We start from the raw sequence: 57,671 nt of genomic DNA, 5'->3' as shown, positions 1-57,671 counted from the left end.
CGTTGGTCACCACCGGCAATTTCGACAACCGCAACGGCGGGCTCTATGCCAAAGGCCTGATGCGCGTGGTCGGGCATGACTTCGATAACAGCGGCGACAACGATGGCCAGATCGCCGGCCAGCAGATCGACCTGGACCTCAGCGGCGCGTTGAATAACCGCCTGGGCATCATCGAAAGCGAATCCACCCTCAAGGTCCGCGCCGCCAGCCTGGACAACCAGACCGGCCGCCTGCGCGCACTGGGTAACAGCGGCACCACCGAGTTCGCCATTGGCGGGCTGTTCGACAACCGCAACGGCGTGCTGGAAACGGCCAACACCAACCTGACCCTGGACGCCGACCGCCTGCAGAACCTCGGCGGCAATGTGCTGCATGTGGGCACCGGCACCTTCGGCATCGCGCCGCGCAATCTCAACGATGTAGGCGGCAGCCTGGTCACCCGTGGCGACCTGACCATCGCCCAGGACACCTGGACCAACAGCAGCGTGATCCAGGCCGGGCAACTGACCGTCAACGTCAACAGCCTCGAACAGACCGCGACCGGTCAATTGCTCGGCGCCCGACGCTTTATCGGCAGCGGTGGCAACTGGTCCACCAACGGCCTTATCGCCAGCGACGGCGACCTTGACCTGAGCTTGAGCGGCGCGCTGAACAGCAGCGGGCGCATCAGCAGCCTGGGCAAACTGAACCTGACCGCCGCCCAGGCCAACTTGAGTGACACCGCCAGCATCGCCGGCGGTGGCGTGACCCGCGCCACCCTCAGCGGCACCCTGAACAACCGCGGCCGCCTGACCTCGGCCACCGACCTGCTGATCAACGCGGGCGCGCTCAACAACTTCGCCACGCTCGGCAGCGGGCAAACGCTCACGGTCAACACCGGCGCATTGCTCAACGACCACGGCCTGATCTTCAGCGGCGCCGACATGAGCCTGCGCGTGGCGTCGCTGAACAACAGCTACGGCGACCTCTACAGCATGGGCAACCTGAGTGTCGATCGCGACGGCAAGGGCGGCCTGGCCGACAGCATTATCAACAGCTCATCGAGCATGCAAAGTGACGGTGACCTGACCCTCACCGCCGCTACGATCAAAAACGAACGTGCGGTACTCACCGTCAACGACGCGGGTGTCTACACCGCCTCGGCCACCGAGGGCGCGTGCATCAAGTACGTCAACGCCGGTGACTGCAAAGCAGGCGGCACCCCGCGCAACTACGTGTGGGAGTTGCTGACCCGCGACAAGCTGGAAGTGACCGCCGCCAGTGCCGGTTCGAGTATCACCGCCGGGCGCAACATGACCCTGGCGGGTGGCGACCTGCTCAACAGCAGCAGCTCGATCGCGGCCGGCGGTAACTTCACCGCGCGCCTGAACAACCTGGTCAACACCGGCATCGAAATCGGCGAGACCGAGACCTATCGTCTTTTCACGTCAGAGCGCACCAAGCACCCTGGACGCTGGTTCGATGCAGCCGCCGCACTCACCAACAAATACTGGTACAAAAGCGCCGGTTACAACCCCAATGACCTCGGCGGCCTTGAGGCCACGGTGGCCAACTTCATCGGCATGATGGAGATCGAGCGCACCCAGTTCGGCAAAGTCACCAAAATCGCCAGCGATGATCAGCGTTACGCTGCCGTGATTCAGGCTGGCGGCGCGGTGGACGTCAAGGCGCAGGCCGGTATCGACAACAGCGTGGTGCGCCCGGGTTACACCTACATCGGGGCGGGTGCAAAAACCACCACCGGCGCAACCGGCGCCAGTGCCGCCAACGGTTACTCGACCCGCGTCACCCTCAACGCGCAATTGCCTGCGGACCTGGCCCAGCAGCAGATCAACCCGCTGAGCTTGCCCGGCTTTACCTTGCCCACCGGGCAGGGCGGCCTGTTCCGCCTCAGCGGCCAAAGCGCCAGCGCGCCGGCCAGTGCCGGCCCGCAAGGCTGGACCCTGGGCGGCGGCAGTGTAGACCGAGCCCCGGCTTCCGGGCCGGTTGTACCCGCCGCCGGCACCTCGGCCGACGGTGTCAACATCAACCGCGTGCAAGGCCTGCCGGACAGCCAGTTCGTCTCCAACCCACAGAAATACCTGATCGAAACCAACCCGCAGCTGACCAATCTCGGCCAGTTCCTCAGTTCCGATTACATGCTGTCCAAGCTCGGCTACGACCCCGACCAGGCGCAAAAACGCCTGGGCGACGGCCTCTATGAACAGCGCCTGATCCAGCAAGCGGTCATTGCCCGCACCGGCCAGCGCTTCATCGACGGCCAAACCAGCGACACGGCGATGTTCAAGTACCTGATGGACAACGCCATCGGCAGCCGTCAGGCGCTCAATTTGTCGGTGGGTGTAAGCCTCACCGCCGAACAAGTCGCGGCCCTGACCCACGACATCGTGTGGATGGAAAACGCCACCGTCGCCGGCCAGCAAGTGCTGGTGCCGGTGCTCTACCTGGCCCAGGCCAACAACCGCCTGGCGCCCAATGGCGCGTTGATCACCGGCAGCGACCTGAGCCTGGTCAGCGGCACCGACCTCACCAACGTCGGCACTCTGCGTGCCACCCAGAACCTGGCCGCCAGCGCCGGGCGCAACATGGTCAACAGTGGCCTCATCGCAGCGGGCAACCGTCTCGACCTGCTGGCCGGCAACAGCCTCACCAACCGCGCCGGCGGCATCATCAGCGGGCGCGACGTCAGCGTGCGCGCGGTAAATGGCGATGTGCTCAACGAACGCACCGTCACCAGCCACCAGAGCAGCAGCGGCTATCGCACCGAACGCACCGACTTCGTCGACAACGCCGCGCGCATCGAAGCCGCCAACAGCCTGACCCTGCAAGCCGGTCGCGACGTCAACAGCACCGGCGGTGTACTCAAGAGCGGTACCGACACCCGCATCCAGGCCGGGCGTGACGTGAACCTCGTCACCGCCGAACAACGTAACGCCAATGTCGTCAGCACCTACTCACGCAGCAGCAACGTGACCCAGTACGGCACGGTGGTAGAAGCCGGGCGGGACTTCCAGATTGTGGCGGCACGGGACATCAGCGCCATCGGCAGCCAGTTGAATGCCACGCGTGATCTGGCGTTGGTGGCCAAGGGCAATGTGAACCTGGCTTCGGCGGCGAATGAACAGCATTCGGCGTTTAATTCCAAGAAGGTGACCAGCAAAGAGGATCACGTTCAGCAGGTAGGCACCTCATTGGTGGCCGGCGACAATCTCTCCCTGAGTGCAGGCAACGACCTCGCCGTCAGCGCCAGCCGCGCGAGCGCGGGCAAGGAAGCCTATCTCTATGCGGGCAATGATCTGACGCTGAACGCCGCCCAAGACAGCGACTACAGCTACTACCGCAAGACCAAGACCAGCAACGGCTTGCTCTCCAGCAGCCAGAAGACGCGCATCGACAGCAGTAACCAGATTACCCAACGGGGTTCCTCCATCAGCGCCGACACGGTGGTCGTGCGTGCCGGTCGAGACATCGGCACAAGCGCCAGTGACGTGGTGTCCACGAACGCCACCAGCCTGATTGCCGGGCGTAATGTGGTGATCGACGGCGCGACGGAAACCTTCGAGCAAAGCCATTCGTCCTCGACCAAAAAATCGGGCTTGATGAGCAGCGGCGGCATCGGCGTTACGTTGGGTTCAAGCAGCAATAAAAACACCCTCACCAGCAGCACCGAAACCACCCGGGCCAGCAACATCGGCAGCGTGCTGGGCAGCGTGGATATCCGGGCGGGCAAAGACCTCACCATCAAAGGCTCTGACGTGGTTGCCGGTAAAGACATCAGCCTGGTTGGGCAAAATGTCAGCATCCTGGCGTCCGAAAACAACAACCGCAGCGAACAGACGGCCAAAAGCAAAACCAGTGGTTTGACCCTGGCACTCTCCGGCACCGTGGGTAGCGCGGTGGACTCCGCTTACCGAACTGCCAAGCAAGCCAAAAGCGAGGACGACGGTCGCCTCTCGGCGCTGCAAGGTGTGAAGGCGGGTTTGACGGGGGTGCAGGCGTGGCAAGCGGCGCAGCAGAATGGCGGTATGACCGGCGCCAACGCTGGGCAGTTTGTAGGTATCAGCATCTCCCTGGGGTCGCAGAAGTCCGACTCCAAACAGACGCAGGAACAAACCCTCAGCCAGGGCAGCAACCTGACGGCGGGCAATAACCTCACCATCGTGGCGCAGGGGAATGGCACGCCGGGAGACGCCGGTGATATCCGCGTTCAAGGCAGCAAGCTCCAGGCCAGCAATGAAATGACGCTGGCTGCGGAGCGCGATATTCGCCTGGAGGCTGCGGCCAACAATCAAAAGCTCGATGGCAAAAACAGCAGCAGCGGTGGAGCGATTGGCATCAGTCTGGGCGTGGGTTCCGGAGAAAGTGGCCTGAGCATCTTCGCCAATGCGAACAAGGGCACCGGCAACGAGAAGGGCACCGGCACCACCTGGACGGAAACAACGCTGGACGCCGGCAAACAGGTCAGCCTGATCAGCGGACGAGACACTGCCCTCAAAGGCGCGCAAGTCAGTGCAGACAAAATCACCGCCACCGTGGGTCGCGACCTCACGCTGCAAAGCCTGCAGGACACCGATAACTACAAGTCCAAGCAAACGGATGTCAGTGGAGGCGTCAGTTTCGCCATCATCGGCAGCGGCGCCAGCGCCAACCTGAGCATCAGCAAAAGCAAGATCGACTCCAAATACCAGAGTGTGCAGGAGCAGACCGGCCTGTTCGGCGGCAAGGGCGGCTACCAGATTGACGTGGGCAACCACACACAGCTCGATGGCAGCGTGATCGCCAGCACGGCTACGCCGGACAAAAACCGCCTGAACACCGGTACGCTGGGATGGAGCGTTTTAAAGAACAAGGCTGAGTACACAAGCCAATTGCAGAGCGCCAGCGTCAGCAGTGGCAGCGATGGCACCAACGCGTTCATCAGCAATATGCCCACCGGCAGCTTGGTCGGATTCAACCACGGCGACAGCGACAACGGCACCACGTCCTCGGCCATTTCCAACGGCACCCTCAACATCCGCGACCCTGCCAAACAGCAGCAGGACGTGGCAACGCTGAGCCACGATGTTGAACACGCCAACGGCGCCATCAGCCCCATCTTCGATAAGGAGAAAGAGCAGAAACGGCTGCGGCAGGTGCAGTTGATTGCGGATATTGGCACTCAGGCGGCGGATATCACACGCACTCAAGGTGCCATTAACGCGGCCAATGCTCAAAAAGATCCCGAAGCGGTAGCGGCCGCGCGCGACAAGCTTATCCGTGAGGGCAATACCCAGCCGACGGATAAAGAGATCGCCGCACAGGTGACCCGTACGGTGATGGAACCGTACGGAACGGGGGGCGATTATCAACGTGCCGCTCAAGCGGTGACGGCAGCTTTGCAAGGACTGGCAGGCGGGGACATCGGCTCCGCCCTCGCAGGCGCGTCGGCGCCCTATCTGGCGAACATCATCAAGCAGTCAGCGCAGGACAACGATACCGCCCGAATCATGGCCCACGTGGTATTGGGTGCTGTAGTTGCACAGGCCCAAGGGAACTCGGCGGTTGCCGGCGCCGCAGGAGCTGGCACGGGGGAGTTGATTGCGGCGCAGTTGTATCCGGGTATTAAAACCGAGAATTTGAGCGAGAAGCAGAAACAGACAGTATCGGCGCTTTCGACATTGGCATCGGGCTTGGCAGGCGGGCTTGCAGGAGGTGACCTGAGCGGTGCACTTGCCGGTGCAAAGGCTGGCAACAATGCGGTTGAGAACAACTCAGTGGCTGATATTGCCATTGCATTAACTGAGGGTAAGACGCTTGAACAAAAAGCCGAAGAGCGCATCAACGCTGAAAACGAGCACTACAAGGAGCAAAACTGTGCAGGGCTGAGCGCAGAGGCGTGCTCGGCGCAAATGTATGCCGAGCGCCGTGAAAGCCTTGCTTATACGTTGGCGGGTGGTGCTGTTGTAATCGGAACAGTGGCAGGAGGCATGTTGCTTGGTCCAGCCCTGTTAAATGCCTGCGGGATGAACCCAGTAGCTTGTACCGAACTGACCATAGCAGCAGCAGAGGTGCCTTTTGGTGCCGCGATGGCTGGCGGTGGGGCGTTAGGTGTGGGAGGCTTTGGCAGTCTTGGGGCGAAGGAGGTGGCTGCTACTGCGGATGCTGCGGCGGCGGCGGCGGCGCGGAATGTTGAGACTGTAACAGGTGGCGCTCTTGGTCCAAAAGGGACAGCAGGTGCTTCTGTTGATGGCGCAGGCGGTATTACTGTTGCGCCTAAAACGATCCCATATGAACCAAAGGGCTCTGTTGTTTTACAAGGTGACGCCCCTGTATGCGGACCAGCCTGCGCAGCAATGACAATTACTGACAAAACGGGTGCGGCAATTAGCCTTGACAATGCAATTGGAAGCTTTGTAAACGGGGTCAGGCCGACCGGCGTTAACACTCTGGAATTATCAGATGTGATATCTAAGGCGGGAGTTAAAAATACTGTAAACACTTCAATGCTACCTGAGCAGTTAAACAAAGCACTGCAAGAAGGAACGAGTGTTATCGTTCAGGTTCCCGCTGGCCAAGGAAAACACTTCATTATTGTTGATGGTGTTAAATCTGTTGATGGCGTAAGTTACTATATGACACGAGACCCGTATGTCGGGCCAAGAGGTGTTCAGCAAGGGTTGTTAGACGGCGCAATGTCAACAGGCGTTAATGCCATTGTGATAGGGGAGTGATAATGAATATTGGCGATATTGTTGGGATGGAGGGCTGGCTGGTTGTTATTGATTATAAACTTTTCCTCATTCCAGAGAACTATTCAGAAAGTTATGAAGATGGTGAAAAAATTGAAATTTCTAACCCTGGAATAATGTTTTCTGTGATGGATGAAATCCTTCCCTTGGCCGGAGGGAAGAGCTTTATATTTCATAAGTCTAAGGTTTCAGGGGTCTTGATAGAGCTTTCGCCGATGAAGATTAAGCCTACAGCTTTATCTGTAGAGGAGAGGGGGCGTGGTTTTATTTCTATAGATATTGAGGGTGATGTTGAAAAAAATAAAGCTCGGTACGAGGACTTACTTAAGAAGAGACAGAATGTTAAGTCCGGTGACTGGCTAGATTACTTGTAGGTGCAAAAGCAACGACGACTGCTGGGGAGCTTGCTGGCGCACCTCATCACGCAGAGCCCGCTCCAATATCTACAATAAAAATAGATGTTCGGGACAGTGTGATTCAGGCTGCATTCCTCTACTAGTTAGGAACGGTTATGAGCAGCGGCGAAACACTAATAGAACGATTTGTCGTCCAAGTGACACGCAAAGAGACAAGTCTACCGACGTCACGACCAAGGCTGCCTGGGCTGAAGGCGGTGCTGCCCGAGTTCTTCTGCACGCGCTGGCCGGTGCGGCAATCGGCTTGTCCAGCGGTAGTGTAGAAAGTGGCGCGCTGGGCGCTGGCGCCTCTGCGGTGTTAATGCCCTCTATTGCTAAAGCGCTGGCCAATAGCGATATGTCGTCAGCTGATCAAAAAGCGATTGCCTCGTTGATCGCCGCAGGTGTCGGAACCGCCGTGGGAGCACGTGATGGTGTGAAAGGTAGTTTGGTTGCTGGGGGCACGGCGTTGGCGGTGGATAAGTTCAACAGGCAACTGCACCCGGAAGAGAAAGAGCTCGCAAAAACGCTGGCTATGAAAAGTAGTGGTAAATACACCGCAGAGCAGATTGAAGCGCAGTTGCGGCTGTCTTTCGTCAAAGGGACAGACATAACACCTGGTATCGACATAGTGGCTACAAAAGACGGCATCTATGATTCTGGCGGAAATTGGATGCCCTTGGGCGACGGCAAAACGTTTGTTCAGTTACCCGAAGGTGGTGACCACAAAATCATCGCCTACATCAAGGAAAATACAGGCGCTTATGCGTGGACGATGGAGGCGGAAAGCGGTTTCTCACGTATCCTGACGGCTGGTGCATCCGCATACCCACAGGGCGGGACGGGTAAACGCGATCGCTTGACGGGGTATGCATTAGATGACAAGGGTGGGTACAGGGTCCCTGTGATAATTGAGGGGGTGGTTTATACGCCCAGATATATGTCCTGCGGCAGCGCTGAATGTATTGCATCGGGCGCTAATATTGATCTCACCGATCCCAATACATTGAAATGGATTAAAGCAGGCAATGCCAAGATGGTTTCTGATGTTGGAACCGCTATGGGTGGCGTAGCCGTATTTACTACAGGGGGGGCAGCAGCTGTGCTGTCGAACGGATCAACAATAGCATCCCTTGTGTCTAGCTATATGACCGACAAAACCCCGGAAGCATTAACCAGTTATGGCTTAAGCGCTGGTTTCGAGCGTTTCGCTGTTAGCAGAGGTATTCCTGCAAGTGAAGCAGCGAGAGTGTCCAATGCACTGGGTGTTGCTAAAGTCTGGGACGAATTGGCGGAAAAAGCTATTGATGTTTTCAAGGGGAATTAGCATGAAGTCGACTTTCTACAAATACAGGTATTTATTGGGATTATTGCTGCTGATTGCCGCATTACTCAATTGCTTTTTTCGATTTTGGGGCGATGCAAGGCCATTTTTTAGCGCGCTGATGCTTCAGTTATGGTTTGGGCAAGCTGTATTTGCCTACCTGAGAGGTGGCTGGGTCTCTATTGGTCCAGGTGGTTTAGGTAAAGATGCAAATCCAGTAGGGCGGGCTGCACTGGCGTTCGTGTGTTTTGTTATTTATTTATTAGGATTTGTCTTGGGCTTTGGTAAGGAAGTTTAAGTGACGTACATACACTGAAAAGGGAAAAAAGGTAGTTGTGCTCTGCTCAGCAGCAAAAAATCGGGGTCAGACCACGTTTACATTAATGGTAGGCTGAGCCCTATTTTTGTGCAAAAGCAACAGGCCAGAGTGTACCTGACGTGATTAGTCCTACTTATCAAGAACTTCAGGGATTAAACAAAGGATTCCAGGTGCATCACATCGGGCCTCAATATTTGGGGAAGATGCTGGAATATACGAAAAATGACATGCTGGATCACCCAGCGGCTCTAATTACCCAGTACTCTCATACGGAAAGTTGAGTCCTGATGCTATGCATAAAGCTATCAGTTAGTATTTGCCTCCCATGGTAGGCGGTAAGCCGGCTACGTATACTTCTGGTCAAATAAGCTCAGGGTTGCAGAAAGCCTATGGTGATATAGGGCGGCCCGAATTGTTTGACTCAATCAAACATCTGATTAAATAGATATGCAAGCATGAGAAGGCGGACCAGCAGGTTATCGCCTACATCAAGGAAAACACTCAGTCTTATGCATGGACGATGGAGGCAGAAAGTGGTTTTTCCCGCGTGCTGACAGGAGGGGCATACGCGTACCCGGACGGTGGGACGGGTAAACGCGACCGCTTGACCGGCTATCCGTTGGACGACAGGGGCGGATACAAGGTACCGGTCACGATCGAGGGCGTGTTGTACACCCCGCGCTTCATGTCATGTGGCAGTGCTGAATGTATCGCGGTCGGCGCCAACATCGACCTGGCTGACGCCAATACGCTGAAGTGGATCAAGGCCGCCGACGCGAAAATGGTCAGCGACGTCGGGTTTGCCCTGGGGGCGGGCGCGGCGGTGACAACGGGCGGCGTAAGTGCTGGGCTGTCGAACACCTCGATGGCGGCCTCTTTCCTGTCTGGCTACTTGAAAGAAGAACTTCCGGAAGCGGCCACAGGTAACGCACTCAGCATGGGCTTTGAAAAGTTTGCAGTGACCAAGGGCGTTACGCCGGAAACGGCTTCGCGACTTTCCAATGCCTTGGGTACTGCGGGGGTGTGGGAAAAGTTGGTTGAAGGCCTCAAAGGTACAGTCAAGGGTGGGTAGCATGATCGCGAACTTATACAAATATCAGCACGGCATTGGCCTGGTCTTACTCCTGGCTGCGCTACTCAATGGCTTTCTACGATTTGACGGTAGCTGGAAGCGCTTTTTCCTCATGGTGTTGGTGCAGTTGTGGTTTGGCCAGGCGGTCTACAGCTATGCGCGAGGCGCCAGGGTGGCCATCGCGCCGGGCGGCATGAGTAAGGATGCCGACCCGGAGTGGCGAGGGGCGTTGGCCGGCTTCGCCCTGTTTTTATACGGTGTCGTATTTTTTTGAGTTTTTGACCCTTGCATGGCCTATGTATCTACACGGAAAACCCTTATGAAAAAAGTTGCCTTTATCCTCTCGGCCCTGATCCTCGCGGGCTGTCACTCCAATGTTCGCGACTCGTCGTCCAGCCTGCTCAAAGACGGCGTGCAGTTGCAGCAGAACAAGGTCGTGGCCGATGCCGAGCAAGCCAAGGTGATCATGCGGGCCACCGGTTTTACCTACCCTGTGCAGTTCTCCGTGCGCCGTGGCGGTGATGCCGATCAGCGGCCGGAGATCCTCGGCACGGTGGTAGATTCGGGCCGGGGCAAGGTGTTCGGCTGGATCGCCAAGATGAGTGAGGTTGCCAACAGCGCGGCGGTCAAGCGCTTCCCGCAGTTGGAAGTGTTGGCTGATCCGGGGCAGACAATCGAGGTATTGGGCGAGTCGCGGGTGTATGACTCGAACTACTACCGCTACGCCGAAAAAATTGTCTACGCCTGCGGCCCTATGAGCTCGGCGTTCAAGCCGCAGAAGCAGAAGATTTACCTGGTGGAGTTCGTGATCGTCGGCGCGGGCTGTGAGCAGCATGTGTATGACATCACCGATCCCGCGCAGCGTATTCCCGTCCTCGAAAGGGAATAGGGGTCAGACCACGTTGTTGCGTTTTTTAGAGTCCAGCAAAGTTGCTCTTTAAAAATATGATTTATTTTTTGTAGAAGAATAGTGCTCAGCCCCCTATTTTGTTGGACGCCGGCAAACAGGTCAGCCTGATCAGCGGACGAGACACTGCCCTCAAAGGTGCGCAAGTCAGCGCAGACAAAATCACCGCCACCGTGGGTCGCGACCTCACGCTGCAAAGCCTGCAGGACACCGATAACTACAAGTCCAAGCAAACGGATGTCAGTGGAGGCGTCAGTTTCGCCATCATCGGCAGCGGCGCCAGCGCCAACCTGAGCATCAGCAAAAGCAAGATCGACTCCAAATACCAGAGTGTGCAGGAGCAGACCGGCCTGTTCGGCGGCAAGGGCGGCTACCAGATTGACGTGGGCAACCACACACAGCTCGATGGCAGCGTGATCGCCAGCACGGCTACGCCGGACAAAAACCGCCTGAACACCGGTACGCTGGGATGGAGCGTTTTAAAGAACAAGGCTGAGTACACAAGCCAATTGCAGAGCGCCAGCGTCAGCAGTGGCAGCGATGGCACCAACGCGTTCATCAGCAATATGCCCACCGGCAGCTTGGTCGGATTCAACCACGGCGACAGCGACAACGGCACCACGTCCTCGGCCATTTCCAACGGCACCCTCAACATCCGCGACCCTGCCAAACAGCAGCAGGACGTGGCAACGCTGAGCCACGATGTTGAACACGCCAACGGCGCCATCAGCCCCATCTTCGATAAGGAGAAAGAGCAGAAACGGCTGCGGCAGGTGCAGTTGATTGCGGATATTGGCACTCAGACGGTAGACATCGTTCGGACTCAGGGTCAGATCGATGCCGATAAAGAAGCGCGTGCTGAACTTGATAAGCGTGGCATCAAAGAGCCTGGAAAGGATGCCAAAAAAGAGGACGTCGACGCCTACAAGAAAAAACTGATCGCCACTGACGCTTATAAACGAATCATGGCCGACTACGGGGTCGGCGGTAATTACCCGCGTGTAGCACAGGCGGTGACAGCAGCATTGCAAGGGCTGGTTGGGGGCGATATTGGCTCCGCTATTGCGGGGGCGTCGTCTCCTTACTTGGCACAAGTGATCAAGAAAACCACCGGGGACAACGATGCGCTGAATACTATGGCGCATGCGGTATTGGGTGCCGTGGTGGCACAGGCCCAAGGCAACTCGGCGCTGGCAGGCGGTGCCGGGGCAGCGACGGGCGAATTGATCGCCCATCAACTGTACCCAAACACTAAAACGGCGGATCTGACGCAGGAGCAGAGAGAGACGGTGGTTGCGCTGTCCGGTTTGGCCGCTGGGCTGGCTGGGGGGATTGCAGGTGGTGACCTGAGTGGGGCAGTGACCGGCGCGCAAGCGGGCACTAATGCCGTCCAGAACAACTATCTGAGCAAGGCGCAGAAGGCTCAGAGAGACAAGGAAATGAGTGAGTGTCCGACGTTGGTCTGCAGTACAGGCACAGCTACGAAGTGGACAGCGATCGACATCGCGCAGGATGCCAGCTTTACACTCGGTACTGCCGCTGGCGCTGTTCTGGGGCTGAACGACACCGTTGATGGCATCGTCCGCACCGCAGGCAACCTCAAGGCGACCTATGCGGCGCTGAAAGCTGTAGTGGAGAGCGGTGGTGTTTGGGACGCGGTCAAGCAGCCGTATATTGATCGCATCGATCGACTGCAAGCGCAGTATGAAGAAGCCGGGCCCAGTGGCTCTTATAACGCCGGGGTTGAAACTGGAAGGCTGATCAGCGATATGGCTGCGGTCCTTTCAGCTGGCGGTGGGCTGGTGAAGGGTGGCGCCTTGCTGGCGGAGAAGGTTACGGCTAAGGTCGCTGCTCGAATAGAGTTGGGGGGGGCGAAGGCAACTCCTTCAGGGCTGGTTTCTGGAGAAACTGGCTTTGTAGATGCTGGTAAGGCTGCTGCTAACGATGCGGATTTCGCGCCTCCAAAAGAAATTCCAGAAAGCAGCTACCCTTCGCTGGCCAGGCCAAGTCCAAATGCCCCAAGCAACGTAATTCTCGGCGAGCTTGACTCACTTGGTCGACCTACTGGAGTTACAGCAGTCCTTAGGGAGGATTCATTGGGAGGCGGTTCAAGCGCTAATCCAGCAATTCGACCTCCAGGTTTTGAAGGGCAGCCTGCTAACCATGCACGAGGACATTTGCTAGCAAATTCACTAGGGGGGGCTGGTGATGATGCAAGAAATTTGGTGACACTTTTCCAGCGCAACGCAAATCATCCAAATATGAGTTCATTTGAGCGTCAAGTCAGGAGCGCGGTGCAGAGTGGTGAAACCGTAAGCTATAGGGCGGTGCCTATTTACACGGGTACAAATCCAATGCCAACCGGTGTAACGTTATCTGCTCGTGGATCAGGCGGTTTGACTCTTGATGTATCAATCCCAAACGTGAGTGGAGTTAAGTAGGAATGATAAATAAGCTGATTAGTCTTCTTTCGCCACCCTCTCAGCGAATCTTCGATAACACGGCTTGGGCGAACTTTGAATCTGAGGGAAATCCACGATTGCCGAATGATTTCAAACAATTAATATCAATTTACGGATGTGGGTCGGTAGACGATTTTTTATGGATTCTAGATCCATTTTCAAAAAATCCAAACTTGAATTTTGAAAAAAGCAAATACTTTATAGATGCATACGCTGTAATGAGGCAGGAGTTTTCGTCGGACTATCCGAGACCAGCTTACCCTGCGGAAGGTTCTTTTCTTCCTTGGGCGGTAACGGATAATGGAGAAACTCTTGTTTGGTTAGTCAATGGAGAACCAGAGTCATGGAAAGTTGCAATTCATAGCTCGGATCAGGGGGCGGAGGAGGTCTACAATTTTGGCTGTGTTGAGTTTCTTTTAAAGTTGCTTAGCAGAGATATTTCGTCAAAAATTTTGCCTAGTCAGTTTCCCCCTGATGATCTAGATAATCATTTCTTTAGGATTGCTGATTAGGTTTATAAGGAGGGAGTAGGGGTTGAGGGAGAAGGAAATAGGGGGCAGACCACGGTTTGCGTTTTTTAGAGTTCAGTGAAGTTGCTCTTTAAAAATATGGTTTATTTTTGGCGAAATAGGGTAGGCCACATTTTTGCGTTTTTAGAGGTTAGTAGAGTTGCTCTTTTAAATAGAAGAATAGTGGTCTGACCCTGAGGGATCCCCGATTTTTCTTACGAAAAATCAAGAAGTTGGGGGTCTGGAAATCGGGGTCAGACCACGTTTTACGTTTTTTAGAGTTCAGTGGAGTTGCTCTTTAAAAATATGGTTTATTTTTTGGAAAAATAGGGTAGACCACGGTTTAGCGTTTTTAGAGCTGCTCTTTTAAAGCATGATTTGTTTTTTGTAATTATTTTATTTCGTCGGCCTAGTGATCGACGGCTAAGCTGTAAGCTCTTATACAGTTAGAGGTTTATATGGCTCGCCGTCCCAGGGTTTTACTGCCGAATATCCCGTTGCATATTATTCAGCGGGGAAACAATCGGGCCGCGTGTTTTTATGCAGATAAAGACTATATTTTTTACATTGATACATTAGCCGAGCTTGCTGAGCTGTACGGTTGTAAAGTTCACGCATTGTGCTTGATGACAAATCATGTTCATTTATTGTTGACTCCCACCTGCTGCGCGGGGGGTAGCCTACTTATGAAGGGGCTGGGGCAGCGCTACGTTCAATATGTCAATCGAACATATCAACGAACGGGCACGTTGTGGGAAGGCCGCTTTCGCTCCTGTTTGGTTCAACAAGAAAACTATGTTTTAGCTTGCTATCGATATATCGAAATGAACCCGGTCAGAGCGGGTATGGTTGCTCATCCGGGCGACTATCGCTGGACCAGCTATAGAGCAAACGCACAGGGTGAGTTATCAGGCTTTATAAGCCCGCATGCAGTCTATAGCGAGTTAGGTAGCGGCGCCGCGCAACGAGCCGAAGCTTACCGGTCTATATTCATGGATCGGCTTTCACCTGAATTGATAGAACAAATTCGATCTTCTACGAACGGTAATTACGTTTTGGGAAATCAGAAGTTCGCGTCAGAGATTGCGCAGATATTAGGTAAAAGAGTTTCACCGGGTGTGTCAGGACGCCCGAAAAAGTGTGAGTTAAAAATAGAAGAATAGAGAATAGTGGTCTGACCCCTATTTCCCCTATTTCCCCGACCCCTATTTCCCCCAAAAAATTAGGTGGAAGAATGAATATTGCTGAGTTGAACATCAATGTCGGGGGACGCCCCAGCGTGGGTTTCAGTGGTGATGACTCAAGCGTGCGCGCCCTTGAGGCTCGGCTGGGCCGTAGGCTTCCAGAAACCTACCTTCAATTCATTCGAAGTGCCAACGGTGGGCATCCTGAAGCCGGAAGTTTCTTTTTGAACGCATCACCAGATGCTAGCGTCAGCGTTGATTGGTTTTTTTCACTAGGAGACGCAAGTATCGACAGCCTGGATAAGGCTCTTGATGACTGGGCTCAAGTGTTGGGGCCATTCATGTTGCCCATTGGGCGCGACGGAGGTGGCAGCCAGTTTTATATCTCGCTGGATTCGCCATCCGGTTCTGTTTGGTATTATTCACATGAAGGCTCAGAACGCACCCAACTTGCCGATAGCTTCGATAAGTTTCTGCAGCAGTTGCAAGTTCACCCGGATTTTATTTGAGAGCCGTTATGAATCGATATGAGGGGAAGCCTTTTCTCCGGCTACTGGAATGCTACGTGCTTTCGGCTATTGATGAGCTGACAGACGAGCAGTGTGCGGCGTTAAGTGCGCTGGAGCCCAAGTTGCACGAGCTGTACGGGGTGCAAGGCAGTTGGAGGGATGTTGTCGCGTCTCAGATGGATTTTCCGAAATCCCTAGTGGAGAAAATAAAAGAAGTGTGGCGCGTGAATTCGGAAAAATTCGCGCGAGCTGGTATAAAAATAAACGCAGAAGATTTTGCTAGAGACTTTGTGGATACTAATTTTCCTTGATGATGATAAAAGGGACAGATTTGGAAATCGGGTCAGACCACGTTTTTGAGACCACGTTTTGTTTTAGTTTCTGTGGGGCAAGCTTGGAACATTACGCTATTTAAAAAATTAGCTTTTTTATTTTCATTTGCTTTACGTTTTTTAAGCAAGACGGTTATAAAAGTTTCAATGGTGGTCTGACCCCTATTTTCAATGGTGTTCGCTCTGTTCTGGTCAGTACAAGTGAACCTCGTGGCTATCTTCGTCCTGGAGTGAGTTTGCAAGAAGGCGAGAAAGTAGTTGTTGGAACTGGCCACGCAGAAGCGGATATTGTCAGCTATGCCAACGCTAACGGATTGAAAGTTGTTGATATCGGTGCGACACGCCCTGTCTGTGCATCATGTCAGAACGTAATTGAGCCGACAGGGGCCAATGTGTCAACACCATTAAAACCACTGCCAAAGGCTAAACAATGATTATGCGTTTAGAAATGGTTGAGAAGGGCCTTGTAGAAAAGCTTAAGTTAGTCAGTCAAGAGCAACGAAGAAGTGCTGTAAAAGTGGCTTGTGAACTTGCTTTTCAGGCCTGTCCAGTAGAGGTGCCTATTGTTGTCGAATCTCTTAGGCAGCTACGATCTGGTAATAAACTCACGACTGATCAGGTTTATGGGCTAGATGCTTTAGCTGCACGGTTAGATGAGAAGTATTTTGACTTGCAAGACAGCCTGGATGAAGGGCAAAACTTAAATGAAGAAGGACTTCAGTTGTTTAGCCAGGCCCGCGCAGTATCGGCGCTGTCCTTAGCTGGTGGAGAGGATTCGCTTATGACAGCGACCGAAGCAATATATGAGGCATCATCAGCCGTTGATGATGGATCTTATATTTTTAAAGCAGTACTTTCGGTTTTGCCAGAGTCTTAATCAGCAGGTATTTTGCTTTGTCTGTCATCCGGCGCACTCTTGCGCCGGTATTTTCAGTTGCTGCTGCACCCTGAGTGCACCCTCTCTGCACTCAAGTTGCACCCGTTCTGTAGTCTTTCTGCACCCCAGTCTGACGACCTTCGGTCTACCTAACCAATACGCCCTTTTTCAGCATGATTTTTCGCTCCTTAACAGGAGCAAAATCTCAATACACAACACGGGATCCCTCAGGGGCTGACCCCTATTTCCCCTATTTCCCCTTGATGAACAAGCGACCTGATGGATCTGTAGTGGTTTTTGACGTGAATGCTGGCCTTCATAAGGAAATTATGGACAGAGTAGTCCCTCAGCGGCCTGTCGCTGGTATGACGAAGGATCCTGATGCACCTAAGAGGGTAGACAAAGACCAGCCCGGTTACTCCCTCGAGCTACCCAAAATTTGGGAGTCGCTACTCGAAAAAAACTCGAGTAACGCCCGTGTTTATACACAGGAAGAATTTTTCAAGGAGTTCAAGCAATGAAGGTGAACCAGACAGTTTTTGACGATCTGTGGAATGGAGAGAAAAGTATCTGCTTTTTTGTACACTCTGGAATATGTTATTGGGTAATGGATGAGAAATATAATTTCTCTCTTGACGCGGAAAAAGACTATCGCGCCTATCTTGAAGATGGCGATATAACCCAGGAGCAATACGAGCAGTCTTGCAAAAGTTTTAGAGGCGGTATTCTGAAAATGACCTCGGAAAATTTTTCGCAGTATTTAGATGATTCAAGTGAAAAAATTCTTACTTCAAGCGATTTAAAGGATTTCATAGAGGTGGATTATAATGTTTTCGAAAAAGTTGAACATTATTTTTTAACCGGTGAGGGTTTGTCCCCAGCACTATTTAAAAAGGCCAATATCATTCATTCCAGGTTTCCAAAGTTCTACATAAATTTTGATAGAAAGATTTTTATGCATATGGATGACGTGCGTGATCATGAAAGTCTAGCTTATTCAGACTGGATTGCTGAATGCTTTGATTTTAGTTTTTTGATCCCTGCTCGCGAGCGGTACTGGATAGTGGAGGGCAATGACTATTGGAAACTTCGTTTTATATAAAACGAGAAAGGTGCAGGCGGTGCCAAACTTCATGCGGCTGATGATTATGGGAAATAGGGGGCAGACCACGGTTTGCGTTTTTTAGAGTTCAGTGAAGTTGCTATTTTAAAAGCATGATTTGTTTTTTGTAATTATTTTATTTCGTCGGCGTAGTGATCGACGGCTAAGCTGTAGGCTCTTATCCAATTAGAAGAATAGTGGTCTGACCCCTATTTCCCGCGGGATTGTGTTCGGTTCCTATGGTCCAGGTCAGCCAGGCCATGTTTTCAACGTGGTTAATCAGAATGGGGTTGTCCGATATCTAGATGGGCAGACTGGGAAGCCAGCTAATATGAATAATTTTAAGACGCTACAGTTGCTGAGAACTAATTAATGATTACCTATGAGAGTGCGCTGGAACGAGCTAATGCGTATTTAAAAGACTCAGATATTCCTCTGCAGTTAACGCATGAGGGAGAGTTTTCTGATGGATGGTTCTTTTGCTATCAATCTAAAGAATATTTAGAGACAGGGAGTTTTTCGGCTCAGCTGGCTGGAAATGGACCGTTCCTAATTGATAAGGAAACAGGAGAGCTTCATGTTCTAGGGACTGCCAAGCCTTTAGAAGAATATCTAGAACAATATGTGACGAGCAAGTTAAAAAGACAAGGTTGATTTGTTGGTTCAAAAGGCGCAGGTGAAGTTCCTAAGCCGACTAGCCTTACCAAGATTACGGACGAGATGAAGGCGGATCCTTACCATCGAAAAAAGCTGGATATGAAGGATTTTAAATGGCTAAGAAGGTAAGGCTGGGCGACATTTTGCAGGTGTTAACCTCGCAGGGTGTCGCATATGTGCAAGTTACTCATAAACATCCGGAATTTGGTTTTTTAATTCGTGTTTTCCCAGGGTTTCATAATGAACAACCAAAAGATTTTTCGGCTGTAGTTGATGGTGAACCACAATTTTCCGCATTTTTTGTTGTTCAAAGTGCGGTAAATCAAGGCCTTCTATCCGTTGTGGCAAATGTTCCGGTTCCCGAAAGGTTACAAGTGTTTCCTACGTTCCGTTCCAGGAATGGCGGGCCGGGAGGCTCTATTTGGCTGTGGAATGGAAGCGAAGCACTTCGGCTGGAGAGAGAGATTAGCTCGGAAGAGCTGAGGCACTCCACAAGAGGAATTATCAGTGCTCCATTGCTTGTTGAGCGTATTGAAAATAATTACAGAGCTGAGACTCATGAGGTCTGGTGAGTTGTTGAAGTTTCAACTTCATCTGACATTCTCAACACCGGCCTTGCGCCGGTGTTTTTGGGGGAGTAGGGGCCAGACCCTGAGGAATCCCCACAAATTCACCCTAAGCTCTGCGCTTGATGGCGCACCTCATCACGCAGAGCCCGCTCCAATATTTCCAAGTATCCTCATCCTCCAAAATCTGTGCAGAATCGCCAGTATTCCAGGCCTGGTCGCCACAATGAGAGCGCTCCAGTTTAGAGACGCCCGGACCTGTCGCAGAAGTCCCATCGACTAGTTGCGCAAACCAATAGATATCCTCCCTGAGCTTCGGCCGCTTCTCCCGTGCTCAGGGAGGCCTACACTGACGTGGCAGCAACTGAGTCAATCCCACTCGCCCGCTGCGCCAACGCTATTCAAACCAACCCCACCCCTAAATTCCGATAAGTGGGATCCAATTCACACATCCCTCGCGAACTTTTCCCCCTTTCCTTGTACTAACTTATTCGGCGATCTGATGGCTAAGTAATGGCATTTTCTCGATATGGAAATAAGAACTGACGTTCTATCTCCAGCCAGCCTGACGATCGCATGTCGACAGTAATGAGCGAGCCCCCAGCGCCGGTTACTGCCGCATGTCCTTAATGCCCGCTGCAACGAGACTACGAAAATGGATGTTCGACAATTCGCCTTCCTGGCCCGCCAACCTTCTGCTGCCCTGAAGCCGCGAAACGCATTCTTCGGCCTGCCCAAGCGCGGGCTGGCGTTGATCCTCGCCAACGCGCTGTTCTGGCAGCCGTTGCTGGCCCAGGCCGAGGGCATCGTGGTCAGTGCGCCGGGTACCACGGTGGGCGCGGCGGGCAATGGTGTGCCGGTGGTGAATATCGCCACGCCGAACGGCGCGGGTCTGTCTCATAACCAGTTCAAGGACTACAACGTCGGCCCCAACGGCGTGATCCTTAACAATGGCAACGGCCCCATGGTCAACACCCAACTGGGTGGGATCATTGTCGGCAACCCCAACCTCAAGGGCGGCGCGGCCAACGTCATCCTCAATGAAGTCAACGGCGGCAGCGTCAGCCAGTTGCGCGGCTACACCGAAGTGGCGGGGCAGTCGGCCAAGGTCATCGTGGCCAACCCGTACGGTGTGACGTGCAGCGGTTGCGGCTTTATCAATACGCCCAATGTGACCCTGACCACGGGTAAGCCGGTCATCGACCCGACCGGCCAGTTGAAAAGCTACCAGGTCGATGGCGGTGCCGTGACCATCGACGGCGAAGGCTTGAACGCCAGCAATGTCGAACGCTTCGACATCATCACCCGCTCCGCCAAAATCAACGCTCAGATCAACGCCCGTGAACTCAACGTGATCGCCGGGCGCAACGACGTCGATGCGCAAAGCCTGAAAACCACCGTGCGCGCCGATGACGGCAGCGCCAAACCCGAGCTGGCGATCGACTCGTCGGCCCTGGGCGGCATGTACGCCGGCGCGATCAAGCTGGTGGGCACCGAGGCCGGTGTGGGCGTGAAGCTCGACGGTACCCTGGCGGCCAGTGGCGGCGATATCCAGCTCGACGCCAACGGCCGCCTGAGCATGGCGCAGGCGGCGGCCACCGGTAACGTCAAGGTCAGCGCACAGACCGTCGACCTCACCGACAAGGTCTACGCCAACGGCAACGTGCGACTGAGCAGCGCCCAGGACCTGGTCAACCGCAAGAGCATTGCCGCCGGCCAGCGCATCGAGATCAATGCGGCCAGCGTGAACAACCCCGGCATCATCGAAGCCGGCGTCGCCGCCGATAACACCCGCAACACCACCGGCGACCTGGTGGTGAACGCGCAGACCGTCACCACCAGCGGCAGCCTGCTGGCCAGCCGAGGCCTGGCGATTACCGCCGCACAAGCGCTGACCAACCAGGGCGCGATCATCCAGGCCAAGAACATCGAGGTCAGCAGCGCCAAGCTCACCAACCAGGGCGCCACCGCGCGTCTGTTCGGCGAGCAGAGCCTGGTGATCAGCTCACCGGCCATCGTCAACCTCGGTGGCCTGATCCGCTTCGGCGAAGGCCAGGCCGCCACGCTCAACAGCGCCTCCCTGGACAACCGCCAGGGTCGTATCGAAATGGCCGGCGGCAGTCTCGCGCTGACCAGCGCCGACCTGAACAACAGCGGCGGGCAAGTCATCGCCAACGACCTGACCGTCAATGCCGGCAACCTGAGCAACCAGAACGGCGTACTGGTAGCCAAAACCGCGACCGTCAATGCCAGCGACCTCGACAACAGCCTCAAGGGCCTGATCCAGGCCGACGGCGGCGCGCTCAACCTGAGCGTCGCCAACACCTTCAACAACAACCAAGGTTTCGCCCAGGCCAGCACCGATCTAAACGTTACAGCCGGCACCCTCAGCAGCAACGCAGGCGGCGTATTGAGCGCCGACACCGGCAAGCTCACGCTGACCGCCGCGCAACAGCTCAACAACGCCCAGGGCCGCTTGCAGGCCGGGCAGGGCGATATCGAGTTGCACGCCGCCAACCTGGATAACCAGAGCGGCGTGATCGTCGGCAAGCAACTGCTGCTCGACGTGGCTGGCGGCGACATCGACAACCGCGCCGGGCGCATGTTGGGCGACCGCCTCGACGTACGCGCTTCCGGCCTCGACAACCGCAATGCCGGCCTGCTCGCCGGTGGCGCCCAGGGCGTAAGCCTGCTGCTCAAAGGGCCGGGCCAGTTGCTCAATGCCCAGGGCCGCATCCAGAGCGAGGGCCTGCTGCAACTGCAGGGCGAGCGCTTCGACAACAGCGCCGGCATCCTGCTGGGCCAGACTGTCGACGTCACCGCGCAGACCTTCACCAACAGCAACAAAGGCGCGCTGGTCAGCGATGGCGGCGACGTGGTGCTCAAGGTCAGCGACCTGCTCACCAACGTCGGCGGCCAGATCGACGCGGGCGAACGCAGCGTGCTGGTCAAGCAACTCACCACCCTCAACAACGACGGCGGCACCCTGCGCGGCAAGCGCCTGGACATCGCCGCGCAGCAGTTGAACAACGACAACGGCCAACTGCTGGCCGGCGCCGAAGGCGTGACCTACAGCGGCCAGGACCTGAGCAACCGCAAGGGCCTGATCCTCAGCAGCGGCGCCCCCACCGTGCTCACCACTGCCAGCCTGCACAACCAGGGCGGCACCGTGCAGGGCGACAGCCTGAGCGTCACCGCCAACAGCGTCGATAACGGCAGCGGCGGCCTGATGGCCAGCCTGGTCGGCAACCTGCAATTGACCGTCGAAGCCCTGGCCAACCGTGGCGGCAAACTGTTCGGCAAAGAACAAGTGACCGTCAGCGGCGCGACCCTCGACAACAGTGCGGGCGGCCAGGTCAGCGGCAATCAGATCAGCCTGAACTCACGCGACACCCTCACCAACCAGGGCGGCCTGATCGAGGCCAACCAGGGCCTGACCCTCACCGGCGGCAACCTGGATAACAGCGCCAGCGGGCAACTGCGTGCGCTGGGCGGCGCCAGCAGCAGCGTCAACCTCAGCGGTGCGTTGAACAACCAGAACGGCACCCTCGAATTCGGCAGCCAGGCCTTCAGCCTCGACGCCGCCAGCCTCAACAACCAGAACGGCATGCTGCAACACGCCGGCACCGGCCTGTTCCACCTCAACACCGCCAGCCTCTCCGGCAGCCAGGGCAATATCCAGGGCATGGGCAGCGCCGACTGGGCCTTCGGCAACGTCGACGGCCTGGGCCGCGTACAACTCAACGACGTGCTCACCTACAAGAGCGACCAGGCGCTGGCCCTCAAGGCCGGTGACCGCATGGCCAGCGCCAAGGGCTTGACCCTCAACGTGGCCAGCCTGGACAACGGCGGCGAACTGCTCAGCGACGGTGACATCAGCATCAACACCGGCGATATGAGCAACAGCGGCCGCGTCTCGGCCCTGCAAACACTCACCGTCGCCGCCAACAACCTCAGCCAGAACGGCGGCCGCCTGGCCGCCACCAATACCCGCCTGACCCTGGGCGGCACCCTGGACAACCTCGGCTTCCTCACCGCCCGCCAGCAACTGGATATCGCCGCCGCGCAAATCAACAACCGTGGCACCCTCGGTGCCCAGGGCACGGTGAACCTCACGGCGGTCAACGGCATCACCAATGCCGCCGATTCGCTGCTGTTCAGCGGCGGCGACATGACCTTGCGCAGCAATGGCTTCAGCAACAGCTATGGCGACGTCTACAGCAAAGGCAACTTGAGCTTCGCCGCGCGGGATGGCGGGCGTGCCGTGCTGTTCAGCAACCGTTCCGGCACCGTGGAAAGCGAAGGCTCCATCGGCATCAATGCAGGCTTTATCGAAAACGCCAAGGACGAATTCGAACTCGGGCAGACGCTCACCACCGGTAGCTTGTATTGGGTTTGTTCGCAACACTGCGGCGAGAAAGACGACTGGGAACGTGGCGAGATCACCATCTACGAAACGTACCTTGAGGCGGCGACCAAGGATTCAGTATCGGCGCGCCTGGTGGCCGGCAAAAACATGCTGCTGCAAGGCGACAATGTGCAGAACCGCTACAGCCTGATGGCCGCCAATGGCGACCTGAGCATCACCGCCGGTGACCTGCTCAACCAGGGCGCCGCCACGCGCACGGGGCAGCGCAAGATTGTCGTCAACACGCCGGGGCACGTTCCCGACGATTTGTTTGAACGCATGCGCTATGTCGACGTTCCCGCGTTCAATGCGGCCACGGCAGCGGGGAATTTCGATAAGGCGCGCTTCGAAGAACTGAAAAACCGTTCGCCCAATAGCCGGCCTTTCGTCCACTCAAGCGACGTCACCACCTGGACCAGCAACGGCGGCCCCGGCTACGACGCCACCCTGCAGGCGGGCGGCACGGTCAACCTCAACGTCGCCCGCACCCTGCAAAACGGCACGCTGCACAACAACACCCTGGCCCAGTTGACCGGCACCCTCGGCGACGACCAGACCGGCATCCCCGTCGGCGGCATCAACATCAACCTGAGCAAACACGCCAACGACCCGAGCGCCCAGGCCCCCGGCAGCGTCTTGCCCGTCGTAGGCGTGGCCCCCGGCGGCGGCTTCGTACCGGTGGACTACACCGGCACCGCTTTCGCCCCGGTCGACCCCACCACCTCGCCCACCTTCCAACTGCCCAAGGGCGAGTACGGCCTGTTCGTCAAAAACGCCGACCCCACCAGCCATTACCTGATCGAGACCAACCCCGAGTTCACCTCGGTGTCCGGTTTCTTCAGCTCCGACTACATGCTCGGCAAACTCGGCTTCAACGCCGACAACGCCTGGCGCCGCCTCGGTGACGGCCAGTACGAAACCCGCCTGATCCGCGACGCCGTCCTCGCGCAAACCGGCCAACGCTTCCTCGCCGGCGGCCTGTACAGCGACGCCGACCAGTTCCGTTACCTGATGGACAACGCGCTGGCCAGCAAAGACGCCCTGCGCCTGAGCCTCGGCGTGGCCCTCACCGGCCAGCAAGTCGGCGCCCTGACCCACGACATCGTGTGGATGGAAAACCGCGTCATCGACGGCCAGACCGTGCTCGTGCCGGTGCTGTACCTGGCCCAGGCCGACTCGCGCAACGTGCGCGGCAACAGCCTGATCCAGGGCCGCGACCTCAACCTCGTCACCGGCGGCGACCTGATCAACGTCGGCACCCTGCGCGCCAGCAACAACCTTACCGCCATCAGCAGCGGCAGTATCTACACCGGCGGCCTGGTCGAGGCCGGCAACAACCTGAGCCTGCTGGCCCAGGACAGCATCCGCAACGCCATGGCCGGCGAAATTCGCGGCAAGCAAGTCAGCCTCACGGCCCTCAAAGGCGACGTCACCAACGACACCACCGCCATCCAGGTGCGTGACGGCGTCGGCATGCGCACCCTCACCGACACCAGCGCCGGCACCATCGTCGCCCGCGAAAACCTCGCCATCGACGCCGGCCGCGACCTCACCAACCGAGGCGCGCTGACAGCGGGCAACGACGCCAACCTTACCGCCGGCCGCGACCTCAACCTCATCGCCGCCAGCGACACCAGCGTCAAACACGAGACCCGCGACGACGGCGAGAAATCCAGCATCACCACCGACGTCAAAAACCTCGCCGCCAGTGTCACGGCGGGCGGCAACCTCAACCTGCAGGCCGGGCAAGACGTCAACATCATCGGCAGCACCGCCACCGCCGGCAAAGACCTCAACATCGCCGCCGGCCGCGACCTCAACGTCGCCTCGGTCAGCGACATGCACAACGTCGAAGGCAAGGAAAAGCACGGCAAAAAACGCATCAAGACCTCGGACGACCAGACCACCCAGGTGGCGAGTGTACTGACGGCGGGTGGGGATTTTGTCAGCCAGGCCGGGCGTGACACCACGATTGTGGCGAGCAGGATCAGTGCGGGGAATGAGGCTTATCTGTATAGCGGGGATAAGTTGAACCTGCTGGCGGCGCAGAACAGCACCTACAGCCTTTACGACATGAAGGAGAAGGGGGGCTGGGGCGCGAAGAAGACCAAGCGTGATGAGGTGACCCACGTTACAAATGTGGGGACTGAGATCAAGACTGGTGTTGATCTGTCGCTGGTCAGTGGCGGTGATCAGCTGTATCAGCGGGCCAAGCTTGAGAGTGGTAAGGACCTGGCCATCACCAGTGGTGGTGCAGTGACGTTCGAGGCAGTCAAAGACCTGCACCAGGAGAGTCACGAGAAAAGCAAAGGTGATCTGGCTTGGACCAGCGCCAAGGGCAAGGGGAATACCGACGAGACGTTGCGTCAGAGTGAGTTGAAGGCACAGGGTGAATTGGCGATCAAGGCGGTCAACGGGCTGAAGATCGACATTAAACAGATCGATCAGAACACGGTTAGCCAGACGATTGATGTGATGGTCAAAGCAGACCCACAGTTGGCTTGGTTGAAAGAAGCCGAGAAGCGTGGGGATGTGGATTGGCGGCATTTGAAGGAGTTGCACGACTCCTTTAAATACAGCCACTCCAGCCTCGGCCAAGGCGCAATGCTGGCAATTATTATCGTTGTCACCGTGTTGACGGCGGGAGCGGCCAGTGCGCTAGCTGCTTCGGCAGGTAGCGCTGTAGGGGCCGGCTCTACTATGGCTGCCGCGACAGCCGCTACCGCTGCGACGTCGACCACCGCAGCAGTCGCAGGAACTGCAGCAGGGTTGGGCAACGTCATCGCGACTGCCTCGTTGACCTCGCTTGCCAGTACCGGCGTCGTCAGCACCATAAACAATAAAGGCAACTTGGGGGCCGCATTCAAGGAAACCTTCAGCAGCGACAGCTTGAAGCAGTCACTGATTGCGGGCGCTTCTGCGGGCTTTGTGAATTACGCCAGTGGCAATTGGTTTGGCGCGCAGAGCGACCCTGTAACTAACAAGGTAAGTGGACCAAGCGTCGTACCCCATTGGAATGACCCCGCAGCGATTGGCCGTTTTGGAACGATTCAATTGGCTGGCGGTGCCGTACGCGGAACGCTCTCTGAAGCTCTTGGACAAGGCAGCTTCAAGGATGCAATGAAGGGCAGCCTTTTCGATGTAATGCAGGCGACCGCGTTCACCGGCGTTGGTGATTTTGGTAATGCCTTCAAACTTCAAGACAGCGGCCTGAGCAAAACTGCACTGCATGCTGTTGTAGGTGGTTTGCTTTCAGAAGCAATGGGCGGCGACTTTAAAACGGGAGCGATTGCTGCGGGTGCTAACGAAGCCCTTATTGTGGCGTTGGATAAGTCGCCTTTGCTCAGTGGCAATGATCCAGCGGAACACGATCGTCTGGTCAATGCGGCTTCGAAGCTGGTGGGATTGGTCGCTGCCGCGAGTGTTGATGGCGATGTCGCCATGGGCTCGGAAATCGCCGGGAATGCACAGTCATACAACCGCAAGTTGCACGTTCAAGAAGAGAAACGACTGGCTCAAGAGGCCAAGAGTTTAGATGCCACCAAAGGTCAAAGCCGATCTGGTTTTGAGTGGGATGCGCTCCTAACGTTTGTTGCCGGAGGCGAGGTCGATCAGAAAACCAACAATGAGCTTCAAGGGATTCTGGCTGGTTACGGTCCTTCTAACCCTGAAGGGCAAGCATTAGGTGACGACCTGACTGTTGCGCGGGGAGTTATCACCAAGCTGCAAAACGAGAAAGTCCTGCTGACCTGGGGAGATGGCAGCCCCATTGTTGCCAACGGGGATCAGGTCGTTGCGTTCAAGTCCACAGAAAAGCAGTACAAGGATTCGCTGCTGTTCAATCCTTCAAGTAACACAACCTACAACAACGAACCTGGTGGCATGGGTGTTGTGCCTGATGCGTGGTCCGAGCAATACGGAGAGCGTACGGCTATCACGAAACTCCCTGAGATCGCCGCGCTCAGTTCTGACGCCGCCTCCCAAGCAGAGCAAATAGACCGGCTACGTGTTTTGGCAAGTGGTGGCATTAATTCAGATATTGATCTCAAGCTGCTTGCTGAGCTTATGCCCATAGGTGGAGTAGGCAAGGGAGCATTGTTAAGCGCAATCAAAGAGTTGGCAGCGCGCGACGCATTAGCGGTTAAAGGTACGGAGGCTATCGCTGGCAAGGCTGCAGAGACTGTTGCCGGAAAGGGCCTTGAGTCAGCAGCTGGTAAAGGCTTGGATGCGGCGGCGGGTAAGGGGACTGAACAGTTTGCCAACCAAGCACAGGCCAAATTAGCAGGCTATAGCCCATGCTGTTTTGCAGCCGGGACTATGGTCGCCACCCCTGATGGTGAACGAGCCATTGACGCGCTCAGGGTGGGCGATGTCGTCTGGACCAAACCTGAAGAAGGTGGTGAGCCGTTCGCCTCGAAGGTCTCAGCAACCCACATTCGCACGGATCAGCCGATCTATCAGTTGACGCTTGTGAAGAACGGCAGTGCCGGTGAAGGTACCACTGAGACTCTGCAAGTGACGCCGGGTCATCCGTTCTATGTCCCTGCGCGCAAAGGCTTTGTGCCACTTATAGAGCTCAAGCCGGGTGATCAACTGCAGTCGTTGGGGGACGGGGCGACGCAAGAGGCTTCGATCTCCGTTGTATCAATAAAGCTGCTGCAGTCGCAGGGTAAAACGTACAACCTGACGGTGGATATCGGGCATACGTTCTATGTTGGCAAGCTAAACACGTGGGTACATAACGTTGGGCCTTGTTATACCTGTAATGCGGGGAGCTGTTCGGTTCATGGGCTAGATTCCAGCGCGACAGATGGGGTACCTCAGAATTGGAATAGTCAAGACACACCAACGGCTGAAACAATCAAAGTCGATAGCAGTAAGTCAGTCAAAGGATCGCCTGAGTACGAAATGCTCAACAATCCAGAAGCACGTATGCCCAACCAGCGTTATGAGCTGGACAACGGCACTACTTTTGTAACCGACAGTAGAGGTCTAGTCGAAGAGCTCACGTTCACCCCGGTTGATATCAAGGTTCCACGGGACGCGAGGCAAACTGCTGCTGGGAAGACCGGTAGAGAAACTGATGTAGGCGGACACGCACAAGCGTGTAGTCAGGGTGGGACATGCGATGGTTACAACTTGTTCGCCCAAGATCAGAATTTCAATAGCTCAGCGTATAAGGTATTTTACGAACACAAAATCAAGAGCGCTTTGAACGATCCAAATAAAGTAGTAGGACCGACAACTATAAAATTTAATCGCGAAGATCCTCGATCGTTGCGCCCAGATACGTTGGATGTTACTTATATAATCGATGGAAAGCGTCAAACTGTTCGATTTGAAAATGAAGCTCGCAGAATACCGGAGCATAAAGAATGATTACCAAAGATATAGAAATTGTTAAAAGTATATTTGAATTGCTTCAGTCAGGAATTGTTGAAGATTATGATGCCTTCAGGTATGAGACTGAGGTGTGCGATGGATACATGGTTGAAGAAATCTCCATTGAGAAAAATGGCGTGGTAAATGAGCAGCCGCAAACTGATTTCAATGGTGCTGTTTTGTATCGATTAATTAAGGAGTTGAAGGCTAGCGCAGCATCGCGGGGTGAGAACTGGAGTTCTTTTGTGATGAGTTACGATGTTGGTGGGCAAGTAAAGACGAATTTCGTTTATCCGTGAGTAAAAGTGTGAAATTAATTTTTGAGTGTGATTGATTGTCCATTTGGTTTGTGTCAAGGAGGGTTATATAAAAGGGGTGGGTTTATTTGAATTTGTAAAGATAGTAAAAAACAAATTTAATAAGTTCGCCCTATTTTTCATTGGTTGGATAATCGGTCCTTCCCTTTTACCAGATTTACCAAGAGCAAAGTGATGTCTACCCTTTTAAAGGACTGGTGCGTTTTTTGTGAGGGAAAAGCCTATTTTGATAAGTCCCACTTTCTAGCGTTATTCAAAGTGCATTCTTCTCTACCTGAAATTACTAAAGCATTAAGTTATTTTCCTCAAGCCGGCAGTTTGGTGTTGCGCGTGAATGAGGTGATCCAAACTGGTACGCTTGAAGATAAGTTATACCTATGCCCGACGATTGAAACTAGCGAATTTGAATTGACGCAAAAGGCAAAACTCTGGTTGCAAAATCAGGCAAATTTCTGTAAGTCTTTTGGAGATGACGAGTTGTACAGGATATGCCAACGTGCAAAATTGTTGTATGGAAGTAAAGATCAATTTGATAAATTAGACGTTCCCAGCAACTGGATACTTGAACTGGTGGGGGATCAGGTCAGGGATTGCAGGTTGCTAAAAACAGAGCAAGAGTATGCACTGTTTGAGGCTCTTTATGGAGTTGCCGCTGATTATTATTTGGCTTGGTATATGGGGCAGCCTTTAATAGATCTGGATTTTGACTTTCGTTCATATTTTGAATTTTGGCGTTTAGGCGGTATTGGGTATCTCAGTGAAGATAAGTTCTTTGTTTGTCGAAAATAAAAGAGAGTGGGGGGATGTATTTTGATCTGTTATGAAAAGGGGGCAGATTTATTTAAATTAGAATTGAAAAGCATATTAAATAAATCTGTCCCCTTTTGTTCGGTCATGGTTGAAAACTCGTAAGCAAAGTAAGACTAAAGGTCGAGAGCCAGGTCAAGAAAGTTGAGAAGAAAAGCGTTGAGTAAATCTGTCGCCTTTTGTGAGCTTGCTTACGGATTCGGAGGCGGCAGTATTGAAAAAAGTGAAAAAAGGGAGCAGATTTATTTAAATTAGAGTTGAAAAATCTGTCCATTTTATTGAGGGGCTAAAATGAGGTACTACTTAATGCGACAAGATGTAACTGTCTGCGATAGGTGGGTGCTCGGAGATGTACATCATGTAGATAACTGGCATTTCAGTGATCCTCCAGCTAATTTTATGGAGCCAGGCACATATACTCTCGATGTAAGGTTCGACGGTAAAGAAGTTGATTATTCCCTCGCTGGATACGCCAGTGTTCCTGTTTTAAGCGAGAAGGCAAAAAATTCGCTCGCCGGTTTGCCAGAGATAGACGAACCTTATCAATATGTCGTTTTTGAGCCGGTTAATATAAATAATAAAGTGGTTTGCCAGAGCTATTTTTTGATTATTATAGAAACGCAAATCGATTGCGTGGATGAAAAGCGCTCTCGCTATAAAAAGTTTGAGGTAGATGATCCTGTTAGGCCAGATAAGGCCGGCAACTATGGTGCTTTCTACAATTTGGTGGTTGACCCGGGTAGGGTCGGATCAAGTCATATATTTAGACTTAAAAAATATTTGGGTGCGGTCATAGTAAGTGAAGAAGTGAAACGGCGATTTATGGCGGCTGGTGTCGTCGGCGTACTGTTTGATTCTGTTAATAATGATCGAGAAACCGTTGCCTAGTTGGTCAGGTAGTTGGGGGAAGGCGGCGAATTTGTTTAATTTGTGGTGGTAGTGCAAAGGCCATTGATTAAATCTGCCCCCTTTTGTTGTGTTTAATTACATGGGGGCGATTTGTGTTGGACAAACAAGTATATGAGCTAACGATTGATGATCTTGATCGCTATAGCGTTTGGTTTTTTCCTATGGACGACACCGTGGAGGATGAATTAACTGTACGCCCCCTCGCCGAACAGGAAACGTGCTCAGACTTTCAGATTGTCGTTCGAGCTGATTTTTTTGGTGAAAGTGGCGCTGTGTATCGCGGTTATTTATATTGGGACTCCAATGCCGCAATTGAATACTTAAAGCCTGTTGTATTGTCTGATAAGGGAGACGCCGTAAGTTTTTGGAGCGGTATAGTAACTCCAGTGTGGGAAAGTTCGGAGTTTGCCGGTTCGATTAGATCCGAGCTGCCTATTTCTTATGCCTCAGAACCGGTTTTTGGTCTTCCTTCCATTTGCGGAAAGCTGGAGGGACTTTATTATCTTTCTGATGATCAAGTGTGCTGCGTTAAATGACGCGAGAAAAAGGGGGCTGATTTATTTAAATTTGCGCTGAGAGCTATTAAATAAATCTGTCCCCTTTTGTTCTTTTGCAGCATGCTTTCGAGCTAATGACTGATGTGAAAAAACAAGGGCAGAAAGAGAATGGAATACACACTTGAAATTCGTGAGCTCATCAACCATATCACTTCTGCTGAACTGTACGAGGGTGATTACGGGAGCCGCCTGGTTGACCATGAATCTATACTGAGTGGGGTTGATGCAGCGGACCGCGACAGTGTTCCTGTAGACTATCTGGCTTTTCTAGGCACCTTTGGATTTGGCGATTTAGACAGCGCGCTTTATATCGAAGACGGTCCGGCTAAGTACGCTGCTATCGTCGGATGTGAGGTGGATACTTATAGTCGGATGTATGTGTTTGCGGCGACTTCCAGTGGTGTGCTTTATGCTTTTAATGTAGGTGATAATTGGTCGATAGTAGAGATTGATTCGGAAATCGACGAGGTGGCGGTGTTGGCCGATAACTTTTCAAGCTTCATCCGTAATCAGCTCATTGTGGTGAAAGGTTATGTCGATTGGCGCGCGGAGCAATAAGACGCTGTCAGGTGGGGAGATGAGATTAAAAAGGGACGGATTTATTTAGTTTGCGCTGCTCACGCACAAAGCGGGCGACGCCAAGGCCGCCCGATTTTCACTCAGGACGGATCGGCATTAAGCCTGCGACTGATGACATCCAGCAAATCGCACCCATCGCGCAGCGGAATGGCCAGCAAATGGGCGAAGTCTGAAAGCACTACGGCATCGCTGCTGAGGTGTTCGCGAAAGGCCAGGTTTTCCAGCAGTTGGGTGACGGCCCGAATGCGGTGCACGGCGGCGTCGTGGAGGACGTCGAGAGGTGCCTGGGTGTCGATGATCAGCGCTGGGATGGTGCAGTCGTGGCCGGTTAGGGGCATGAGAAGAATAGTCTGACCCCTATTTTTCAGGAAGCCACCAGCGCCGATGGTTTTATGAAATATATCCCTTTTGTGGAAACCCAGCGTATAGAGGGTGGTATTGATATCTTGGATTATAAGTCAAGAGTTAAGTTTGGATGTGAGTTGCTCGGTTATTCAGCAAGCCAAGGGTGCGCGCCATGAATGTTAAGAAATACCCGACAATAAAAATATTTTTCGTATTTTTATTTTGTCCTTTTCTCGCAGGTTTAATCATAGGGCCAATTTCTCTAATTATTATGCTGATAGGTCTGTTTAGTGATGCTCGTTTGCTGGGGCAAGTCAGAGGGGGAGAAGCGTTTTCAATCCTGTTGACTGCTCCGTTTTTTACGCAGTTAGTGTTTTTTATTCCTTCCCTTGTATTTGCATGTTGTATAAGTTTTGTTAAGCCAACTAAAACGTTTAAAGCTTGCCGGAATGTTTCGATCTGCGGAGCTGTGGTTGCTTCGTTGTGGATGTTTTTGGCGGACTGTTATTTGCTTCGTAATAGTTCTGATTACAGCTTTGTGGACAGCATGCTTCCTGCTTCAATTGCTTTTTTTGGAGGCGCATTAATCACCGGGATGCTATCTTATTGGGTTTTTCCGAAATATTCTAATAGTTGAATTTGCAAGGGCAGGAAGGTTTATATGGTCGTGAGTGAAATCATGAATTAAATCAGTAATTTAATTAAGGGCATGAAACACCTGCCTTCTATTAAAAAGGTCAGAGAAGAATAGCGGTCTGACCTCTATTTTTCTCAGACACCACGATTGCCAAATTTCCAGATACTTGGGCAGTAACGCCAAATAAGAAGGGGGTAGGATTTAGATGGCAAGATCCAAAAAATCAAGGTAATGGCGTACGGATAGATAAGGGCGAACATGATATTAGCCAGCCTAATCAGCAAGTGGATCATGTTATTGTGAGGTCCAATGGCCCTGTGATAGGTAGGGAGGGCAAGCCTGTTAATGCATCGATTAAGGAACATGCGGAACAAGTCCATATACCTCTGAGCGAATATAAGAAATGGAAAAATTGGAACTCTCCGAACTGAAATTTCCTAGTATGAGAGAGGAGCTTATCTCTTACTTGAGTGGGTTGTCAGACCTTGACTATCAGTACCAGGCTTGGGTAGAGAGGTCATCGCCGAGTTTAGATTATGACGAGTTTAATTACACGGTACATTTTTTATACGATGATACGAGTTTGGCTGAAAACGCTTCCGACTGGATAGGTTTGGTCCTGAGGGATGAAAAAGAAGCAAGGTCTATTGAAAACGTGGTAAGTGCTCTTAATGTGATTTTTGATAAATATGGCACTGAACTTTCTGATAGGGAATATTTGGAGAAAAATGAGTGGTTGTGGGTGGTTAATGCATCTAAGGATGCTCTAAGTATTCTGCTTTCAAAGTAGATTTATCTTCCTCCTTATTTTATATCGCCCGTTCATCGCTAAACGCTTATAGACCGTGAAGCGTGGGGGCGTGGCAGTGTGGAGAAATTTCGAAACTATCACAGCTTTCACTGAGAGGAATACTCATGCGTATACACCTCAGGAAGAATAGTGGTCTGCCCCCTATTTTTCACTGACAAAGGTGCAAAAAAATTGCCACTTGACGTGCCCAGTATTAGTGGTGGTGTAGATGTCTTGGATTATAAGTCTAGCGTTGAGTTTGGTTGTAAGTTACTAGGCTATGGTGTCAGTCAAGGATGTAAATCATGACGTTGAATACATATCCCCGAATAAAAGTTTTTTTCGCATTCATGTTGTGCCCCTTTTTTTCTGGGGTGGCCGCTGTGCCCTTAATGTTGATTTCGATATTGATAACGGTGTTTAAGAACGCATCATTAATTGGGGAGGTGAGAGGCGGTGAGGTTTTTTCGTTATTTATTACCATTCCCTTAATGGCGCAGTTGATTTTTTTTCTTCCTGCATTAGTTTTTTCTCTAATGTTGGTTTTTGTAAAGCCTGTGGGCAGCTTAAAAGTGTACTTAATGATTTCAGTTGTCGGCGCAGTTGTTTCTACTGCATGGATGTTTGGTGTGGTTTTTTTCTTCATAAGTGAGGTTGAAAATTATCATGTGATGAGAAATATGTTTCCCGTGTTTTTGAGTTTTTTGTTAGGCGGAATCTCTACTTGGGCTGCTGCTTACTGGTGCCTCCCTAAAATAAAAAAATAACTAGAGTGGTTAATAAATGTCTTGGGGTTGAATGAATTGATGAGTCGTTGACAACTGTAACTAGAAGAATTAACTCTGAAGGAAAAGTCGAGTGTCATTTAGGCTTTTCTTCTGATTGGGATGGTTTTGACTCGATTGTAAAATATTTTAAAAAATATTGGCAGGCAAGCCCAGTTCAATTTGCTGATAATATTTATTCTCGACGTTGGGTATTGATATGTAATGGGGTCGCGTTAACTGTTTATCACGACAGTCAGATAGGGAATTATTTAGTTGTGGAAAATGGTGAAGATAAGGATAACTTGCTCGGTCAGATTGAGGCGGATTTGATTGGGCGGTTCCGTTGAATGCTAGCCAGTAATTTTTCTACCTTTTCATCTCCATAGAAAATTGCTTGAAAAGAGCGGGCGAGAGAGGGGGGCATTTTAATTCGAGATAGCAGTGAAAAGCCTATTAATAAATTTGTGCGCTTTTCTGTTGCAAAGCTCGAAAATTACTGTAGATGGTATCGTAGCGGCGAAAATTCTGGATATCCGAGTTCAGCCTGGCGGGTTGTCTGAATCGAGTAAAATTATAGAGTATGGTAAGCAATGGAATATTACTGTCATCATTAAAGAATTTGGCAGCTAATCATATGTTTGAGGTTGAAATTTTTTTTAGTGAGGGCTTGTACGATAGCTCTCCAGATGTATGGGCGCGTTTAGAGCAACAGCTCAATGACTTTAAAGGCTCCGAGGTGAACGATGGATTCACCGGTGAAAAAATGTTGCTTGCCAAAGTTTCGCACTACTTGAAACAGAATAAGAGCAAGAGGTTTTTTGTTGAGTTAGCTGGTGGCTCTGTAGAATTTTCGCTTGTGGCGGATAAAGAACTGTGCCGATTAGATATAAAGAATCTCGCAAATTCTCTTGAGATGGCGCACTCGTTGATTGCTGCATTAACAGATGAGCCAGCTTTCGTTCAGGCTCGAGTTTACGATGCTGAATATGATCGGTGGCAAAATGCCGAGAATATCACACTTTTCGAAGTGGCCAATGTTGAGCACTCCCAACTGCCTAAAAAAAGCAATGGATTACCTTTTCCGCTTACCCAAGAGGTTGTAGATATATCAAATAATCCTGGGCGCTGGGTTTTGCGGAAAGGTTATATAGAAGCTGTTGGTTCGCCAATGTGGGTTAGTAAGTCTCTGCTTAACTCATTAGGCGTGGACGAAAAAGAGTTGATGAATGTCGACTGTTTTTCCGTGGAAGATTTGGGTGGTGTTTTGAAGATTGTTGCTTGTGAGCAGTGTTTCACAGCGATGTAGGAATCCAGGCTGAGAGGCAGGTCATGCTGAGAAAGATTTTATTTAAAGTGTGAGGTCTAGAGCCGTGCAATGGAAGCGTGCTGAATAAGGGGCTGAGAGGAAGTAAGCGGAGAAAAAGGGGATAGAAAAAAGGACAGATTTATTTAAATTAGAGTTGAAAATCTTATTAGATAAAACTGTCAACTTTTGTTGCCGTTGGGAAGGAAGTGAGAAGGAAAAGTGATTTGGCCTAGATCAAGGTTACAGGCGTTTTTGTTATTGTTGATTTATGTGTTTTTATTGTTTTTGTTGTTGGGGGTTATCGCAAAATTCATGGGGGCGCTGATTAATTATTCAAAGATTGGTGTATGGGATTTCAGTTGGGCTGACGTCGTAGATATGTTGCCCGGTGTTTATGCCTACGCAATACCTACTGGGGTAGGAGTTTGGATACAGTCCTGGTTGAAAAATCGTAAAGAGCGTGAGTCTAACGATAAAGATAGTGGCCAAGGGAATTGAGCACAAAGCGGGCGACGCCAAGGCCGCCCGATTTTCACTCACGACGGATCGGCATTAAGCCTACGACTGATGACATCCAGCAAATCGCACCCATCGCGCAGCGGAATGGCCAGCAAGTGGGCGAAGTCTGAAAGCACTACGGCATCGCTGCTGAGGTGTTCGCGAAAGGCCAGGTTTTCCAGCAGTTGGGTGACGGCCCGAATGCGGTGCACGGCGGCGTCGTGGAGGACGTCGAGAGGTGCCTGGGTGTCGATGATCAGCGCTGGGATGGTGCAGTCGTGGCCGGTTAGGGGCATGTATCGATTCATCATTAAGCTCTCTGGATTATTGAGGGCTCGTTCTTCGGGTCGCCAAACCCGGTCGCCTTTTGAGCGACCGCCGGACTATAAGCCGCACCACCAAACCCACGCAAGGCATCAAAATGCCGCCCCGTCGAAGAGTGCCACCACGACCCCTAATGTCTTCCCACTCATTGCCGACATACTGCCGACGAGCGAACGCATCACTAATACGCCAATCCACAAGCCCCACCCCAAACATTAAAGGACCAATGTGAAAAACCTCCTCCTGATCCTCTTCACCACCCTCATCCTCGGCGGTTGCGTCAGCCACCCCCTCACTCCCGAAAACCGAGCGCAGATCAAGACCGTCAAAGTCCTGCCCGTGAAGTGGGAAAAGAACATGGTGTACTTCGGCCGCGAGCAGGCTTGGGGCGCTGCCCTGGGTGCTGGGCTGGGCGCGGGTGCCGGCATGGCCAGCGGGGCGTCCAAGGTGGGCACTGCGGCGTTGAGCGGTGCAGGGTTTGCCGCCGGCATGAAGCTCGGGCAGTTGGCCGAGATGCCGACGCCGGTGGCCATTCTGGCGGTGATGGAGGCGGAAAAACTCGATGTAGGCGTGTTGCTCAAGCAGGGCTTTGTCGATGCGCTGGGCAAGACTTCGACGCTCAAGGTGGTCGGCGACGATGAACCGGCCGATGCGCAGATCCAGTTGACCGTGTCCGAGTGGGGCTTTCGCCTGACCCAGGGTTTCAGCAGCGTGATTTACCCCACCCTCAGCGTGGTGGCGCAGATGAATCGCGGCGATGAAATGATCTGGCGCACCTTTGAAACGGTGACGCCATTCAATGGCCAGAACGTTTATGGCTACACGCCGCTCACCTATCGCACAGACCCGGAGGCATTGCGTCGGGCGTTGACCGGGATTACGCAGATTTCTGCGCAGTATCTGGTGAAGGAGCTCAAGTAAGTCTGATGGTGAGGTAACGCGGTTGGTTGGTGCGGGCGTGATGGTGAACGCTCAGGCACCGTGTGTTTCTGGTTGCTCGCGTTATCGTTGGGGATCTTCGCGAGCAAGCTCGCTCCTACGGGATTGGGGGCGTGTCGCATGGTTTTGAACATTTTGTTTATCTCGATGTCTTTACCCCGCCCACCCGCAACCGGTCGGGCTGCATGGACTGCAGCGTTTTCAAATGACATTAAGGATTGATGTGAACCTCTCCCTATTACGGCCTCCTGTCTGCCACCGCCTGCGGTGCACCGGCTCGCGCCTGCGATTCCCAGGGACGCCGGGAGAGCCTCATTCGGATCGATTGATCCTTTCGTACAGCACACCTACTGCTGCCGGGCTATTGGCGGCTTTGACTGTAGTTCATGGAGTTTGAAATGAAGCGCAAGCAGTTCCAGAAAAGTCTGTTGGCAATCATGGTCGGCGCAATCAGCACGCAGGTGCTGGCAGTCGAGTTCGACCTGGGTCAGGGCAAGAATATTTGGGCCAATGAGACGTTCAACGAGCCGGTCACCATTAACGGCAAGTTTTCCCGGGTGGTCGATTCCAACACCACTGACCCCGCCGGTCTCGGCTTTGTGAACACCAACATTCAAGGCTCGCTGATCAACCGCGCAGACATCACGCTGGACTCACAGGGCAAAACCATTCGCGCGATCGCCATCGACCCGATGTTCTGGTCTGGCCCTTCCAATCTGACTCCCGGCACCATCACCGGGGATGTGGTTCAGGCGGGCAATATCCTGATGAACCATGGCGCCTACGAAGGGCTTGAAATCGGTGCCACCACCATTGGTGGCAGCGTTATCAACTCCGGCACCATCCGTTCCACACCACCAGTGAGCGCCGAGCCGTTTCCAGGCTATCTGGGCGGTGGCGAAGGCATTTACCTGCACGGCACCACCATTGCGGGCGACGTTTCCAACACCGGTGTGATCGACATGGCCGGTCCGGATGCGATTGGCTTGATCCTTGACGTCAGCGGCGACACGCCGACCACCATCGGCGGCAAGCTGTTGAATTCGGGTTCGATTATCGCCACCGGTGAAGGCGCCTGGGGCATGGAAGTGGAAACCGATACCAACCCCCTGCGTATTGAAAACAGCGGCCTGATTTCCGCCAATGGCAATGAGGCGAGGGGGCTGAGCTTTTTCTCCGGCACCGTCGATTACATTCTCAACACCGGCACCATTGAAGCCAAGGGCGCGTCGGCCAATGCCTTCGATCTTTCCGGCGCCAGCTTTGCGCAGAACAGCGCCACAGGCGCACGGGGTATCGTCAACCGTGGACTCATCGCGGCGGACGGCACGGCGATCCAGGTGGATGCGGCCAGGCAGGTCGAGACGTTTGAAATCAACCAGCAAGCCGGCGAAATCCGCAGCAACAGTGGCATCGCCGTCGACGCCAACAACCTCGCCAGCCTGAACTGGACCGGCGGCAAAATCACCGGCGACCTGCTCAACCTCAGCGCCGTCAACATCGGCGGTCAGGCGGGTTTCAGCGGTAGCCGTATCATCGCGCCGGTGTCGGTCAATTCAGGTTCGCTGAACCTCTCGGCGCCCGGCACTGCAATCACCGGCGACCTCAATGTGGCCAGCGGTGCAGGTATTGATATGCACCTAACCGACAGTGTGGTGCCGACCACGCCGTACCTCACCGTCAATGGCACGGCCAATCTGGCTCAAGCTTCCAAGCTGACGGTCAGCGCCAACCCGGGCGACTTCGCGGCGCCTAAAGCCGGCACGCAATACACCTTGCTGCAAGCCACCAACGTGCAGAACAACGGCGTAGCGGTCGCCAGCGCCTCGTCGTTGCTCGACGTGCTCAGCTACTCGGCCGACGCGCAGACGGTCAAGGCCGTGGTGGCGGTGAAAAGCGACCAGCAGGTACAACAGGAACTGGCGGGTGTCAGCGCGGGTGCGTCAGCCGCGACCGCCGTCAATGTGCTGAAAAACGATGTGCTCGGCGGGCTCAACCAGAACGATCCGGTGTTCCAGAGCCTGGCCAACGCCGGGACTGCGCAGCAACTGGCGCAGCTCGCCGATCAACTCACGCCGGACGTCAACCGTGGCGCCCTCGACGTGGCGCTGTCGGGGCAAACCGTGGTCAACGGCGCGATCTTCAATCGCCTCACCGACCAGCGTGAAAGTCACCAGGTCGGCGGTGTGTGGGTGCAGGGCCTGAGCAGCAACATGGACCAGGACGGCCGTGGCGGCAACAACGGTTACTCGGCCAACAGCAGCGGCATGGCAGTGGGCGTGGACGGTCGTGTGAACGACACCACCACTTTGGGCGTGGCCTACAGCTACCTCAATTCCAACATCCATTCGGACCTGGGCAACAAGACCGACGTCGAGGGCCACGCGCTGTCGCTGTACGGCAACTGGGCGCTGCAAAACTGGTTTGTGGATGGCAGCCTCAGCTACGGCCATAACGACAATGACAGCAAGCGCCACGTCGCGGGCACCACGGCCAAGGGCAGTTACGACAGCAATGTATTGTCGGCCAGCGTGATCGGCGGCTACAGCTTCAAGCCGTCCCAGGCGGTGGTGATCGAGCCGCGTGTGGCTGCGCGCTATGCCAACGTGCGCATGGATGGCTACACCGAGAAAGGTTCGTCGGCGGCCTTGAGCACGTCTTCGCAACGTTATGAAGTGGGCGAACTGGGTGCCGGTGTGCGGTTGGCGGGCAACTTGCCGATGGGCGCGGGCAGCCTGCAACCGGAAGCGACCTTGATGGCCTACCACGACCTGATGGGCGATCGCGTGGCGCAAACCTCCAGCTTCGTCGCCGGTGGTTCGGCGTTTACCGTGACCGGCGCATCGGTGGCGCGTGACAGCTACGAGGCCAGCGTGGGCGTGAACTACCAAGTGTCGGACTTCACCGTCGGCGCCAGCTACACCCGTCAGGCGCGCAGTGGTTTTGACGCCGACGGCGTAATGCTCAAGGCGCGTTACGCCTTCTAAGCCACACCGCAAAACAAAGTGTGGGAGGGGGCTTGCTCCCGATTGCGGAGGGTCAGTCAATGATGTGTTGGCTGGCTCGCCGCCATCGGGGGCAAGCCCCCTCCCACACTGATATCAGAGGCATCACGCTCTACGTAAGCAGGTTGAGACAGCGCAAGCTGCCCCGGCCCCGCTGCTCCGGATTCACGCAAACCAAATGTGGGAGGGGGCTTGCCCCCGATAGCGGTAGACCAGTCAGTGATGGGTCGACTGACCACATTGGATCTCCACATTCCAGAGGTTTGTGTTGGATTTCACTACTCGGGCCGAAACACCTTGAGAACCGCTCTTAACCCCGTAAAATGCCGCAGCCGTTGCATCACAGTCTTTCAGGGAAGAACTCAGGCCAGCATAGTGTCCAGGCTGCCTAACTCCTTGGAAAACCCAGCAACGCTGATTTCCTCACCCAAGGAGCACCCTGTGAAGACACTCTCCAAAATCCTGCTGTCGGGCCTTACCGCCGCAGCGCTGTTGACCGTGGCCGGTTGCGCCACCGAGAGCAACCGCGCGATGCCGGTGGAGCAAGTCGCCAGCGCCCACGTCGCCTATTCCGGCGTGCGTGTGCCGATTGCCGTGGGCAAGTTCGATAACCGCTCCAGCTACATGCGCGGCATCTTCTCCGATGGCGTTGACCGTCTCGGCGGCCAGGCCAAGACCATCCTGATCACCCACTTGCAGCAGACCAACCGCTTCAGCGTGCTGGACCGCGACAACATGGGCGAAACCTCCCAGGAAGCCAAGATCAAAGGCACCGTGCAGAAGCTCAAGGGCGCTGACTACGTGGTGACCGGCGATGTGACCGAGTTCGGCCGCAAGGAAACCGGCGACCGCCAGCTGTTCGGCATCCTCGGCCGTGGCAAGACCCAAGTGGCCTACGCCAAAGTCGCGTTGAACATCGTCAACATCAACACCTCCGAAGTGGTGTATTCCACCCAGGGCGCCGGTGAATACGCGCTGTCCAACCGTGAAGTGGTCGGTTTCGGCGGCACCGCCAGCTACGACTCCACCCTCAATGGCAAGGTGCTCGACCTGGCCATGCGCGAAGCGATCAACCGCCTGGTCGACGGCATCAACGCCGGCGCCTGGAACCCGCGTAACTGATCAGCCACACCACAAGGAGCAGTACACGGATGAGCAAGGCAGTGAAGTTGGCGCTGATGCTGACAGCAATCGCGACGGTAGCCGGGTGCCAGACGGCGCCCCAGCCCCTGTATCAATGGGAAAGCTACCAGCCGCAGGTTTACGAATACTTCAAGGGCGAGCCCAAGGAAGCGCAGGTGGAAGCACTGGAACGCGATCTGCAGAAGATCAACGCCAGTGGCCGCAAGGCGCCGCCGGGTTACCATGCGCACCTGGGCATGCTGTACATGAACATGGGCAAGGATGATCAGATGGTGCAGGAGTTTCGCACCGAGAAGGCCCTGTTCCCCGAGTCCGCTGCGTACATGGACTTTCTGCTGAAAAACGCCAAGACCGGAGTCGCCACCAAATGAGCCTGTTAAAACTCACCGGCGCCTTGCTGGCCCTGGCGTTGCTCGGCGGTTGCGCGGCGCCCAAGACGGTTGATTATTCGGCGTACAAACAGGCGCGGCCCAAGTCGATCCTGGTGCTGCCGCCGATCAATGAATCGCCGGAAGTGCAGGCGTCCTACAGCCTGGTGTCGCAAGTCACCTATCCGCTGGCCGAAGCCGGCTACTACGTGTTGCCGATTGCCCTGGTGGACGAAACCTTCCGCCAGAACGGCCTGACCACCGCCAACGACATCCAGGGTGTGCCGCCGACCAAGCTGCATGACATCTTTGGTGCGGACGCGGCGTTGTACATCACGGTCAGTGAATACGGCACCAAGTACATGTTGATCTCCAGCGACACCTCAGTGACGGCCTCGGCCAAGCTGGTGGACCTGCGCACCGGCACCACCCTATGGACCGGCGCAGCACGGGCGTCCAGCGAGGAAGGCAACAACAACGGTGGCGGCCTGGTGGGCATGCTGATCACGGCGGCGGTCAAGCAGGTGATCAACAGTTCCACCGATGCCGCGCACCCGATTGCCGGTATCACCAGTGCGCGCCTGCTGTCGGCGGGGCAACGCACCGGCATCCTGTACGGCCCGCGTAACCCGAAATACGGCACGGACTGACGTTCTTCAAACACGGAAGATCAACTGTGGGAGGGGGCTTGCCCCCGATGACGGTACATCAGTCACTACTGCAGTGGCTGACCCACCGCCATCGGGAGCAAGCCCCCTCCCACATTGTTTTTTGCTGTGAGGTCAATTGGGGTTTAACCCGAACCTTGCGCGCCCCACGTCTGACCTTGTGAACGGCTCATTCATTCACGAGGCCCAGCCCATGTCCCACGCTCTGTTCTCCCTGCGTCCTGCTGCCCAAGGCTTCACCGTTACCCTGCTGGTGGCGCTGGCCGGATGCGGGCTGTCGTCGTCCCCTGACCTGGCGAAACCGGCGGAACCCGTCGCAGCGCTTCAAAGCGCCCCGGCCCAGGACGCAGTGGTCAAACGCATGGTCATGCCGGCACCGATGATGATGCGGGAGATGGCGACCCGGGATGAGCGCAGCGAACCGCGCGAGCAATACGCCAACCTGCCCGACAACCCGGTGCATCGCGTCGCCGAAGCACCGGTCTCCACCTTCAGCGTGGATGTCGACACCGGCAGCTATGCCAACGTACGACGCTTCCTCAACCAGGGTCGTCTGCCGCCCGAAGGCGCGGTGCGATTGGAGGAAATGGTCAACTACTTCCCTTACGACTACGCGCTGCCTACCGACGGCTCACCCTTTGGCGTCACCACTGAAGTCGCCGCCACGCCGTGGAACCCACGCACGAAACTCTTGCGCATCGGCATCAAGGCCTCCGACAAAACCGTGGCAGAACTGGCCCCGGCCAACCTGGTATTCCTGGTGGATGTGTCCGGCTCCATGAACCGTCGCGAAGGCCTGCCGCTGGTCAAAAGCACGCTGAAATTATTGGTGGATCAACTGCGTGATCAGGACCGCGTATCACTGGTGGCATACGCCGGTGAATCGCGCGTGGTGCTCAAGCCCACCTCCGGGCGTGACAAAACCACGATCCGCAACGCCATCGACCAACTCACCGCCGGTGGCGCCACCGCTGGCGCGTCCGGCATCGAGCTGGCCTACCAGATGGCCCGCGAAGGCTTTATCGACCAGGGTATCAACCGCATCCTGCTGGCCACCGACGGTGACTTCAACGTGGGCATCAGCGACTTCGACAGCCTCAAGCACATGGCGGCGGACCAGCGCAAAAGCGGTGTATCCCTTACCACCCTTGGCTTTGGCGTGGACAACTACAACGAACACCTGATGGAACAACTGGCCGACGCCGGTGACGGCAACTACGCCTATATCGACAACCTGCGCGAAGCGCGCAAAGTGCTGGTAGAGCAGCTCAGTTCCACCCTGGCGGTGGTGGCGCGGGATGTGAAATTGCAGGTGGAATTCAACCCGGCACAGGTCAGCGAATACCGCCTGCTCGGCTATGAAAACCGCGCCCTCAAGCGTGAGGATTTCAACAACGACAAAGTCGATGCCGGCGAAATCGGCGCAGGGCACACGGTGACGGCGTTGTATGAAATCGTGCCGAAGGGCGAGAAGGGCTGGCTGGAGCCGTTGCGCTATGCCAGAGCGCCTGCGGCTGAAAACACCTCGGCCGAACTGGCGACGGTGCGCGTACGCTACAAACCGGCTGCGGGCGGTGATAGCCAGTTGATCGAACGGGCCGTCGACAAAACGACTACCAAGCCCAGCGACGACCTGCGTTTCAGCGCCGCCGTTGCCGCCTTCGCCCAACAGCTCAAGGGCGATGGCCGCTACACTGGCAACATGAGCTTGCAGGACACCGCCGCCCTGGCCCGCTCGGCCCGAGGCGACGACCCGTTCGGCCTGCGCAACGAATTCGTGCAACTGGTGGAACTGGCCCAAAGCCTACAACCCTTATCCCGAGCACAATGAAGATCAAATGTGGGAGGGGGCTTGCCCCCGATAGCGGCCTATCATTACCAAATGTGCTGACTGACCCACCGCCATCGGGAGCAAGCCCCCTCCCACACTTGAACCCGCTTCGGCTTATAAAAAGGAGTCTGCCCACTACATGGCCGTTCCAGACGATCCACCCAGCGACGAATCGCTGCTGGCCCGCTACCGCACCGGCGACGCTGCTGCGTTCGAAGCCTTGTACGCCCGGCATCGCCAGGGCCTGTACCGCTTCCTCGTATCTCTGTGCAACAAACCCGAACTGGCCGAAGAAATCTACCAGGACACCTGGCTCAGCCTGATCCGCAGCACCACCCAGCCACAAGGCCGGGCGAGCTTTCGCACCTGGTTGTTCCAGATCGCGCGCAACCGCCTGATCGACCACTGGCGCAAACACGGCCTGCACAACCCGCTGCACGACAGCTACGACGAGTTGCTGCACGCCCAGCCCGACGACAGCGCCGGCCCCGAACAGCAACTGAGCCTGAACCGCGACCAGGCGCGCCTCGACGCCGCCGTGCAAGCCTTGCCCGAAGACCAGCGCGAAGTCTTCCTGCTGCGCCTGCACGGCGACCTCGAAGTCCCGCAAATCGCCACCCTCACCGGTGCCCCGCTGGAAACCGTTAAAAGCCGCTTGCGCTATGCCCTGCAGAAATTGCGGCGCCTGCTGGCCGACGAGGTAACTGTATGACTGACGCCCGAGACCCGAACGATCCGCGCGACGAAGCGCTGATCCAGCACTATCGCCAGAACAGCGCCGGCGAACCGCCCGCATTCCTGGACACATTCATTCTCAACACCGCCCGCCGCGAAGCGCCTGCCCCCAAGCCCAGCCTGTGGCAACGCTGGCTGCGTCTGTGCCAGCAACCGCGTTGGCAGATGGCATTCGCCAGCGTGGCCGGTGTGGCGCTGCTGGCGGGCGTGATAACGCGCACCCCCGAGCTTGCCCCGGTACAAAACACCCGCCTCGCCGTCCCGGCCACGTTTTCCGCGCCTGCGCCCATGAGCGCGCCGCCGCGTGCCGAGTCGTTCAGCGCCGAAATGAACAGTGACGCCTTGCCCCAAGGCAAGCTGGCCAAGCGCGCAGTGCCTGAGCCGCTGGAGCAGGGCTTGCAGGAAGTGTTGCGCCTGCGCGCGGCAGGCGATGAGGGTGCCGCGACGGCGAAACTGGCCGAGTTGCAAAAACGTTTCCCTGCGCAAAATCTTGAGGAGCGGCTTAAGGCATTGCAGCCTCACTGACGCTGTGGCGATGGTATCGCGGGATACCATCGCCCCTGTTCACTCATCTTGCACTGAACCTATTACGCAATAGCCCAATGCCATGGATGCTATTTGCTATCATTTAATTGAGCAGGGCAGCCAGAAGTTTAAAGTGAATTTAAAGTACGAGTTGATATGAGTAAAAAATATCTTGTTGAAAATTTTATGATATCCATTTTCATATTTGTTCTCTTCTTTACCGACATTTTTGGAGCGGACACTTTTGTGGAGGATATTAGCTTCACTGTTATGATTTTAGGAGCAGGAAGTATTTTCTTGTTTCCGTTCTCTCGATTTATAATCGAGCAGACGGCGCTTCGATTCACGCGTCGTGAATTCTGGACGACCGGCTTACTGACGGAGTCGCCTGGGAAAAACGGGCTGTATGTGATTTTTTATATGGTGTGCATCGTTTTTGCCATTCCTGCCGTGCTTGGGTACCTATTCTATTCAGCACTAAAAAAAGTGGCCTAAAAAGGCCACTTCGTTTTTTTAGAAAGGAAGCACCGCGTCGAGTGCATCGTTGAATTGCTTAACACGTTTATCGTCAATAAATGCACTGACAAATGCCATGATCAGCGCAAACGCCACAATCCCCACGGGTGACGAAACAGTCACACCGAACGCAAAAGCAATCAGACCTGTTGCCGCAGCACCTGCAAACAGTGTTTCCACTTTCAGTGCAGTGTTATTCCAATCACCTGTTGCGTAGCTTTTACTTACTTCATTACGCAAGTCATAGGCATCAATGGCTTTGCCTACATAACCAAAGCCTTTGGCAAACCTGTTCAGGTTTTTTCCCAACTCCGCGCTATCAAGCGAATCCAGGGCATTGACGATGGCCGCGCGGTCAGCCGCACTGAACTTCTTATCCAGCGCACCCTTGTATTGCTCAAAGGCATTCAGTGCCTCTTGTGCGCTGCGAAGCTTTTTGCCCTTCGCACTGTCGGCCAATTCTGCTGAGAGCGTTGACATTTGCTGGCCAAATTTCTCTCCGATCTCCTTGTAAAAATCAGCAGTGAATTTAATGGCATCTTTGATTTCCGCATCGGCCTTTGCCTGCTCTTCGGCAAGACGCTCTGCTTCAGCTTTTGCTGCGGCCTCGGCAGCCAGGCGTTCTGCCTCTGCCTGCGCCGCAAGACGTGCATCTTCCTCCGCTTGAGCGGTAGCGATCAAACCCGTCAAAGCGTTAGATTTTTCAGTCAACAATCGAATCTTTTCAGACAGGTATCTGCTTTTGTAGGCCGCGCTATAGGAGTCGGCAAGCGCCTGATACGCGTGTTTGAAGCCCAACCGATCTTTATATTCAAGATTAACGAAATCTACCGCATTGTGCGGTATGTCTTTCAGTAGAGGATCCCTGCCGAAGTAAGCGTTGGCCGCCGCAAGACTGGCAGTAAGGTCAGCCTGTGAGGTGTTGATTAGGGCATCAACGACGGCTTTTTCTTTCCTGGATTTTTCCAGTGCCGAAAGAGCATCCGCCCCAACGGCTGCGGCAACCTCCGAGTCGATCTCGGCCAGCAGGTTAGGCAAGTTGGCAGCGTAAGAATCTGCAATCTGCTTCTGCGCCCTGACCGCCAGCGCCACCTTCGTCATCGTACTGTCAGGATGACTGAAGTTCATTTTTCGCATGAGCGCATCGATGTCTGAAAAATCAACGATTTTCCCATCCCACGGCAAGGGCTTGGCAATAAAACCTCCCCCTGGCAGCGGCCCAGGAGGAAGGGGCAGTGGCGGCTCAGGCGTTACGATAATTGGCGGTAGCGTGATGTCTGTCATGAATATCTCCTTGATATTTAGCTTCCTTGAGAATGCCCACCTTGCTGACGAGTGCAGGGGAGGGCAAACGGCGTGAGGCAGAAGCCAGCACATCGATACTGTACATAAACACAGTGTTGATGCCAAGAGGAAATATGCATTTGTGCATATTTCTGGAGGGGCTTCATCTGGCAAAACTAGAGAACAAAAAAGCCCCAGGTCTTTCGACCTGGGGCTTTTTCGTTCGTATGCCCCGGCGTCGTTTGAACTGGGCGGTAACATGCCCGGTTTATAAGGGTTCTTGTGGTGGTGTTTCGGTTAGGCATACACGAGGGCATACACGGCCCCCCGTGCTGGGTGTGCATCTGGCTTGAAATACGCCTGTATGCCCAGGTCTAGCACTGGTACCGATCCTTGATCATCCTATCGAAATAAGTACCTTTCGAGCCGGCCCCCATGAGGCCCTGATGAATGTTAGGTGGGACGCGGCAGTAGTCGTAAGTACGCCCTTGCTTAAACGTGATTTTCATCCTGCCTGTCGCGGGGTCATAGCCGATAGCTGTGATAGCCGTCGAGTTGACACGAACCATATCCATAGCGCTTTCCCTACCCCTGATTGATAACTTTCTCTGTTCTGATACTAGTCGGTGTTTCGTTCGGCGGTGCCATTGCGTCCGTGCAAAAGGAGGGCGAGGCTGAAAAGCTGCTGGGGACCCTGAGGTTTTTCTTCCAGCACGGGGCATGAAACCCGCGGGATCGAGTTAGTGGGAGGTGCCGGAAGTTACTGAAATTTCAATCGTTGAAATTGAAAGGATCTTGGAGAAAAAGGGCCATCGTTACAGCTTCGGTAAAGGTGGCTGTGTCTGTTGCTGATAGTGAACAGCCGCATGGCGTCAACCATGGTGACGGGTGTCAACCACGTCACCTGTCAACCAACTTAAAAAAACCATCCGCTAACACGAACGCGCGGGTTCTATGCCCCGTACTTAGAAGAACCCTCCAGGGTCCCCCTCATCGAACCAAAGCCAAGACCATGACCCACGTCGCTCGCTGGGGGTGCAATACGCTAGGGGCTGGGGGCTACCCTAATAAAACCGTGTTACCGGTGTTACGCGTGTTACATAAGTATATAACTATATGATTTTAATGAATTTATGTCTCGTTACACAGCTGTGGCTGGTTTGCTGATATGCGTGTTACATGGCGAAGAGGTGTTACATCAATTAATGCTTTGGCAGGAGCTGTTTGTGATGATTGCAGCGGGTGCCGTCGACCCAGGGGCTTCGTTTAGAAGGGTCACTACCGGCCAAAACGTGCCGGTGGTAACGGGCAGAAAACGGCCAAAAGCAGCCGATAGGATTAGACTACATCTAAGTCCTGTCAGAGATTATTTGTATGCTGATTGAGTGCCAAAGGTGCAGCCAAGGTTACGTTCGAGCAATGCGGGTGCGCTCCACAAATATTTTGCTGTGGGTGTGCGAAGAGTGTGAAGCAACGTGGACGAGCCAGGATGAGGTGAGTGCCAGTAATTTTGAAGACTACGGTACTTTAATGGCCGGCATTGGGCGCAGTTGTTTATGGTCAGAATTGGAGCCACAGTGAAAAATTCGTTACCGCTTACATTTCTGTCAAATGTCCGCTTTGGGTCGATAGCTGTCGGTGGCGACTGGCAGTCATCGGCCAAAAGCATCCGGTCAGTCTGGTCCTAGCTGAGGAAGCTGACGCTTGGATCTGTCTATACAGCCATGGGCAGTTCATTGTTTTGAGGGGGCCGAGCTTAAGTTTTGTGCAGCGGTGTGCCCAAAAGGTACTTTCAGCGGTTGGTATACCAATAGTTTATAAAACCAAAGTCTTCAACAAAATCGGTCAGAAGTGGGTATTCACTCTCGTGAAAGCGCTCTGGGGTTTTTACAGTTTCTCTGTCTAATAATTACCAAAGTTATTTTTTTTGCTGTGAAAACTGACTTGGCGATATGCCATGCCAGCGCTTGAATGCCTGGGAGAAACTTGACAGGTCGCTGAAACCTAAGCGTTCAGCGATCTCAGTCAGGTTGTGACCGTCCTTTAGCAGAATGATAGCGTTGCGACTGCGGACGTCGGCGAGCAGTTTTCGGAATGTTGTCCCTTCCTCTTTTAATCTGCGTTTGAGTGTGCGCGGGCTCACATGTAGTAGTTCGGAAATGCTGGATAGATCGGGCATGCCATTATCCGGGGTGTTCAGGTAGTGCTGCACCAATGCCGTCATCCCGGCGTGTGCGATGCGACGTTGCATCAGTTGCGTGCACATCTGTTCGCACATCGAAACAGTCACCGCGTTGGCTTGAGGTAAAGGGAGACTGAGAAAAGAGCGATTAAAGGCCAAGCTGTTGCTATTAGCCGCGTACGAAGGGGCACAGCCCAGCACTTTCACATTGTCAGGGATAGGCGGCGGCTGCTTGCTCAGGCAGAAGCGTGATAACGAGAAGTCATTGCCGCCCAGTTCCTTTAGCAACAGCGCAGCCGCTGACATGTCGCGGGTCAATAGAAATTCGCGTAGGTCCGGTGCTAATCCTAGAACGGCAAAGGTCAGCACTCCTTCATCGCCTTGTTCCTCATAGGCGACCACCGTGAACGCGTAGGTCAACGGCAAAAAGCGCAGCGCCAGGGCCAGCGCATCGCCGACGGTTGCACTGCTAATCAGACCGTAGCCGAATAGGCCGTAGGTCGAGAAGTGATAGCGCGTGCCGACTTCGAAACCTAGCCCCGCAGCATGGCCTGATAAACGCAACAGGTTTTCGGCAACGCACAGCTCCTGGTCGGCAGTTAACTCCAAATTCGGATCGGTCAATTGAGCCAACGTCAGTCCCGAGCCGAGCAAAATCTCTTCAGCCCGAAAACCTTTTTCATCGCCGAACTCAACCATCAGCAAGGTACTGGTCGGACCCCGAAGAAAACTCCTAAAGCTCATACCGATGTGCCTTCGATGAAAACATTGGCCCAAATAATAAAGTAGTTGTCCCGTTGCAGCATTCGGATCTTTAACAAGGCGCGTCACCATTGAGTCGCACGGTTCGCCGTTCCAACAACAATAAAAGGTCACCGCAGCGCCTGGTCAAGCCAGGTCGCGCGTTTGCGAAGCCGCAAACGCCGCTCTGCCTTGCCCAAGGAATAACAACCATGAAAAAGACTTTCGATTTCATTGTCGTCGGCGGAGGTTCCGCTGGTTGCGTGGCGGCCGGACGGTTGTCCGAAGATCCGGACACCAGCGTCTGCTTGCTGGAAGCGGGAGGGGAGGGACGGTCCAGTCTGGTCCGTATTCCTGCTGCGACAGTGACCATGGTACCGACCAAGGTGAACAACTGGGCCTTCGACACTGTTGCGCAGGCCGCGCTGCTAGGACGTACGGGGTATCAGCCGCGAGGCAAGACGTTGGGCGGCTCTTCGTCGATCAACGCCATGATTTACGTGCGTGGGCATCAGTGGGATTACGACCATTGGGCCTCTCTGGGCAATCCTGGCTGGGGGTACAAGGACGTCTTGCCGTATTTCCTGCGCAGTGAGCATAACGAGCGCCTTGATGATGCCTGGCACGGCAGAGACGGGCCGCTATGGGTCAGCGATTTGCGCTCCGACAACCCCTTTCAGCAACGTTTTCTGGAGGCTGCCCGCGAGACCGGGTTGCCGCTCAACGACGACTTTAATGGGGCAGAGCAGGAGGGGGTCGGTGCCTATCAAGTCACGCAAAAACATGGCGAGCGCTACAGTGCGGCACGCGCTTATCTGCTGCCCCACATTGGCGTGCGCGATAACCTGAGCGTTGAAACCCGCGCCGAAGTGCAACGCATTCTGTTCGAAGGTACTCGTGCTGTGGGTGTGGAGGTGTTGCAACACGGGCAGGTTTACGTCCTTCGAGCTCGGCGTGAAGTGATCCTTGCCGCAGGTGCGTTCCAGACCCCGCAGTTATTGATGCTCTCCGGCGTGGGGCCGAAGGTGGAGTTGCAGCGCCATGGCATCCCGTTGTTGCACGAACTGCCGGGGGTCGGGCAAAACCTGCAGGATCATCCGGATTTTGTCTTCGTCTACAAGACAAACAGCCTCGACGCCATGGGCGTTTCCCTGGGCGGCTGTCTGAAAATATTGAAGGAGATCTGGAGATTTCGCCAAGAGCGTCGCGGCATGCTCACCTCTAACTTCGCTGAAGGGGGAGCGTTTCTCAAAACCTGCGACACATTAGACAAACCGGATATCCAATTGCATTTTGTCGTCGCCCCGGTCGAAGACCATGCGCGTACCTTGCGCATGGGGCACGGGTTATCGTGCCACGTCTGTCTGTTACGCCCGCGTAGTCGCGGCAGCGTTACGTTGGCGAGTAACGATCCACAAGCGGCACCGCTGATCGATCCGGCGTTTCTGAAAGATCCGCAGGATCTCGAAGACATGGTCGCGGCATTCAAACTCACCCGTCGTCTGATGCAGGCTCCTTCACTGGCCAAGTGGATCACACGGACCCTGTACACCGAAGGGGTCGAAACCGATGAGCAGATTCGCACTCTGCTGCGTGAGCGCACCGATAGCGTCTATCACCCCGTGGGCACGTGCCGAATGGGCGATGATCCATTGGCCGTGGTCGACGCTCAACTGCGCGTACACGGCTTGCAAGCTCTGCGCATCGTCGACGCATCAATTATGCCGACCCTGATTGGCGGCAACACCAATGCGCCTACGATCATGATCGCCGAGAAGGCCGTGGACTTGATTCGTGGTCTCCCGCAGACGCATTCGTCCGCCCGTTTCGAAAACGCCGTCGCTGCTAAAGAGGTGCCTCATGTCACAGCCTGAAGCGCAAGTCGATAATCAAGCGGACAAGCCCCTGAGCGCCATTATCATCGGTACGGGGTTTGCCGGCATAGGTATGGCCGTGGCCCTTCAAAAGGCAGGGGTGAAGGACTTTCTGATCCTGGAGAAGAAACTCGATGTTGGCGGCGTCTGGAGGGACAACAGTTACCCCGGTGCCGCGTGTGATGTGCCTTCGCATTTGTACTCGTTCTCGTTCGAACCGAACCCGGAATGGAGCCGGGTGTTCGCACCCCAGGCCGAAATTCATGCCTATCTGCGTCGTTGCACAGAGAAGTACGGGTTGCATCCCTCCATTCGTTTTGGCGCTGAAGTGTTGTCCGCTGAATTCGATGAAGCCAACTCGCTCTGGCGTGTGATTCTAAAAGACGGCCAGGTGCTGAGTGCTTCCCTGTTGATCAGTGGTACCGGCCAGCTCAGCCGTCCGGCATTCCCCGCGCTGTCGGGTATGGAGCGCTTCAAGGGCCATGTGTTCCATTCAGCGACCTGGGACCATGATTATCCGTTGGCCGGTAAGCGGGTGGCGGTGGTCGGTACCGGTGCGTCGGCGATTCAGTTCGTACCGGCGATTGCCGCAACTGTCGGGCACCTGAAAGTCTTCCAGCGTTCGCCGGCGCACCTGATGCCACGGCCGGACCGCGCCTACTCCGAAAGGGAAAAGTCGCTTTTTCTCAGAATGCCGGGGTTTATGCGCGCCTACCGCGCTCTAATCTATCTGCGCTACGAATCACGCGCGCTGGCCTTCACCCGTTTCAAAGGCCTGATGAAGTGGGCGGTGGGGGTGCCGTTTCGTCGATTACTGGCCGAGCAAGTGCGCGATCCGTCGTTGCGACAGAAGTTGACGCCGGATTATCCGTACGGCTGCAAACGTATTCTACTGTCCAGCGAGTACTTCAAGACCATGAGCCGGTCCAATGTGGAGCTGGTGACGCAGGGCATTGTGCGGGTCAACGAGAGCGGTATTGAGACCGTTGACGGTGAGCGACATGAGGTGGACGCGATCATCTACGGCACCGGTTTTGCGGCAACCGAGTTCCTGGCGCCGATGCGTATCGTCGGACGTGGGGGGGTGGACCTGAACTATGCCTGGCGCAATGGTACGCGTGCCTATCTTGGGTTGACTGTGCCCGAGTTTCCGAACTTCTTCATGTTGTACGGACCGAACACCAATTTGGGGCACAACTCAATCGTTTATATGCTGGAGAGTCAGATTTCTCATGTCATGCGTTGCTGGCGTATGCTCAAGGACACAGGTGCCAATACTGTCGAAGTTGATTCGAGCGTGTATCAACGCTTCCACAGGCGTACTCAGCGGCGCCTGGCCGCTACGGTATGGAGCGGCTGCAAAAGCTGGTACGTCGATGCCGCCGGTAATAACAGCACTAACTGGCCGGGTTTCACACTCAGCTATCGCGGGTTAACTCGTTTTTCAGGCTTGCACGCCTATCGTTTCAGCCGTCCGTTCGAGGGTGGTTCGACCATAGCAGCCCCCACGGGGCTAAAGGAAAAGCTGAGTGCTGGGTTCTTAAGGCTGTTTTTGCGCACCACATTCCGTTCACTGATCGGTCCGGGCTTGAGCGCTGCGGCGCAGCGTAAAGTGGTGCGCGTGTTGTCGGCATTGATGCCGGGTACGCAAGGTGTGTTTCAGTATCGTCAATTGGTCAATAACGTACCGGTGCAAGTAGTTGCTCCTAAGCAAGGCGAAAACGGTGGGGTGATCCTGTATTTGCACGGTGGGGCGTTTTGTGTGGGGTCGCCGCATACTCACTGGAGCATTACAAGCCGTCTTGCCAGGAGCTCGGGTATGTCGGTGTGGGTGGTTGATTATCGATTGGCACCGGAGAATCCGTGTCCTGCGGGGCTCGATGATGCGTTGCTCTGCTACGAGGCGCTGAGGGCTCAGGGCTATACACCCTCACGGATTTTCCTGGCGGGTGATTCAGCCGGAGCTTCGTTGGCGCTGTGCCTGGCGCTAAAACTGCGCGACATATACGTTCGCTTTGCCGGCGCGCTGTTATTGATGTCGCCGATGGTCGACCCACGTCTTAGCGGCACCTCTATGTCCTCGCGCAAAAAGCAAGATCCGATGATCAGTCGAGGCTGGCTGGAGCAGGGGTTGAGGTGGTATGCCGGTGAGCTGATGGAGCAGCCGCTGCAGGTCAGCCTGAAAGGGCTACCGCCGATGATGGTTCAGGTCGGCGACGATGAGTTGCTGCTGTCCGACTCCACTCGCTTAGCCGAGCACGCCATCTGTAGCGGAGTCGATTGTCGTGTGGAGATCTACATGACGCGGTGGCACGTCTTTCAATTGCAAGCGTTCTACCTGCGTTCAGCGGCAAATGCGCTACAGGCCATAGGCAGTTTTGCGCAGGGGCAACTGCCCCGCCCAGGAGAGCAGCAATGAAACCCTACGTGCTCAACGGCCGCGTGGTGGCTATCACGGGCGGTGCCGGCGGTCTTGGGTTGGCTCTGGCCAAGGCGCTTCGCGCCAAAGGCGCCCGGATCGCGCTGCTTGACCTCGATGGCGCGCTTGTAGATGAGAAGGCTCGTGAGCTGGGCGGAACCGATGTCGCAGCTGGCTGGCAAGCAGATGTCTGTTCTCTGGATAGCGTCGAAACAGCCATGGCTTCGGTCGTTCAGCATTTTGGCGGAATCGATGTGGTGATTGCCGGCGCAGGCATCTACGTCGTCGACTCCATGGCCACTATGGAACCTCGTCTATTCGAGCGCCACACCGACATCAACCTCAATGGTGTCTTCCGTACGTTCCGTGCGGTGCTGCCTTACGTGAAGGAGCGTAAGGGCTATCTCATGGCGATCTCGTCAATGGCTGCATTCATCCATGGCCCGCTCAGCGGTCACTATGCGGCTAGCAAGGCAGGGGTCTGGGCGCTGTGCGACAGTGTCCGACTTGAGGTACGTCATCTTGGGGTCGGCGTAGGATGCGTGCACCCGACATTTTTCAGGACCCCAATGATGGATGCTGTACAAGCTGATCCAGTCGGGAACAAGGTCTGGGGCGGAAACGAGAAGGGGCTATGGAAAATGATTGGACTCGATGATGTCATCCTCAGCATCGTCAAGGGTATCGAGCGCCGTTGTGACACTGTGATTATTCCCAAGCGCAATACTTTAGTTGCATGGTTGCCAGGCATATTTCGCCGTGTGGTCGAAGCAGTCGGCTTCAAGGATGCGGATATTGTCGAGACCATCCGACTCGCCCAGCAAGCACGCGGCGGAAAATAGGAAAGCTTAATTTCCTCTTGACCCCTACCAATATCTTGATGCCAATCACTGCTGATGGCCGGTTAGCGACTGTCGCTCTGATTAGCCATCCTTGTCTTTCCACACGTGGAGGACTTGTCGTGGCCGGAAGCGGTCATAAGTTCGCAGCAACCACAGACCGAAAGCCGAAAAATCTGGGGTATTTTTTGTAATGGAAGGATCTAGCTAGGCGGAAGCTTCGTAGGCTTCCGCTTCTTCATCACCCTCCCTTTCTTTTGAGTTGGACGTCAATGAAATCAAGCTCTGCCTTGATTGCATCAATCGTGAGTGTCTCGACTCGAGTGCTTTTATTTGCTTTTACATTGAGCTTCTTCATGCCAGCCATGCCGACAATTATCCCGTTCAAATGCAGCTTTCGGGCCTTTAGGTAATCAGGCATCTGAGCACTGTTCTGTGGTGGTTTATTCATGGTTAGACCGATGGTTGGCCCGAAGCAGCCGACCCTTGCCGGTTGCTTCGGGGAAGGTTTGAGTTAGGCCGCCAACAGGTCAAGCAGGCTGTGTTGGTGTGAGCGATCCACGAGTTCGCGCCAGGTCCAGCTTCCGAAGTGCTCCCCCTGTTCAGGGATATCCAGTTTCATCAGTGCAACAGGGTCACGGCTAATCAGGTTGCGTGCTGCCCACAACTTGCCGCCGGTTTCCAGCAGCTCTTTCGCAGCCTCGTTCCACTTTTCTTCTAGTACTGTATTCGCTAGATGTGCGGCTTGGTTCTCGATCTTGGCGCGTTCTTTTTGTGCCTCTGTGATATGCAGATCAATTGTCACCAGCTCCTGCTCCAGGGCGGTGATGAGCAGTTGTTGGCGGCGGTGATGCTCAGCCGCAGACGTGAGGTTTTTTGCTGCCTTTTGAGCTTCTGCATTAGCCGCTTTCTCGCCCTCTACATCGCCCCAGGCGACAGCCTGTGCATAAGCGGTGGCTGCGTCCGTTTCAGCTTGTCGAGCTTTTGCCATCTCTTCCTGATCGCTCTTGCGGACCTGCTGCAACCGGGTCTCGATGCTGCTGCGCTTTTCGTTGAGTTCCATCTCGTCGGCTTTCCAGTTCGCCATATCGCTGAGATAGCCCGCAGCCAAGCTCTCACGGTTTGCCAATGTCTCAAGGCGATGAATCTTTTGATTCAGGTTGCTGATCTCCAGTTTTCGCGAGTCGATGCGTCTTTTGTGATCGTTGATTTCATCCTGCACGGCTCGTTGACGGCCCTGCTGGATGACCTCTGGGGTTTCCAGCGCCTCTTCGAGGGGAGCAAGGTCACCCTGAATGCTCTCAACTTCGAGTGTCAGTTGGTCGCGGCGGTCTTTCAATTCTTGGATAGTGTTCATTCGTATTGTCTCTGGGTATTGCGGTTGATAGGGATGGTTGTCGAACGGCTGGCGAGGCCGGTAATGAGCCGGCGCTACCTCGATCAGCAGGCATGCCGTCAGGCGGCCTTGGCCTCGCTTTCATCCGTTCCAGGAACTGTCTTCACCACATAGCAGCGTTGAGGCCCTAACCCGGGTAGGCGAATCAAGCTGTACGCCTTTCCGTCACTACCCGGCTCAAGCACGCCGCGTTGCAGCAACTCCTTGTTCACCGCATTGATGTTCATGCCTTTGAAGATCTCGGCCCTCCAGGCTTCAGGCAGAACGTAGTAGGTGTTAGTGGTGTGCAGGGCGTCGCCCATGCCGTGTTCCATCGTCTTGCGAAAGCCCAACCGATCAATCGTGCGCGGCCCGTGCTCATCGATCTTGGCGGCGGCAGATTCCCAGCGGGTAAAGCGGCTTTCTCCAAAGCGCTCGATGACCTGTCTCAGCCGCGCCACGATCGCATCCCCCTCGAAGTTACCGGCGCCGCCGCGTTCGGCTAGCCATGCATGCAGGCAAACCCGTGCAGCCGTTGTGGCCGTACCATCAGGCCAACCGGTGACGCCGAAGGCGGTGGCCAACTCTCCGGCCGCTGCTGCGAGGCCAAAGCGAAGGGCGGCACGTTGCGCTTGACCACTGGCCGACGCGGGTAGGT

At 54.7% G+C, this 57,671-nt stretch carries 49 protein-coding genes and 1 pseudogene (2 of these 50 cut by a window edge); 42 read left to right on the top strand and 8 right to left on the bottom strand.

Annotated features, from left to right (window positions below):
- From J1G34_RS14535 to J1G34_RS14420, 24 genes and pseudogenes are all read left to right on the top strand, one after another.
- Positions 1–6,710: part of a hemagglutinin repeat-containing protein coding region (locus J1G34_RS14535; protein ID WP_222994258.1), annotated on the top strand (this coding region is incomplete at its 5' end). Its footprint begins 3,287 nt before the window's first position; the window shows 6,710 of its 9,997 annotated nt.
- A gap of 2 nt (positions 6,711–6,712) precedes the next feature.
- Entirely contained in the window at positions 6,713–7,102 is a 390-nt protein-coding gene (locus J1G34_RS14530) for a hypothetical protein (RefSeq protein WP_222994257.1), read from the top strand.
- Between the two features lie 286 nt (positions 7,103–7,388).
- On the top strand, positions 7,389–8,450 hold the full coding sequence (locus J1G34_RS14525; protein WP_222994256.1) for a hypothetical protein: 1,062 nt from the start codon (positions 7,389–7,391) through the stop codon (positions 8,448–8,450).
- A gap of 1 nt (position 8,451) precedes the next feature.
- Positions 8,452–8,745 (top strand): hypothetical protein, encoded by a 294-nt coding sequence (locus J1G34_RS14520; RefSeq protein WP_130138313.1) that lies wholly within the window; start codon positions 8,452–8,454, stop codon positions 8,743–8,745.
- Positions 8,746–9,370: 625 nt separating this feature from the next.
- Complete coding sequence (locus tag J1G34_RS14515) at positions 9,371–9,838, top strand: hypothetical protein (RefSeq protein WP_222994255.1); 468 nt, start codon at positions 9,371–9,373, stop codon at positions 9,836–9,838.
- Position 9,839: 1 nt separating this feature from the next.
- Positions 9,840–10,112, top strand: coding sequence for a hypothetical protein (locus J1G34_RS14510; RefSeq protein WP_130138311.1), 273 nt, complete (start codon positions 9,840–9,842; stop codon positions 10,110–10,112).
- Positions 10,113–10,157: 45 nt separating this feature from the next.
- Positions 10,158–10,727, top strand: coding sequence for a hypothetical protein (locus J1G34_RS14505; protein ID WP_065892967.1), 570 nt, complete (start codon positions 10,158–10,160; stop codon positions 10,725–10,727).
- Between the two features lie 101 nt (positions 10,728–10,828).
- Positions 10,829–13,186: pseudogene (locus tag J1G34_RS14500) on the top strand (DNA/RNA non-specific endonuclease); the annotation flags it as partial.
- A gap of 2 nt (positions 13,187–13,188) precedes the next feature.
- On the top strand, positions 13,189–13,719 hold the full coding sequence (locus J1G34_RS14495; RefSeq protein ID WP_083203172.1) for an SMI1/KNR4 family protein: 531 nt from the start codon (positions 13,189–13,191) through the stop codon (positions 13,717–13,719).
- 455 nt (positions 13,720–14,174) lie between these two features.
- Positions 14,175–14,879, top strand: coding sequence for a transposase (locus J1G34_RS14490; RefSeq protein ID WP_083216617.1), 705 nt, complete (start codon positions 14,175–14,177; stop codon positions 14,877–14,879).
- A 71-nt stretch (positions 14,880–14,950) separates the two neighbouring features.
- Positions 14,951–15,409, top strand: coding sequence for an SMI1/KNR4 family protein (locus J1G34_RS14485; protein ID WP_222994254.1), 459 nt, complete (start codon positions 14,951–14,953; stop codon positions 15,407–15,409).
- A gap of 56 nt (positions 15,410–15,465) precedes the next feature.
- Positions 15,466–15,720 carry a hypothetical protein gene (locus J1G34_RS14480; RefSeq protein WP_347709492.1) on the top strand — a complete coding sequence of 85 codons (255 nt, stop codon included), beginning with the start codon at positions 15,466–15,468 and terminating at the stop codon, positions 15,718–15,720.
- 257 nt (positions 15,721–15,977) lie between these two features.
- Positions 15,978–16,175, top strand: a complete 198-nt coding sequence (locus tag J1G34_RS14475; protein ID WP_222994252.1) for a hypothetical protein — start codon at positions 15,978–15,980, stop codon at positions 16,173–16,175.
- Positions 16,172–16,618: a hypothetical protein gene (locus J1G34_RS14470; RefSeq protein WP_222994251.1), complete on the top strand. Its 447-nt coding sequence runs from the start codon at positions 16,172–16,174 to the stop codon at positions 16,616–16,618. The genes J1G34_RS14475 and J1G34_RS14470 overlap by 4 nt, the downstream gene beginning before the upstream one ends.
- A gap of 517 nt (positions 16,619–17,135) precedes the next feature.
- A complete protein-coding gene (locus J1G34_RS14465) occupies positions 17,136–17,720 on the top strand; it encodes a hypothetical protein (protein ID WP_222994250.1) in 585 nt (194 codons plus the stop codon).
- Between the two features lie 226 nt (positions 17,721–17,946).
- The gene (locus J1G34_RS27665) at positions 17,947–18,093 is read left to right on the top strand and encodes a toxin glutamine deamidase domain-containing protein (protein WP_222994249.1); all 147 of its coding nucleotides are present in this window, start codon (positions 17,947–17,949) and stop codon (positions 18,091–18,093) included.
- Positions 18,093–18,374, top strand: a complete 282-nt coding sequence (locus J1G34_RS14455; protein ID WP_083205641.1) for a YrhB domain-containing protein — start codon at positions 18,093–18,095, stop codon at positions 18,372–18,374. The genes J1G34_RS27665 and J1G34_RS14455 overlap by 1 nt, the downstream gene beginning before the upstream one ends.
- 116 nt (positions 18,375–18,490) lie before the next feature.
- Positions 18,491–18,949, top strand: a complete 459-nt coding sequence (locus J1G34_RS14450) for a hypothetical protein (protein WP_122562087.1) — start codon at positions 18,491–18,493, stop codon at positions 18,947–18,949.
- 649 nt (positions 18,950–19,598) lie between these two features.
- On the top strand, positions 19,599–28,730 hold the full coding sequence (locus J1G34_RS14445; RefSeq protein WP_262411804.1) for a two-partner secretion domain-containing protein: 9,132 nt from the start codon (positions 19,599–19,601) through the stop codon (positions 28,728–28,730).
- Entirely contained in the window at positions 28,727–29,032 is a 306-nt protein-coding gene (locus J1G34_RS14440; protein ID WP_122482199.1) for a hypothetical protein, read from the top strand. The genes J1G34_RS14445 and J1G34_RS14440 overlap by 4 nt, the downstream gene beginning before the upstream one ends.
- 192 nt (positions 29,033–29,224) lie before the next feature.
- Entirely contained in the window at positions 29,225–29,839 is a 615-nt protein-coding gene (locus J1G34_RS14435) for a hypothetical protein (RefSeq protein WP_128875904.1), read from the top strand.
- A gap of 324 nt (positions 29,840–30,163) precedes the next feature.
- Positions 30,164–30,745, top strand: a complete 582-nt coding sequence (locus J1G34_RS14430) for an imm11 family protein (RefSeq protein WP_262411803.1) — start codon at positions 30,164–30,166, stop codon at positions 30,743–30,745.
- A gap of 113 nt (positions 30,746–30,858) precedes the next feature.
- Complete coding sequence (locus J1G34_RS14425; protein ID WP_222994247.1) at positions 30,859–31,302, top strand: hypothetical protein; 444 nt, start codon at positions 30,859–30,861, stop codon at positions 31,300–31,302.
- 129 nt (positions 31,303–31,431) lie between these two features.
- Positions 31,432–31,881, top strand: coding sequence for an SMI1/KNR4 family protein (locus J1G34_RS14420; RefSeq protein ID WP_222994246.1), 450 nt, complete (start codon positions 31,432–31,434; stop codon positions 31,879–31,881).
- A 101-nt stretch (positions 31,882–31,982) separates the two neighbouring features.
- Here J1G34_RS14420 and J1G34_RS14415 read toward each other — a convergent pair whose 3' ends face one another.
- Complete coding sequence (locus J1G34_RS14415) at positions 31,983–32,240, bottom strand: hypothetical protein (protein WP_065883145.1); 258 nt, start codon at positions 32,238–32,240, stop codon at positions 31,983–31,985.
- A 179-nt stretch (positions 32,241–32,419) separates the two neighbouring features.
- Here J1G34_RS14415 and J1G34_RS14410 point away from each other — a divergent pair, with 179 nt between their 5' ends.
- From J1G34_RS14410 to J1G34_RS14385, 6 genes are all read left to right on the top strand, one after another.
- Positions 32,420–32,884, top strand: coding sequence for a hypothetical protein (locus J1G34_RS14410; RefSeq protein ID WP_222994245.1), 465 nt, complete (start codon positions 32,420–32,422; stop codon positions 32,882–32,884).
- A 403-nt stretch (positions 32,885–33,287) separates the two neighbouring features.
- On the top strand, positions 33,288–33,674 hold the full coding sequence (locus tag J1G34_RS14405; protein ID WP_083207984.1) for an SCO4402 family protein: 387 nt from the start codon (positions 33,288–33,290) through the stop codon (positions 33,672–33,674).
- 305 nt (positions 33,675–33,979) lie between these two features.
- Positions 33,980–34,441 carry a hypothetical protein gene (locus J1G34_RS14400; protein WP_222994244.1) on the top strand — a complete coding sequence of 154 codons (462 nt, stop codon included), beginning with the start codon at positions 33,980–33,982 and terminating at the stop codon, positions 34,439–34,441.
- A gap of 47 nt (positions 34,442–34,488) precedes the next feature.
- Complete coding sequence (locus J1G34_RS14395; RefSeq protein ID WP_222994243.1) at positions 34,489–34,788, top strand: hypothetical protein; 300 nt, start codon at positions 34,489–34,491, stop codon at positions 34,786–34,788.
- Positions 34,789–35,075: 287 nt separating this feature from the next.
- On the top strand, positions 35,076–35,747 hold the full coding sequence (locus J1G34_RS14390; protein WP_262411801.1) for a hypothetical protein: 672 nt from the start codon (positions 35,076–35,078) through the stop codon (positions 35,745–35,747).
- A 252-nt stretch (positions 35,748–35,999) separates the two neighbouring features.
- The gene (locus tag J1G34_RS14385) at positions 36,000–36,245 is read left to right on the top strand and encodes a hypothetical protein (RefSeq protein WP_139113378.1); all 246 of its coding nucleotides are present in this window, start codon (positions 36,000–36,002) and stop codon (positions 36,243–36,245) included.
- Between the two features lie 38 nt (positions 36,246–36,283).
- Here J1G34_RS14385 and J1G34_RS14380 read toward each other — a convergent pair whose 3' ends face one another.
- On the bottom strand, positions 36,284–36,541 hold the full coding sequence (locus J1G34_RS14380) for a hypothetical protein (RefSeq protein ID WP_065883145.1): 258 nt from the start codon (positions 36,539–36,541) through the stop codon (positions 36,284–36,286).
- Positions 36,542–36,797: 256 nt separating this feature from the next.
- Between J1G34_RS14380 and J1G34_RS14375 the strand changes: the two genes are divergently transcribed.
- The 9 genes from J1G34_RS14375 to J1G34_RS14335 all read left to right on the top strand — a co-directional run bounded on the left by J1G34_RS14375 (position 36,798) and on the right by J1G34_RS14335 (position 46,278).
- A complete protein-coding gene (locus tag J1G34_RS14375) occupies positions 36,798–37,490 on the top strand; it encodes a hypothetical protein (RefSeq protein WP_122737046.1) in 693 nt (230 codons plus the stop codon).
- Positions 37,491–37,906: 416 nt separating this feature from the next.
- Positions 37,907–40,495 (top strand): autotransporter family protein, encoded by a 2,589-nt coding sequence (locus J1G34_RS14370; RefSeq protein ID WP_065896192.1) that lies wholly within the window; start codon positions 37,907–37,909, stop codon positions 40,493–40,495.
- A 459-nt stretch (positions 40,496–40,954) separates the two neighbouring features.
- Positions 40,955–41,635: a CsgG/HfaB family protein gene (locus J1G34_RS14365; RefSeq protein WP_065883139.1), complete on the top strand. Its 681-nt coding sequence runs from the start codon at positions 40,955–40,957 to the stop codon at positions 41,633–41,635.
- A 29-nt stretch (positions 41,636–41,664) separates the two neighbouring features.
- Positions 41,665–42,027: a DUF4810 domain-containing protein gene (locus tag J1G34_RS14360; RefSeq protein ID WP_057010471.1), complete on the top strand. Its 363-nt coding sequence runs from the start codon at positions 41,665–41,667 to the stop codon at positions 42,025–42,027.
- A complete protein-coding gene (locus tag J1G34_RS14355; RefSeq protein WP_057725334.1) occupies positions 42,024–42,674 on the top strand; it encodes a DUF799 domain-containing protein in 651 nt (216 codons plus the stop codon). Before J1G34_RS14360 ends, J1G34_RS14355 begins: the two co-directional genes overlap by 4 nt.
- Before the next feature lie 211 nt (positions 42,675–42,885).
- A complete protein-coding gene (locus tag J1G34_RS14350; protein ID WP_222994242.1) occupies positions 42,886–44,523 on the top strand; it encodes a vWA domain-containing protein in 1,638 nt (545 codons plus the stop codon).
- Positions 44,524–44,662: 139 nt separating this feature from the next.
- Complete coding sequence (locus tag J1G34_RS14345) at positions 44,663–45,235, top strand: RNA polymerase sigma factor (RefSeq protein WP_065893850.1); 573 nt, start codon at positions 44,663–44,665, stop codon at positions 45,233–45,235.
- Positions 45,232–45,783, top strand: coding sequence for a hypothetical protein (locus J1G34_RS14340; RefSeq protein WP_222994241.1), 552 nt, complete (start codon positions 45,232–45,234; stop codon positions 45,781–45,783). The genes J1G34_RS14345 and J1G34_RS14340 overlap by 4 nt, the downstream gene beginning before the upstream one ends.
- Positions 45,784–45,939: 156 nt before the next feature.
- On the top strand, positions 45,940–46,278 hold the full coding sequence (locus J1G34_RS14335; RefSeq protein WP_222994240.1) for a colicin E1 immunity protein: 339 nt from the start codon (positions 45,940–45,942) through the stop codon (positions 46,276–46,278).
- An 18-nt stretch (positions 46,279–46,296) separates the two neighbouring features.
- Here the strand turns inward: J1G34_RS14335 and J1G34_RS14330 are convergent, their stop codons facing one another.
- From J1G34_RS14330 to J1G34_RS14320, 3 genes are all read right to left on the bottom strand, one after another.
- Positions 46,297–47,583, bottom strand: coding sequence for a colicin-like pore-forming protein (locus J1G34_RS14330; protein WP_240997029.1), 1,287 nt, complete (start codon positions 47,581–47,583; stop codon positions 46,297–46,299).
- A gap of 374 nt (positions 47,584–47,957) precedes the next feature.
- Complete coding sequence (locus J1G34_RS14325; RefSeq protein WP_262411805.1) at positions 47,958–48,152, bottom strand: KTSC domain-containing protein; 195 nt, start codon at positions 48,150–48,152, stop codon at positions 47,958–47,960.
- A 1,349-nt stretch (positions 48,153–49,501) separates the two neighbouring features.
- Positions 49,502–50,509 (bottom strand): AraC family transcriptional regulator, encoded by a 1,008-nt coding sequence (locus J1G34_RS14320; RefSeq protein WP_222994238.1) that lies wholly within the window; start codon positions 50,507–50,509, stop codon positions 49,502–49,504.
- A 209-nt stretch (positions 50,510–50,718) separates the two neighbouring features.
- On the opposite strand from J1G34_RS14320, the gene J1G34_RS14315 reads away from it, so the two are divergent.
- Genes J1G34_RS14315 through J1G34_RS14305 form a run of 3 tightly spaced genes read left to right on the top strand, consistent with a single transcriptional unit; the run spans position 50,719 to position 55,641 of the window.
- Positions 50,719–52,380, top strand: a complete 1,662-nt coding sequence (locus tag J1G34_RS14315) for a GMC family oxidoreductase (RefSeq protein ID WP_222994237.1) — start codon at positions 50,719–50,721, stop codon at positions 52,378–52,380.
- The gene (locus J1G34_RS14310; protein ID WP_222994236.1) at positions 52,367–54,799 is read left to right on the top strand and encodes a flavin-containing monooxygenase; all 2,433 of its coding nucleotides are present in this window, start codon (positions 52,367–52,369) and stop codon (positions 54,797–54,799) included. Before J1G34_RS14315 ends, J1G34_RS14310 begins: the two co-directional genes overlap by 14 nt.
- A complete protein-coding gene (locus J1G34_RS14305; protein WP_222994235.1) occupies positions 54,796–55,641 on the top strand; it encodes an SDR family NAD(P)-dependent oxidoreductase in 846 nt (281 codons plus the stop codon). The genes J1G34_RS14310 and J1G34_RS14305 overlap by 4 nt, the downstream gene beginning before the upstream one ends.
- A 238-nt stretch (positions 55,642–55,879) precedes the next feature.
- On the opposite strand, the gene J1G34_RS14300 is transcribed toward J1G34_RS14305, so the two are convergent.
- The 3 genes from J1G34_RS14300 to J1G34_RS14290 all read right to left on the bottom strand — a co-directional run.
- Positions 55,880–56,059, bottom strand: coding sequence for a hypothetical protein (locus tag J1G34_RS14300; protein ID WP_222994259.1), 180 nt, complete (start codon positions 56,057–56,059; stop codon positions 55,880–55,882).
- 93 nt (positions 56,060–56,152) lie between these two features.
- On the bottom strand, positions 56,153–56,995 hold the full coding sequence (locus J1G34_RS14295; RefSeq protein ID WP_222994234.1) for a coiled-coil domain-containing protein: 843 nt from the start codon (positions 56,993–56,995) through the stop codon (positions 56,153–56,155).
- 98 nt (positions 56,996–57,093) lie between these two features.
- On the bottom strand, positions 57,094–57,671 hold the final stretch of the coding sequence (locus J1G34_RS14290; protein WP_222994233.1) for a DUF927 domain-containing protein. The gene runs 2,311 nt beyond the window's last position; the window shows 578 of its 2,889 coding nt (coding positions 2,312–2,889); the start codon falls outside the window, past its right edge — the gene reads right to left on this strand; it ends in the stop codon at positions 57,094–57,096.

Source organism: Pseudomonas sp. Wu6, from assembly GCF_019891515.1.
Classification (GTDB): Bacteria; Pseudomonadota; Gammaproteobacteria; order Pseudomonadales; family Pseudomonadaceae; genus Aquipseudomonas; species Aquipseudomonas orientalis_A.
Note: the sequence above shows the minus strand (reverse complement) of the source record. Positions and strands in the feature narration are given on the sequence as shown.

Bases quoted from the DNA above. Each gene is read 5' to 3' on its own strand.
- J1G34_RS14320 (WP_222994238.1), bottom strand. From the start codon at position 50,509: ATGAGCTTTAGGAGTTTTCTTCGGGGTCCGACCAGTACCTTGCTGATG.
- J1G34_RS14415 (WP_065883145.1), bottom strand. From the start codon at position 32,240: ATGCCCCTAACCGGCCACGACTGCACCATCCCAGCGCTGATCATCGAC.
- J1G34_RS14360 (WP_057010471.1), top strand. From the start codon at position 41,665: ATGAGCAAGGCAGTGAAGTTGGCGCTGATGCTGACAGCAATCGCGACG.
- J1G34_RS14410 (WP_222994245.1), top strand. From the start codon at position 32,420: ATGAATGTTAAGAAATACCCGACAATAAAAATATTTTTCGTATTTTTA.
- J1G34_RS14450 (WP_122562087.1), top strand. From the start codon at position 18,491: ATGGCTAAGAAGGTAAGGCTGGGCGACATTTTGCAGGTGTTAACCTCG.
- J1G34_RS14325 (WP_262411805.1), bottom strand. From the start codon at position 48,152: ATGGTTCGTGTCAACTCGACGGCTATCACAGCTATCGGCTATGACCCC.
- J1G34_RS14505 (WP_065892967.1), top strand. From the start codon at position 10,158: ATGAAAAAAGTTGCCTTTATCCTCTCGGCCCTGATCCTCGCGGGCTGT.
- J1G34_RS14355 (WP_057725334.1), top strand. From the start codon at position 42,024: ATGAGCCTGTTAAAACTCACCGGCGCCTTGCTGGCCCTGGCGTTGCTC.
- J1G34_RS14300 (WP_222994259.1), bottom strand. From the start codon at position 56,059: ATGCCTGATTACCTAAAGGCCCGAAAGCTGCATTTGAACGGGATAATT.
- J1G34_RS14350 (WP_222994242.1), top strand. From the start codon at position 42,886: ATGTCCCACGCTCTGTTCTCCCTGCGTCCTGCTGCCCAAGGCTTCACC.
- J1G34_RS14490 (WP_083216617.1), top strand. From the start codon at position 14,175: ATGGCTCGCCGTCCCAGGGTTTTACTGCCGAATATCCCGTTGCATATT.
- J1G34_RS14520 (WP_130138313.1), top strand. From the start codon at position 8,452: ATGAAGTCGACTTTCTACAAATACAGGTATTTATTGGGATTATTGCTG.
- J1G34_RS14330 (WP_240997029.1), bottom strand. From the start codon at position 47,583: ATGACAGACATCACGCTACCGCCAATTATCGTAACGCCTGAGCCGCCA.
- J1G34_RS14465 (WP_222994250.1), top strand. From the start codon at position 17,136: ATGAAGGTGAACCAGACAGTTTTTGACGATCTGTGGAATGGAGAGAAA.
- J1G34_RS14445 (WP_262411804.1), top strand. From the start codon at position 19,599: ATGGATGTTCGACAATTCGCCTTCCTGGCCCGCCAACCTTCTGCTGCC.
- J1G34_RS14510 (WP_130138311.1), top strand. From the start codon at position 9,840: ATGATCGCGAACTTATACAAATATCAGCACGGCATTGGCCTGGTCTTA.
- J1G34_RS14295 (WP_222994234.1), bottom strand. From the start codon at position 56,995: ATGAACACTATCCAAGAATTGAAAGACCGCCGCGACCAACTGACACTC.
- J1G34_RS14390 (WP_262411801.1), top strand. From the start codon at position 35,076: ATGTTTGAGGTTGAAATTTTTTTTAGTGAGGGCTTGTACGATAGCTCT.
- J1G34_RS14305 (WP_222994235.1), top strand. From the start codon at position 54,796: ATGAAACCCTACGTGCTCAACGGCCGCGTGGTGGCTATCACGGGCGGT.
- J1G34_RS14435 (WP_128875904.1), top strand. From the start codon at position 29,225: ATGTCTACCCTTTTAAAGGACTGGTGCGTTTTTTGTGAGGGAAAAGCC.
- J1G34_RS14310 (WP_222994236.1), top strand. From the start codon at position 52,367: ATGTCACAGCCTGAAGCGCAAGTCGATAATCAAGCGGACAAGCCCCTG.
- J1G34_RS14455 (WP_083205641.1), top strand. From the start codon at position 18,093: ATGATTACCTATGAGAGTGCGCTGGAACGAGCTAATGCGTATTTAAAA.
- J1G34_RS14485 (WP_222994254.1), top strand. From the start codon at position 14,951: ATGAATATTGCTGAGTTGAACATCAATGTCGGGGGACGCCCCAGCGTG.
- J1G34_RS14315 (WP_222994237.1), top strand. From the start codon at position 50,719: ATGAAAAAGACTTTCGATTTCATTGTCGTCGGCGGAGGTTCCGCTGGT.
- J1G34_RS14420 (WP_222994246.1), top strand. From the start codon at position 31,432: ATGGAATACACACTTGAAATTCGTGAGCTCATCAACCATATCACTTCT.
- J1G34_RS14530 (WP_222994257.1), top strand. From the start codon at position 6,713: ATGAATATTGGCGATATTGTTGGGATGGAGGGCTGGCTGGTTGTTATT.
- J1G34_RS14335 (WP_222994240.1), top strand. From the start codon at position 45,940: ATGAGTAAAAAATATCTTGTTGAAAATTTTATGATATCCATTTTCATA.
- J1G34_RS14405 (WP_083207984.1), top strand. From the start codon at position 33,288: ATGGAAAAATTGGAACTCTCCGAACTGAAATTTCCTAGTATGAGAGAG.
- J1G34_RS14495 (WP_083203172.1), top strand. From the start codon at position 13,189: ATGATAAATAAGCTGATTAGTCTTCTTTCGCCACCCTCTCAGCGAATC.
- J1G34_RS14370 (WP_065896192.1), top strand. From the start codon at position 37,907: ATGAAGCGCAAGCAGTTCCAGAAAAGTCTGTTGGCAATCATGGTCGGC.
- J1G34_RS14340 (WP_222994241.1), top strand. From the start codon at position 45,232: ATGACTGACGCCCGAGACCCGAACGATCCGCGCGACGAAGCGCTGATC.
- J1G34_RS14380 (WP_065883145.1), bottom strand. From the start codon at position 36,541: ATGCCCCTAACCGGCCACGACTGCACCATCCCAGCGCTGATCATCGAC.
- J1G34_RS14440 (WP_122482199.1), top strand. From the start codon at position 28,727: ATGATTACCAAAGATATAGAAATTGTTAAAAGTATATTTGAATTGCTT.
- J1G34_RS14430 (WP_262411803.1), top strand. From the start codon at position 30,164: ATGCGACAAGATGTAACTGTCTGCGATAGGTGGGTGCTCGGAGATGTA.
- J1G34_RS14470 (WP_222994251.1), top strand. From the start codon at position 16,172: ATGATTATGCGTTTAGAAATGGTTGAGAAGGGCCTTGTAGAAAAGCTT.
- J1G34_RS14400 (WP_222994244.1), top strand. From the start codon at position 33,980: ATGACGTTGAATACATATCCCCGAATAAAAGTTTTTTTCGCATTCATG.
- J1G34_RS14345 (WP_065893850.1), top strand. From the start codon at position 44,663: ATGGCCGTTCCAGACGATCCACCCAGCGACGAATCGCTGCTGGCCCGC.